The 56,265-nt window shown below is 69.5% G+C and carries 55 protein-coding genes (2 of these 55 running past the window's edge); 20 read left to right on the forward strand and 35 right to left on the reverse strand.

Going from position 1 to position 56,265, the window contains the following annotated elements; all coding sequences use genetic code 11:
* A protein-coding gene (locus tag ACH4TV_RS08145) for a DUF3817 domain-containing protein (protein WP_398395510.1) crosses the window boundary here: on the forward strand, window positions 1-101 show its 3' end. 241 nt of this gene lie to the left of the window's left edge; 101 of the gene's 342 nt are visible here — the last part of the coding sequence; the start codon falls outside the window, past its left edge; it ends in the stop codon at window positions 99-101.
* A gap of 45 nt (window positions 102-146) precedes the next feature.
* Here ACH4TV_RS08145 and ACH4TV_RS08150 read toward each other — a convergent pair whose 3' ends face one another.
* The gene (locus ACH4TV_RS08150) at window positions 147-656 is read right to left on the reverse strand and encodes a MarR family winged helix-turn-helix transcriptional regulator (protein ID WP_398395512.1); all 510 of its coding nucleotides are present in this window, start codon (window positions 654-656) and stop codon (window positions 147-149) included.
* Between the two features lie 290 nt (window positions 657-946).
* Between ACH4TV_RS08150 and ACH4TV_RS08155 the strand changes: the two genes are divergently transcribed.
* Window positions 947-1,957: a glycoside hydrolase family 6 protein gene (locus ACH4TV_RS08155; RefSeq protein WP_398395514.1), complete on the forward strand. Its 1,011-nt coding sequence runs from the start codon at window positions 947-949 to the stop codon at window positions 1,955-1,957.
* A 29-nt stretch (window positions 1,958-1,986) separates the two neighbouring features.
* Here ACH4TV_RS08155 and ACH4TV_RS08160 read toward each other — a convergent pair whose 3' ends face one another.
* The 4 genes from ACH4TV_RS08160 to ACH4TV_RS08175 form a co-directional block, all read right to left on the reverse strand.
* Window positions 1,987-3,942, reverse strand: a complete 1,956-nt coding sequence (locus ACH4TV_RS08160) for a galactose oxidase-like domain-containing protein (RefSeq protein ID WP_398395516.1) — start codon at window positions 3,940-3,942, stop codon at window positions 1,987-1,989.
* Window positions 3,943-3,945: 3 nt separating this feature from the next.
* Window positions 3,946-5,814, reverse strand: coding sequence for a glycosyltransferase family 2 protein (locus tag ACH4TV_RS08165; RefSeq protein ID WP_398395518.1), 1,869 nt, complete (start codon window positions 5,812-5,814; stop codon window positions 3,946-3,948).
* A 129-nt stretch (window positions 5,815-5,943) separates the two neighbouring features.
* On the reverse strand, window positions 5,944-6,237 hold the full coding sequence (locus ACH4TV_RS08170) for an MTH1187 family thiamine-binding protein (RefSeq protein ID WP_398395520.1): 294 nt from the start codon (window positions 6,235-6,237) through the stop codon (window positions 5,944-5,946).
* On the reverse strand, window positions 6,234-6,587 hold the full coding sequence (locus ACH4TV_RS08175) for a DUF3817 domain-containing protein (protein ID WP_398395522.1): 354 nt from the start codon (window positions 6,585-6,587) through the stop codon (window positions 6,234-6,236). The genes ACH4TV_RS08170 and ACH4TV_RS08175 overlap by 4 nt, the downstream gene beginning before the upstream one ends.
* 217 nt (window positions 6,588-6,804) lie before the next feature.
* On the opposite strand from ACH4TV_RS08175, the gene ACH4TV_RS08180 reads away from it, so the two are divergent.
* The 4 genes from ACH4TV_RS08180 to ACH4TV_RS08195 all read left to right on the forward strand — a co-directional run bounded on the left by ACH4TV_RS08180 (window position 6,805) and on the right by ACH4TV_RS08195 (window position 9,452).
* Entirely contained in the window at window positions 6,805-7,437 is a 633-nt protein-coding gene (locus tag ACH4TV_RS08180; RefSeq protein WP_398396537.1) for an AIM24 family protein, read from the forward strand.
* A 1-nt stretch (window position 7,438) separates the two neighbouring features.
* Complete coding sequence (locus tag ACH4TV_RS08185; RefSeq protein ID WP_398395524.1) at window positions 7,439-8,089, forward strand: AIM24 family protein; 651 nt, start codon at window positions 7,439-7,441, stop codon at window positions 8,087-8,089.
* Window positions 8,086-8,883, forward strand: a complete 798-nt coding sequence (locus tag ACH4TV_RS08190) for an AIM24 family protein (RefSeq protein ID WP_398395526.1) — start codon at window positions 8,086-8,088, stop codon at window positions 8,881-8,883. The genes ACH4TV_RS08185 and ACH4TV_RS08190 overlap by 4 nt, the downstream gene beginning before the upstream one ends.
* Before the next feature lie 92 nt (window positions 8,884-8,975).
* Entirely contained in the window at window positions 8,976-9,452 is a 477-nt protein-coding gene (locus ACH4TV_RS08195; RefSeq protein ID WP_398395528.1) for a MarR family winged helix-turn-helix transcriptional regulator, read from the forward strand.
* 24 nt (window positions 9,453-9,476) lie between these two features.
* Here the strand turns inward: ACH4TV_RS08195 and ACH4TV_RS08200 are convergent, their stop codons facing one another.
* Complete coding sequence (locus tag ACH4TV_RS08200) at window positions 9,477-10,973, reverse strand: sensor histidine kinase (RefSeq protein WP_398395529.1); 1,497 nt, start codon at window positions 10,971-10,973, stop codon at window positions 9,477-9,479.
* Window positions 10,970-11,638: a response regulator transcription factor gene (locus ACH4TV_RS08205; protein ID WP_398395531.1), complete on the reverse strand. Its 669-nt coding sequence runs from the start codon at window positions 11,636-11,638 to the stop codon at window positions 10,970-10,972. Before ACH4TV_RS08205 ends, ACH4TV_RS08200 begins: the two co-directional genes overlap by 4 nt.
* 135 nt (window positions 11,639-11,773) lie before the next feature.
* Between ACH4TV_RS08205 and ACH4TV_RS08210 the strand changes: the two genes are divergently transcribed.
* A complete protein-coding gene (locus ACH4TV_RS08210) occupies window positions 11,774-12,445 on the forward strand; it encodes a PepSY domain-containing protein (RefSeq protein ID WP_398395533.1) in 672 nt (223 codons plus the stop codon).
* Between the two features lie 177 nt (window positions 12,446-12,622).
* Here ACH4TV_RS08210 and meaB read toward each other — a convergent pair whose 3' ends face one another.
* Both meaB and ACH4TV_RS08220 read right to left on the reverse strand, forming a co-directional pair.
* Window positions 12,623-13,579: a methylmalonyl Co-A mutase-associated GTPase MeaB gene (meaB, locus tag ACH4TV_RS08215; RefSeq protein ID WP_398395535.1), complete on the reverse strand. Its 957-nt coding sequence runs from the start codon at window positions 13,577-13,579 to the stop codon at window positions 12,623-12,625.
* A 64-nt stretch (window positions 13,580-13,643) separates the two neighbouring features.
* Complete coding sequence (locus ACH4TV_RS08220) at window positions 13,644-14,846, reverse strand: acetyl-CoA C-acetyltransferase (RefSeq protein WP_398395537.1); 1,203 nt, start codon at window positions 14,844-14,846, stop codon at window positions 13,644-13,646.
* Window positions 14,847-14,994: 148 nt separating this feature from the next.
* Between ACH4TV_RS08220 and mce the strand changes: the two genes are divergently transcribed.
* From mce to ACH4TV_RS08255, 7 genes are all read left to right on the forward strand, one after another.
* Complete coding sequence (gene mce / locus ACH4TV_RS08225) at window positions 14,995-15,435, forward strand: methylmalonyl-CoA epimerase (protein WP_319211763.1); 441 nt, start codon at window positions 14,995-14,997, stop codon at window positions 15,433-15,435.
* A gap of 241 nt (window positions 15,436-15,676) precedes the next feature.
* On the forward strand, window positions 15,677-19,525 hold the full coding sequence (gene scy, locus ACH4TV_RS08230; RefSeq protein WP_398395539.1) for a polarized growth protein Scy: 3,849 nt from the start codon (window positions 15,677-15,679) through the stop codon (window positions 19,523-19,525).
* A 413-nt stretch (window positions 19,526-19,938) separates the two neighbouring features.
* Window positions 19,939-20,877, forward strand: coding sequence for a cellulose-binding protein (locus tag ACH4TV_RS08235; RefSeq protein ID WP_398395541.1), 939 nt, complete (start codon window positions 19,939-19,941; stop codon window positions 20,875-20,877).
* Window positions 20,878-21,147: 270 nt separating this feature from the next.
* A complete protein-coding gene (locus ACH4TV_RS08240) occupies window positions 21,148-22,122 on the forward strand; it encodes an ABC transporter ATP-binding protein (RefSeq protein WP_398395543.1) in 975 nt (324 codons plus the stop codon).
* Window positions 22,123-22,124: 2 nt separating this feature from the next.
* Window positions 22,125-22,895: an ABC transporter permease gene (locus tag ACH4TV_RS08245; protein ID WP_398395545.1), complete on the forward strand. Its 771-nt coding sequence runs from the start codon at window positions 22,125-22,127 to the stop codon at window positions 22,893-22,895.
* A gap of 151 nt (window positions 22,896-23,046) precedes the next feature.
* Window positions 23,047-24,252: an ABC transporter ATP-binding protein gene (locus tag ACH4TV_RS08250; protein ID WP_398395547.1), complete on the forward strand. Its 1,206-nt coding sequence runs from the start codon at window positions 23,047-23,049 to the stop codon at window positions 24,250-24,252.
* Window positions 24,249-25,079 carry an ABC transporter permease gene (locus ACH4TV_RS08255; RefSeq protein WP_398395549.1) on the forward strand — a complete coding sequence of 277 codons (831 nt, stop codon included), beginning with the start codon at window positions 24,249-24,251 and terminating at the stop codon, window positions 25,077-25,079. The genes ACH4TV_RS08250 and ACH4TV_RS08255 overlap by 4 nt, the downstream gene beginning before the upstream one ends.
* A gap of 62 nt (window positions 25,080-25,141) precedes the next feature.
* Here the strand turns inward: ACH4TV_RS08255 and ACH4TV_RS08260 are convergent, their stop codons facing one another.
* On the reverse strand, window positions 25,142-25,474 hold the full coding sequence (locus ACH4TV_RS08260; protein WP_398395551.1) for an ATP/GTP-binding protein: 333 nt from the start codon (window positions 25,472-25,474) through the stop codon (window positions 25,142-25,144).
* A 277-nt stretch (window positions 25,475-25,751) separates the two neighbouring features.
* Here ACH4TV_RS08260 and ACH4TV_RS08265 point away from each other — a divergent pair, with 277 nt between their 5' ends.
* Entirely contained in the window at window positions 25,752-26,780 is a 1,029-nt protein-coding gene (locus tag ACH4TV_RS08265; protein ID WP_398395553.1) for an LLM class flavin-dependent oxidoreductase, read from the forward strand.
* 121 nt (window positions 26,781-26,901) lie between these two features.
* Here ACH4TV_RS08265 and ACH4TV_RS08270 read toward each other — a convergent pair whose 3' ends face one another.
* Window positions 26,902-27,294, reverse strand: coding sequence for an SCO5389 family protein (locus tag ACH4TV_RS08270; RefSeq protein ID WP_398395555.1), 393 nt, complete (start codon window positions 27,292-27,294; stop codon window positions 26,902-26,904).
* A 298-nt stretch (window positions 27,295-27,592) separates the two neighbouring features.
* Here ACH4TV_RS08270 and nucS point away from each other — a divergent pair, with 298 nt between their 5' ends.
* A complete protein-coding gene (gene nucS / locus ACH4TV_RS08275) occupies window positions 27,593-28,264 on the forward strand; it encodes an endonuclease NucS (protein WP_398395557.1) in 672 nt (223 codons plus the stop codon).
* Window positions 28,265-28,348: 84 nt separating this feature from the next.
* Here the strand turns inward: nucS and ACH4TV_RS08280 are convergent, their stop codons facing one another.
* The 3 genes from ACH4TV_RS08280 to ACH4TV_RS08290 all read right to left on the reverse strand — a co-directional run bounded on the left by ACH4TV_RS08280 (window position 28,349) and on the right by ACH4TV_RS08290 (window position 32,604).
* Window positions 28,349-30,955 (reverse strand): ATP-binding protein, encoded by a 2,607-nt coding sequence (locus tag ACH4TV_RS08280; RefSeq protein ID WP_398396539.1) that lies wholly within the window; start codon window positions 30,953-30,955, stop codon window positions 28,349-28,351.
* Window positions 30,956-31,242: 287 nt separating this feature from the next.
* Window positions 31,243-31,566 (reverse strand): STAS domain-containing protein, encoded by a 324-nt coding sequence (locus ACH4TV_RS08285; protein WP_398395559.1) that lies wholly within the window; start codon window positions 31,564-31,566, stop codon window positions 31,243-31,245.
* A gap of 189 nt (window positions 31,567-31,755) precedes the next feature.
* Window positions 31,756-32,604: a 3-hydroxyacyl-CoA dehydrogenase family protein gene (locus ACH4TV_RS08290; RefSeq protein WP_398395561.1), complete on the reverse strand. Its 849-nt coding sequence runs from the start codon at window positions 32,602-32,604 to the stop codon at window positions 31,756-31,758.
* Window positions 32,605-32,816: 212 nt separating this feature from the next.
* On the opposite strand from ACH4TV_RS08290, the gene ACH4TV_RS08295 reads away from it, so the two are divergent.
* The gene (locus ACH4TV_RS08295) at window positions 32,817-33,404 is read left to right on the forward strand and encodes a cob(I)yrinic acid a,c-diamide adenosyltransferase (RefSeq protein WP_398395563.1); all 588 of its coding nucleotides are present in this window, start codon (window positions 32,817-32,819) and stop codon (window positions 33,402-33,404) included.
* A gap of 23 nt (window positions 33,405-33,427) precedes the next feature.
* Here ACH4TV_RS08295 and ACH4TV_RS08300 read toward each other — a convergent pair whose 3' ends face one another.
* Both ACH4TV_RS08300 and ACH4TV_RS08305 read right to left on the reverse strand, forming a co-directional pair.
* Complete coding sequence (locus tag ACH4TV_RS08300) at window positions 33,428-33,580, reverse strand: DUF5708 family protein (RefSeq protein WP_398395565.1); 153 nt, start codon at window positions 33,578-33,580, stop codon at window positions 33,428-33,430.
* 42 nt (window positions 33,581-33,622) lie between these two features.
* Window positions 33,623-34,216 carry a hypothetical protein gene (locus ACH4TV_RS08305; RefSeq protein ID WP_398395567.1) on the reverse strand — a complete coding sequence of 198 codons (594 nt, stop codon included), beginning with the start codon at window positions 34,214-34,216 and terminating at the stop codon, window positions 33,623-33,625.
* A gap of 152 nt (window positions 34,217-34,368) precedes the next feature.
* Here ACH4TV_RS08305 and ACH4TV_RS08310 point away from each other — a divergent pair, with 152 nt between their 5' ends.
* From ACH4TV_RS08310 to ACH4TV_RS08320, 3 genes are all read left to right on the forward strand, one after another.
* A complete protein-coding gene (locus ACH4TV_RS08310) occupies window positions 34,369-35,544 on the forward strand; it encodes a sensor histidine kinase (protein ID WP_398395569.1) in 1,176 nt (391 codons plus the stop codon).
* Window positions 35,541-36,218, forward strand: coding sequence for a response regulator (locus ACH4TV_RS08315; protein WP_398395571.1), 678 nt, complete (start codon window positions 35,541-35,543; stop codon window positions 36,216-36,218). The genes ACH4TV_RS08310 and ACH4TV_RS08315 overlap by 4 nt, the downstream gene beginning before the upstream one ends.
* A 126-nt stretch (window positions 36,219-36,344) precedes the next feature.
* On the forward strand, window positions 36,345-38,201 hold the full coding sequence (locus ACH4TV_RS08320) for a glycosyl hydrolase family 18 protein (protein WP_398395573.1): 1,857 nt from the start codon (window positions 36,345-36,347) through the stop codon (window positions 38,199-38,201).
* A gap of 3 nt (window positions 38,202-38,204) precedes the next feature.
* Here ACH4TV_RS08320 and ACH4TV_RS08325 read toward each other — a convergent pair whose 3' ends face one another.
* The 19 genes from ACH4TV_RS08325 to ACH4TV_RS08415 all read right to left on the reverse strand — a co-directional run.
* Window positions 38,205-38,651 carry a DUF2550 domain-containing protein gene (locus ACH4TV_RS08325; RefSeq protein ID WP_398395575.1) on the reverse strand — a complete coding sequence of 149 codons (447 nt, stop codon included), beginning with the start codon at window positions 38,649-38,651 and terminating at the stop codon, window positions 38,205-38,207.
* A 130-nt stretch (window positions 38,652-38,781) separates the two neighbouring features.
* Entirely contained in the window at window positions 38,782-39,156 is a 375-nt protein-coding gene (locus ACH4TV_RS08330) for a F0F1 ATP synthase subunit epsilon (protein ID WP_398395577.1), read from the reverse strand.
* A 129-nt stretch (window positions 39,157-39,285) separates the two neighbouring features.
* On the reverse strand, window positions 39,286-40,722 hold the full coding sequence (gene atpD / locus ACH4TV_RS08335) for a F0F1 ATP synthase subunit beta (RefSeq protein WP_398395579.1): 1,437 nt from the start codon (window positions 40,720-40,722) through the stop codon (window positions 39,286-39,288).
* Window positions 40,722-41,639 (reverse strand): F0F1 ATP synthase subunit gamma, encoded by a 918-nt coding sequence (locus tag ACH4TV_RS08340; RefSeq protein ID WP_398395581.1) that lies wholly within the window; start codon window positions 41,637-41,639, stop codon window positions 40,722-40,724. Before ACH4TV_RS08340 ends, atpD begins: the two co-directional genes overlap by 1 nt.
* A gap of 20 nt (window positions 41,640-41,659) precedes the next feature.
* Window positions 41,660-43,252: a F0F1 ATP synthase subunit alpha gene (atpA, locus tag ACH4TV_RS08345; RefSeq protein ID WP_398395583.1), complete on the reverse strand. Its 1,593-nt coding sequence runs from the start codon at window positions 43,250-43,252 to the stop codon at window positions 41,660-41,662.
* A gap of 159 nt (window positions 43,253-43,411) precedes the next feature.
* Window positions 43,412-44,227 carry a F0F1 ATP synthase subunit delta gene (locus ACH4TV_RS08350; protein WP_398396541.1) on the reverse strand — a complete coding sequence of 272 codons (816 nt, stop codon included), beginning with the start codon at window positions 44,225-44,227 and terminating at the stop codon, window positions 43,412-43,414.
* A 2-nt stretch (window positions 44,228-44,229) separates the two neighbouring features.
* Window positions 44,230-44,778 carry a F0F1 ATP synthase subunit B gene (locus ACH4TV_RS08355; protein ID WP_398395585.1) on the reverse strand — a complete coding sequence of 183 codons (549 nt, stop codon included), beginning with the start codon at window positions 44,776-44,778 and terminating at the stop codon, window positions 44,230-44,232.
* Window positions 44,779-44,823: 45 nt separating this feature from the next.
* On the reverse strand, window positions 44,824-45,054 hold the full coding sequence (atpE, locus tag ACH4TV_RS08360) for an ATP synthase F0 subunit C (protein WP_398395587.1): 231 nt from the start codon (window positions 45,052-45,054) through the stop codon (window positions 44,824-44,826).
* Window positions 45,055-45,129: 75 nt separating this feature from the next.
* Entirely contained in the window at window positions 45,130-45,900 is a 771-nt protein-coding gene (atpB, locus tag ACH4TV_RS08365; protein ID WP_398396543.1) for a F0F1 ATP synthase subunit A, read from the reverse strand.
* 273 nt (window positions 45,901-46,173) lie between these two features.
* Window positions 46,174-46,611 carry a hypothetical protein gene (locus ACH4TV_RS08370; RefSeq protein ID WP_398395589.1) on the reverse strand — a complete coding sequence of 146 codons (438 nt, stop codon included), beginning with the start codon at window positions 46,609-46,611 and terminating at the stop codon, window positions 46,174-46,176.
* A 297-nt stretch (window positions 46,612-46,908) separates the two neighbouring features.
* Complete coding sequence (locus tag ACH4TV_RS08375) at window positions 46,909-48,285, reverse strand: MraY family glycosyltransferase (protein WP_398395591.1); 1,377 nt, start codon at window positions 48,283-48,285, stop codon at window positions 46,909-46,911.
* A gap of 126 nt (window positions 48,286-48,411) precedes the next feature.
* Window positions 48,412-49,677, reverse strand: coding sequence for a serine hydroxymethyltransferase (gene glyA / locus ACH4TV_RS08380; protein WP_398395593.1), 1,266 nt, complete (start codon window positions 49,675-49,677; stop codon window positions 48,412-48,414).
* 74 nt (window positions 49,678-49,751) lie between these two features.
* Window positions 49,752-50,432, reverse strand: coding sequence for a protein-tyrosine-phosphatase (locus ACH4TV_RS08385; protein WP_398395594.1), 681 nt, complete (start codon window positions 50,430-50,432; stop codon window positions 49,752-49,754).
* Entirely contained in the window at window positions 50,429-51,076 is a 648-nt protein-coding gene (locus tag ACH4TV_RS08390; protein ID WP_398395596.1) for an L-threonylcarbamoyladenylate synthase, read from the reverse strand. Before ACH4TV_RS08390 ends, ACH4TV_RS08385 begins: the two co-directional genes overlap by 4 nt.
* A gap of 53 nt (window positions 51,077-51,129) precedes the next feature.
* Window positions 51,130-51,969: a peptide chain release factor N(5)-glutamine methyltransferase gene (prmC, locus tag ACH4TV_RS08395; protein ID WP_398396545.1), complete on the reverse strand. Its 840-nt coding sequence runs from the start codon at window positions 51,967-51,969 to the stop codon at window positions 51,130-51,132.
* A gap of 99 nt (window positions 51,970-52,068) precedes the next feature.
* Complete coding sequence (gene prfA, locus ACH4TV_RS08400) at window positions 52,069-53,145, reverse strand: peptide chain release factor 1 (RefSeq protein WP_398395598.1); 1,077 nt, start codon at window positions 53,143-53,145, stop codon at window positions 52,069-52,071.
* Window positions 53,146-53,248: 103 nt separating this feature from the next.
* A complete protein-coding gene (gene rpmE, locus ACH4TV_RS08405) occupies window positions 53,249-53,473 on the reverse strand; it encodes a 50S ribosomal protein L31 (RefSeq protein ID WP_006381676.1) in 225 nt (74 codons plus the stop codon).
* Between the two features lie 246 nt (window positions 53,474-53,719).
* Window positions 53,720-54,826, reverse strand: a complete 1,107-nt coding sequence (locus ACH4TV_RS08410) for an LCP family protein (RefSeq protein WP_398395600.1) — start codon at window positions 54,824-54,826, stop codon at window positions 53,720-53,722.
* A 209-nt stretch (window positions 54,827-55,035) separates the two neighbouring features.
* Window positions 55,036-56,265: the 3' portion of a trypsin-like serine protease gene (locus ACH4TV_RS08415; protein ID WP_398395602.1), read on the reverse strand. The gene runs 528 nt beyond the window's last position; the window shows 1,230 of its 1,758 coding nt (coding positions 529-1,758); its start codon lies off the right edge, out of view — the gene reads right to left on this strand; the stop codon is at window positions 55,036-55,038.

Consider the following 56,265-nt stretch of genomic DNA (forward strand, 5'->3'; position numbering starts at 1 on the left):
GCACCGTCCCGACCGCCGCGTTCTTCGTCGAGCGCAAGGTGACCCGCGAGGTGGAGCCCCTCATCGCGAAGAACGCCACCCCCAAGCCCGCCGCGGTCTGAGGTCGTAGTTGCGAGTGCAGCCCGACCGCCCCGGCGGACCGGCCCTCACTCCTCGTCGAAGTCACTCGCAGCCACCCGCAGCGGACGCAGCATCGCGAAGATCTCCGCGCACTCCTCCGCGTCGTACACGCCGAGGCCGAAGTCCATCGCCATCAGGTCGCGGGTCGCGGCGTCGACGACCTCGCGGCCTTTTTCGGTGATCGTGGCGAGGGTGCCGCGGCCGTCGTTCGGGTTGGGGCGTCGGGCGACCAGGCCCGACTTCACCAGGCGGTCCACGGTGTTCGTGACCGACGTCGGGTGAACCATGAGACGCTCGCCGATCTTGGACATCGGCAACTCGCCGGCCTTGGAGAAGGTGAGCAGCACCAGCGCCTCGTACCGCGCGAACGTCAGACCGTACGGCTTCACCACCGCGTCGACCTCCGCGAGCAGGATCTGCTGCGCGCGCATGATCGAGGTGATCGCGGCCATGGACGGGACGTTTCCCCAGCGCCGCGTCCACAGTTCGTCGGCGCGGGCGATGGGATCGAAGGGGAGACTGAGCGGCTTCGGCACGGCACCAGACCTTACCGGCCGGTCATATCGCGGTCAGCCCCGTCTCGCCCTTCGGTCCAGGTCGGTGGGCCTGCGGCCCTTCCTGCACCGTCCGCCCGCTTCCCCTGCACCTTCCTCGCACGTCTGCTCGTAGGCCTCCTCCCGCACCCTTCTCCCACGCCCTCTCCCGCGACCCGGGTTCCGGCCGCCGCCCCCGGTGTCGCGCCCGTGGCCGTACGTCCGCCTGTGCCACGATTGCTGACTGATCGTCACCGATCGCCACCGACCGTCACCTCGCCCCAGGGGGCAGCATGTCCCGGCTGATCCGTACCCTCGCGGTGTTCGCGACGCTCGGGCTCGCGGCGGGCTGCACGGCCGCGCCCGAAGTGGGCGAGGCGGCCGTCGTCCCCGGCGCCACCAAGAAGGCGTCCACCGCCGGTGCCCAGGCCTTCTGGGTCGACCCGGCGAGTCCGGCGGCCCGGCAGGTGCGGCTCTGGCAACGGGAGGGCCTCGACAAGGAGGCGCGACTGTTGCGCCGGATCGCCGACCAGCCCGCCGCGCTGTGGCCGGCCGGCGACGACCCGGAGCCTGCCATCAGGGCCGCCGTCGACGCCTCGGCACGCGAGGGGCGTACGGCCGTCTTCGTGGCGTACAACATTCCGCACCGCGACTGCGGCCAGCACTCCGCCGGCGGGGCGGCCGACGCCGGCGCCTACCGGGCCTGGATCGGGCGGTTCGCCCGGGCGCTCGGGGACAGCCGGGCGCTGGTCGTCCTCGAACCGGACGCGGTCGCGCACATCGTGGACGGCTGCACACCCGGCGAACACCACGCCGAGCGCGAGCAGTTGCTGGGCGACGCCATCGTGCGGCTCAAGCAGCAGCCCCGTACGAAGGTGTATCTGGACGCCGGCAATCCCGACTGGATCGAGGAGCCCCGCAAGCTCGTCGCGCCGTTGCGCCGCGCCGGGGTCGGACGGGCCGACGGTTTCGCGCTCAACGTCTCCAACTTCCAGACGGACGCGACCACGAGGACATACGGCGTCCGGCTCTCCCGCGCCCTCGACGGCAAGCACTTCGTCGTCGACACCAGCCGCAACGGGAACGGACCGCTGCGCGGCGACCGGAGCCAGGCCTGGTGCAACCCGCCGGGGCGCGCCCTGGGCACCCGCCCGACGACCCGTACCGGCGAACCCGCCCTCGACGCCTACCTGTGGATCAAGCGGCCCGGCGAGTCCGACGGTGAGTGCCGGGGCGGACCCGCGGCCGGGCGGTGGTGGCCGGAGTACGCACTCGGGCTGGCCCGCAACTCCCTTACGCAGTAAGCCCAATGGGCCTGATCAGCGCACCCTGATCACCGCACCTGGATCCACTTCGCCTCCGACGGCGTCCCCTTCGCGTCCGTCACGAACAGCATGTACCAGCCCGGCGGCACCAGCGTCCGGTCCTTCGGTACATCGACGGTCACCGAGGTCCGGTCCTTGCTGAGCGGGAGATCGATGGAGCGCTGTTCCACGTCCGTCGTGTGCGTGACCGCGCTGGGGCGCATCAGGCGCGCCTTCGTCACCCGCTCGGGGTGGGCGGTCGTGAACGTCGCGCGGCCGTGCTTGTCGACCTCCTGGGGGCCGTCCCCGAGTACGGGACGGTTCTTGCCGTTCTTGTGCAGCGCGGGCGGGGTGAAGATCTCCATGCGCTGCTCGAAGTGACCGAGCTTGGTGTTCTGCTGGTTGTCGTAGAGCGGGTCGGAGCCGAAGGTGGCGACCCGGCCGTCGGGCAGCAGCAGCGCCTCGGAGTGGTAGTTGCGGCCCACCTTCGGGGACGCCGCCTCCCGGAAGACGTTCGCCTTGGGGTCGTAGAACTGGGCCTTGAGGATGTTGCTGGCGCTGCGCCCCCGGTAGTCGGCGGCGCCGTTGGACGTGAACACCGTGTCGTCCGGCATGAGCACGCTGTTCAGGTAGCGGGTGCCCTGGGGGAGGTCGGGGCCGGCCTCGAAGACGGGGCTCTCCTTCTTCAGGTCGATCACCGCCGTACGCCTCGTCGACTTCTTCGACTCGCCGACGCCTCCGCCGCCCAGGATCATCACCTTCTGGTCCTGCGCGGGCGGCAGGAGAACGGAGGCGGACGTCTCGGTCTCGTCGGCGTCCGTCAGGCCCGGCACCTTCTCGAAGGTGTTCTTCTCCAGGTCCCACAGGCCCGGTTCGCGCCCCATGGTGGCGGGCCCGTAACCGGCGTTGGACGCCGGGTAGAACAGCTTGCCGCCCTTGGTGAGGAAAAGGGCGGGGTAGGTCGGGAAGTAGCGCTTGGGGCCCGGCGTCCACTTCTTGGTCTTGGGGTCGTAGATCTCGTTGTCGCCGGGGTCGATCGCCCCCACGTCGTCGAGCCCCGACACGGCGAGCACCCGTCCGTCGTCGAGGCCGACGAGGGTCGGGTACCAGCGCGCCTTGTCCATCGGGTCGACGGGGAGGTACTTCTCGGCCTTCGGATCGAACTCGTACGCCGCCCTGATCCCCTGGAAGTCCTGCTTGTCCATGGTGATCTTCTCGGACAGCCCGTACGCGTTGTCGGCGTCCTCGCCCTTCAGGCCGACGATCTCGTACTGCGCCTGCTTGGCGGTGATCGACACCGGCCCGGCCTCGGCCGCCTCGACGAACACCCGGGCCTCGCTCGCGACGACCTTCGTCACCCAGGGCTGCATGACCCCGGCCGCGTTGTACGTGATCTTCTGCGTGCGCTTGGCCTTGGGAACCGTGACGTCGAACCTGCTGACGTACTCGACCCCGGCGGGCGAGCGGAATCGGGTGCCCTTCTTCAGGACGATCGCCTTGTCGGGGCTCTCGTTCTTGACGCGCATACCGCCGCCGGCCCGTTCGACCTCGCCGTCGAGGAGTTCGTAGCGGGCGGTGCCGCCGGCCACCAGGAGCCGTCCGTCGGGGAGTTGGGCGTGTCCGGCGCAGAAGAAGTCGTCGGGGGTGGCGATCCTCTTGAAGGTGTTGGTACGCGGGTCCCAGAGGACCGTGTCGAACGCCCCCTTGTCGAACTTCTTCTGCTCGTTCCCCGAGCCCGCGACGATCAGCACCTTGCCGGTGCGGAGCAGGGCCGCGTGGATGGCGTTGGTGCGGAACTTCTCCGGGATGTCGATCGCACTCCAGGAGCCGTACCGCGCCTTGTACCCGGGCTGAGCGATCTTGTACTCGTAGTACCGGTCCCCCGCGAAGTCGAGCACGGCGGGGGCGTTGAGGCCGGCGAGCAGGGCGACGCCTCCGATGCCCAGGACGGTCTTCTTGGTCTTCGTCGACAGCTGATAGGCCATGGCCTAGTTGCCTCCTGTCGGGGTGCTGGAGACCGGGGAGACGGGCGAGACCGCGCTGGTGGCGATCACGGGTTCCACGACGTCCGGGATGCCCTCGGAAACGCACGCGGGCTCCCGGCGGGTCCGGCCGGCCCTGCGCCGCCTGCCCTCCGTACCCTCCCCGCGCTCCTTGTGCTCCGTACTCTCCTTGCTCTCCTTGCGTTCCTTGAACCGGGTGACGGTCCACACCCCGACCGGGGCCAGGGAGATCGCCATGGCCAGGACCGCCCAGGTGCGCATGGCCACGTGGGTGTGGCCGAGGTGGAAGGAGGCGACGAGTGAGGTCGCCAGGAGCGCGGCCCAGAAGAGGTGGACGCGGAAGGTGAGCAGCCGGTCGGGGCTGGCGTCCCCGCCCTTGGGGGTGACGACGAACCGGCTGGGGCGGCGGAGCAGTGCCGCGCCGAAGGACTTCAGGTAGATCGGCGCGGAGAGCGCCGACATCGCCATGCCGGCCAGTCCGCCGGACCCCGCGGGCTCGTGGGGCGAGACGTTGTGCCGCCGGTTCCACAGGTACAGCCCGATCTGGAGGGCGGCGGCGTCGCTGTAGAGCATCAGCCAGACGGAGGCGGCGACCTGGGTGCCGGAGGCCCCGAACCAGAGGAAGAGGAAGCAGCTCAGGATGCCGAGGAACCAGTTGACGGCGGTCATCGGGTAGTAGACGAGCATGAGGGTGTACGAGAAGAGCCGCCCCGGGGGCATGGTGAACGGCGCCTTCCAGTACTGCTTGAAGAGCGTCTCGTAGGTACCGCGCGACCAGCGCATCTGCTGGGTGAAGAAGTCGGTCCACGAGGCCGGCCCCTCACCGACGGCGAGCACGTCCGGCGTGTACACGGACCGCCAGTGGCGGTTGGTCCCGGGATTGCGGCGGCGGTGCAGTTCGAAGCCCGTGGCCATGTCCTCGGTGATGGAGTCGTACAGCCCGCCGATCTGTTTGACGGCGGCGATGCGTACGACGTTGTTGGTCCCGACGAACATGGGGGCGCGATAGCGGTTGCCGGCGCGCTGGATGAGCGCGTGGAAGAGGAACTGCTGGGACTCGGCGGCCTTGGTGACGGGGTGGGTGTAGTTGCCGTACACCTGCGGGCCGACGACGAAGGCGACGTCCGGGTCGCGGAAGAACCCCATCATCCGCTCCAGGAAGTTGGGGAGCGGGACGTGGTCGGTGTCGACGGAGGCGAAGAACTCGTACTCGTCGCCGTGCATGGCGATCCACGCGTTGTAGTTGCCGTGCTTGGTACGGGTCTTGTGGACGCCCTTGGCCCGGTTCCACTCGGGCACCCCGTGCCGGCTGAAGTGCCGTACGCCCAGCTCGGCGCAGAGCGCCTTGGCCTGCTCGTCGTCCCCTTCGTCGAGAAGCCAGACGTCCAGGGGGCCGGTGTGACGCAGGCGCGTCGCGCCTTCGAGGGTGGCCCGGACCATCGCGAGGGGTTCCTTGCCCGGGACGTACGTGGTGAGGAAGGCGACGCGGGTACCGGACTCCGCCGCGACGGGTACGGGGTCGCGGGCGACCATGGTGGCGTGGGCGATGGACGCCACGTTGACGACCATGAACAGCTCGATCAGCCCGATGGCTATGAGCATCGCGATGTCGAGACCGACCATCCACGTGTCACCGCCGTCGCGCTCCACCCAGTGGCTGGGCCAGATGAGGTAGACGAGGAGGGCGCCGGTGAGGAGTGGCGCGAGGGTCATGAGGAGGACGGCGCGTATTCGGCGCGGCTCGTTGGCGAGGAGCGAGGTGTACTGCACCTGGTACGGCGACCCGGCCGGCGCCTCGGTGAGCGGTCCGGCCAGTCGGCTGTGGGTGTCGTAGTCGTAGCCCTCCGGCCTCACAGCGACCTCCAGTGATCGAACGAGCCGATATCCCCACAGAAGTGGAGATATGGCGGCGTGTCGAACTGGACGCGTCCAGGCGGGTGGATCTGCGGAGCAGGTTGCCGGGTGAGGGTTACAGGGAGAGGGTCACGGGGAAAGGTGGCGCTCGACCGTCTCCACCTTGGAGATCAGACCGTCGGTGACACCAGGGCGAATGTCCGCCTTGAGGACCAGGGAGACGCGCGGGGCGCGCTCCTCCACGACGGCGACGGCACGTTTGACGACGTCCATGACCTCGTCCCACTCGCCCTCGATCGACGTGAACATCGCGTCGGTGCGGTTGGGCAGCCCGGATTCGCGTACGACACGCACGGCGTCGGCGACGTACTCGCCCACGTCCTCGCCGACGCCCAGGGGCGTCACGGAGAAGGCGACGATCATGCCTTGGACGCCTGTTCCTGGCGGGCCCGGAAGGCGATGGCCGCGTTGACGGCATCCTCGGCCTCGCGGCGCAGCTTGCGCTCGGCGAAGAAGCCGCCGGCCGGGAGGACGGAGAGGACGAAGTAGAGGGCCGCGGTCTTCAGGGACCACTTGGTGCGGTTCCAGGCGTCCGCCCAGAAGATCACGTACAGGACGAAGAGGATTCCGTGGACCATGCCCATGACGGGCACCGCGTTGAAGTCCGTGGTCCGCTTCAGCACCGAGCAGACCAGCAGGAGGAGGAAGGAGACGGCTTCGGGGGCCGAGACCAGGCGCAGGCGGCGGAGGGCGGAGGCGGTCTTGATGTCCACGGGTCACCTTCGGGGGTCGCTGAGCGGGTGGGGCGCTGTGTGAATGGACGCTTTGTGAATGGACGCACAAACGTTCGTCCATTGTGGCATTCGCGGCCCGGCGGCCGGGACGGGGGTGCCGACGCGGATTCACCCCCTAGGGGGAGGATCAGGGACGATCTCCACCCTCTGGATCTGTTGTCGAGGGCCTTCGGGGGGCTACCTTCGGCCCGTGGCGATGTTTCGACTTCAAGGCAGCAAGGTGCTCGCCGTCGACATGACCGGGGACGCCGTGAAGGCGAAAAACGGCTCGATGGTGGCGTACGACGGGCAGATGGACTTCAAGAAACTCAGCGGCGGCGGTGAGGGCATCCGAGGGATGGTCACCCGGCGGATCACCGGTGAGCAGATGACGCTGATGGAGGTGAAGGGGCACGGGACGTGCTGGTTCGCCGACCGCGCCTCCGAGATCAACCTCGTCGCCCTCCAGGGGGACAAGTTGTACGTCGAGTCGAGCAACCTGCTGGCGACCGACGCGGGCCTGCGCACGGGCACGTCGTTCACCGGGATGCGCGGCGCCTCGCAGGGCAACGGGCTGTTCACGACGACCGTCGAGGGGCATGGACAGGCGGCGATCATGTCGGACGGGCCGGCGGTGGTGCTGCGCGTGAGCCCGCAGTTCCCGCTGACCGTCGACCCGGGGGCGTACATCGCGCACCAGGGCAACGTCCGGCAGTCGTTCCAGTCCGGTGTGACGTTCCGCACGTTCATGGGCGAGGGCGGCGGCGAGGCCTTCCAGATCCGCTTCGAGGGCGACGGCCTGGTGTACGTCCAGCCCAGTGAGCGCAATTCGATCGCCGGGGATGTGTGACATGCCCTTCCGTGAGATCAACTCCAAGATGGTCGAGGCGACCGTCATGCCCGGCCAGCGCCTGTTCAGTCAGCGCGGGGCGATGCTCGCCTACAAGGGCGAGGTGTCCTTCACGCCCAACATGCAGGGCGGCCAGGGCGGGATCATGTCGATGATCGGCCGCCGGGTCGCCAATGAGGCCACCCCGCTGATGACCGTCGAGGGCAGCGGCACGGTCCTCTTCGGGCACGGCGGCCACCACATCCAGGTCATCAACCTCGCCGGGGACACCCTGTGCGTCGAGGCGGACCGCCTCCTCGCCTTCGACGGCACCCTCCAGCAGGGCACGATGTTCATGGGCTCGCAGGGTGGCGTCATGGGCATGGTCCGGGGGCAGGTGACCGGCCAGGGGCTGTTCACGACCACCCTCAAGGGGCACGGCGCGGTGGCCGTCATGGCCCACGGCGGGGTCATCGAAGTGCCGATCACCCCCCAGCGCCCGGTCCATGTCGACCCGCAGGCGTACGTCGCGCACCACGGCGACGTCCGCAACAAACTGTCGACCGCGCTGGGCTGGCGCGACATGGTGGGCCGGGGCTCGGGCGAGGCGTTCCAGCTGGAGCTCAGCGGCAACGGTGCGGTGTACGTCCAGGCGTCGGAGGAGAAGCTGTGACCACCTACCCGGGCGCCGGGCCCGTCGTCCACGACCCGATGACGCTGCCGTCCGACGACAACGTCAACAACTACACCTTCTGCGTGGAGCTCAAGGGGAGCCAGTGGTTCCTGCAGAAGGGGAAGATGATCGCCTACTACGGCACGATGGACTTCAACGGCATCGGGCACGGCCGTCTGGACCGTCTTGTCCGTACGTCCTTTCATTCGCCTCTGCACGCGAGCGACTGGGTCGTCGCCGAGGGGTCGGGCAAGATGCTCCTCGCCGACCGGGCCTTCGACGTGAACTCGTACGACCTGGAGAACGGCAACCTGACCATTCGCTCGGGCAACCTTCTCGCTTTTCAGCCAACTCTCGCGCTCAAGCAGTCGATCGTGCCGGGCTTCCTGACCCTCATCGGGACGGGCAAGTTCGTGGCCGCGTCGAACGGCCCGGTGGTGTTCATGGAACCCCCGATCCGGGTGGACCCGCAGGCTCTGGTCGGCTGGGCCGACTGCCCTTCCCCCTGCCACCACTACGACCATGCGTACATGACAGGCCTGATGGGCGGTCTACGTGCGATGACGGGCGTCGGCGGAGCATCCGGAGAGGAGCACCAGTTCGAGTTCGTCGGGGCGGGCACGGTACTGCTCCAGTCCACCGAGGTCCTCATGGCCGAGCAGGCCACGGGGACGGTTCCGCACGAGCCCGGAGTGCCGGGTGGTGGCGGCGCCCTCACAGGCCATCCACAGCAACCGGGCGCACCGCGCCTTCCCGGACAGCTGGGCGACCTCCAGCGTCGCTTCGGGCTGTGAGCGGTAGTCTGCGGAGTGTGACGTCGAACGTGTGCACGCTGTCACGCAACCCTCACTAGTTCGCCTTTCAACATTTTAGGTAGACTTCATTCATGGAGACTGAGACGGCCACACGCTGGCTGACCGAAGCGGAGCAGTGTGCCTGGCGCACCCACCTGGAGGTCAACAGGCTGTTGGCCTACCAGCTCGAAAGGGACCTCCAGCCTTTCGGCCTCACGATGAACGACTACGAGATTCTGGTGAACCTCTCCGAGTCGGAGGGCGTACGGATGCGGATGAGCGACCTCGCGTCCGCCACCCTCCAGTCCAAGAGCCGGCTCTCCCACCAGATCACCCGCATGGAGAACGCGGACCTGGTCCGCCGCGAGAACTGCGAGTCCGACCGGCGGGGCCTGTACGCGGTCCTCACCGAGCAGGGCATGGAGACGATGAACAAGGTCGCGCCCCACCATGTGGCGTCCGTGCGGCGGCACTTCATCGACCTGCTGTCCCCGGAGGCCCTGGCCGAGCTCGAAAAGTCGCTCCGGCCGATCTCGCAGCACCTGCGCGGGCAGCGGGGCCGACCGTAGCCGGGCCGTAGACCAGCGCGTCGATCAGGCAAGAGGCAGGCGGAGCTCGAACAGGGCTCCGCCTGTCGCCGTTTCCCGCACGGTCAGTGTGCCGCCGTGCCGTACGGCGACATCGCGGGCGATGGCCAGCCCGAGCCCCGCTCCCCCGTCGTCCCGGCTGCGCGCGTCGTCGAGCCGCACGAACCGCTCGAACACCCGCTCACGGTCCGCCTCCGGCACCCCGTCGCCGTCGTCGGCCACCTCCAGCACGGCCCACTGCCCGTCGCGGCGCACGCCCACCGTGACGGCCGAACGGGCGTGCCGCAGCCCGTTGTCGAGGAGATTGCCGAGCACCCGGGCCAACTGCCCCCGGGATCCCGTCACTTCGACGGCTGCCTCAGGTGTCTCGGCGCTCACGCCCGCCCCCGCCCGCTGGGCGGCCTGCTCCCGTGCCAGCGCGGCAAGGTCGCACCGCGCGTCCACGGGCCGCTCCCCCGCGTCCAGCCGGGCGAGCAGCAGCAGGTCGGCGGCGAGGTGCTGGAGCCGTACGGTGTCCTCGACCGCACCGTCGACATCGAGCAACTCCGGGTGTGCGGCGCCGACTTCGAGCTGGGTGCGCAGAGAGGCGATGGGGCTGCGCAGCTCGTGCGAGGCGTCGGCGACGAACCGGCGCTGCCGTTCCACGGAGGTCTCCAGGGCGGCCAGCGTCTCGTTGGTGGTCCGGGCGAGCCTGGCGACCTCGTCGTGCGTGTCCGGCACCGGGACGCGCCGGGTGAGGTCCTCGGAGGCGGTGATCGCGGCCATCTCGGCCCGGATGCCCTCGACCGGGCGCAGGGCCCGCCGGGTGACCAGCCAGGTGACGCCCGCGACGACGCCGAGCAGCAGCGGGAACCCGATCAGCATGACGGTCGTCGCGCTGCTCACGGCGCTCTGCTCGGCGTCCAGGGAGGCGCCCGCGTACACGGTCAGCTCGCCCCTGCCGGTGAGCTCCACCGGCAGCGCGGCGAAGCGGTAGTCGGCACTCTCGCCGTCGATCGTGGCGGACCCGTCCGTGAGAACGACGTCACCGTCACTGTCGTTCTCGACCGGCTCGGGAGAGGCGTCTTCGCCGTCGGCCTCGTCGTCGGGGTCCTCATCCGTGGAGCCGGAGGGGCCGGGTGAGCTGGCCGCGCCGGTAGAACCAGTACCGCCAGTGCCACCAGTACCGCCTGTGGCTGCCGTGGACGCCTGTGGCTTCACCTCGGTGGTGCCCGTGCCGCTGATGGCCTGGAGGTCCTCGGTGGCCGCGACCAGTGTGCCGCCGGCGTCGACGACCTGGACCGGATCGTCCTCGTCGTCCAGGAGTTGGGCGTAGGCCGTCCCGGAGGCGAGGTTGGCGGCCACGTTCCGTGCGGTGCGTTCCGCCTGGGTCCCCGCCTGGTCGATCAGGTTGGACCGCAGGGACAGCAGGACGGCGGCCCCGGCCGCGACGAGCGCCACGGCGACCACGAGGGTGGCCGCGAGCGTCGCCCGGGACCGGACCGAGCCGAACAGCCGCCTCATCTGCCGGCCTCCAGCCGGTAACCGGCGCCGCGGACCGTCTTGATGAGCTCGGCGCGCAGCTTGCGCCGCAGCGTGCTGACGTACACCTCGACGATGTTCGGGTCGCCGTCGTAGGCGAAGTCCCAGACGTGCTCCAGGATCTGCGCCTTCGACACGACCTCGCCGGCCCGCATCACGAACTGCTCCAGGACGGCGAACTCCTTTGTGGTCAGGGCGACTTCGTCCTCACCGAGGAAGACACGGCGGGCGGCGGTGTCCACCCTGAGGTCGCCGACCTCAAGGACCGGCGACGCGCCGGCACCCTGCCCGCGCCGCCGCAGCAGGGCCTTGATGCGGGCGACCAGGACGACGTACGAGAAGGGCTTGGTCAGATAGTCGTCGGCGCCGGTGTCCAGGCCCTCGGCCTCGTCGTACTCGCCGTCCTTGGCGGTGAGCATGAGGATCGGCACGTCGTGGCCGGCGGCGCGCAGGGCCGCGCAGACGCGGTAGCCGTTGAGGCCCGGCAGCATGATGTCCAGGATCACCAGGTCGTACGACCCCTCGGTGGCCCGGTGCAGCCCCTCGCGGCCGTCGTGGACGACGTCCACGGCATACCCCTCGGCCGTGAGGCCCTTGGCCAGGGACACGGCGAGGCGTTTCTCGTCTTCCACGATCAGCAAGCGCATGCGTACAGCCTCGCAAAGCGAACCTGAAGACGCCTTCAGGGGGCTTCAGGTCCGCTTCAGCCGGGTTCGGGCAGCGTAGGTCTCGTCGAAAGCGAGTGAATCGCTGTGAAACCGAGCGAAGAGGCAGGAACCCTCATGAAGCGGAACATCGTCATCGCCACCCTCACCGCCGCCGCACTGGCCGGCGGCACCGTCGCGGCCTTCGCTGCGGGCGACGACGAGAAGTCGGCGCAGCGTCAGGTGAACACCAGCACCGCGCAGTTGGCGTCCGACCGGGACGACGACGCCACGGACGACCGTGCGGACGACCGGAGCGACGACGCCGCCGAGGACCGTACGGCGGTCCGCAAGGGCGCTGTCACCGCCGCCGAGGCCATCGCGGCGGCGCTGAAGCACACGCCGGGCACCGCCGTCTCCGCCGGCCTGGACGACGACGGCGCCGACGCCGGCACCTGGGACGTGGAGGTCGTGAAGAGCGACGGCACGGAGTACGGCGTCAACGTCTCGCCGGACACCGGGAAGGTCCTCGGCGCCCACCGCGACACCGACGACGACAACGACGGCCGCGAGGACCTGGCCGCGCTGAAGGGCGCCAAGGTGGACGCCCGCGACGCCGCCCTCGCGGGCGCCGCGAAGGGCACGGTCACCGAGGTCGGTCTCGACGACGACAACGGCACCGCGGCCTGGAGCGTGGACACCGTGAAGGACCGTACGCACAGCGAGTGGAAGGTCGACCTCGGCACGGGCAAGGTCACCCAGGACAACGAAGGTGACGACGACGGTGCCGATGCCGGTGACGACGACTGACGGAGCCGTCACCTCGCCCTCCGTGTCGCGCGGCCTTCCCCCGAGCCGCGCCGGCATGGAGGGCGTCCTGCTGCGGGGCGAGCGGGAAATACCGGTCGTCACCGAGCAGTTCGAGGTCCCCTGGCAAACGGACCGAGACGGGTGGGCGGATGGGAAATTCACCCGCGTCATCGGCGCTCACCGCTCCGTCAGGCCCGCCACCAGCTCGTCCGCCGCTCGGTAGGGGTCCAGTTCGCCTGCCACGATCCGGTCCGCCAGGGCGCTCAGGCGCCGGTCGCCGTGGAGGTCACCGATGCGTTCGCGCAGCGTCGTGACGGCGATCGTCTCGACCTCGTGGGACGCGCGGGCCCGGCGGCGCTCGGCGAGTACGCCGCGCTCCTCCATCCACGCCCGGTGCTTCTCCAGGGCCTCGACCAGTTCGTCGATGCCCTCTTCCCGGGAGGCGACCGTCTTGACGATCGGGGGGCGCCAGTCGCCGGGGGCCCGGGACTCGCCCAGGCCCAGCATGTGGTTCAGCTCACGGGCCGTGGAGTCCGCGCCGTCCCGGTCGGCCTTGTTGACGACGTACACATCGCCGATCTCCAGGATGCCCGCCTTGGCCGCCTGGATGCCGTCGCCCATCCCGGGCGCGAGCAGCACCACGCTGGTGTCCGCCTGGGAGGCGATCTCCACCTCCGACTGGCCCACGCCCACCGTCTCGACCAGGATCACGTCGCAGCCCGCCGCGTCCAGCACACGGATCGCCTGCGGGGCCGCCCAGGCCAGTCCGCCGAGGTGGCCGCGGGTCGCCATCGAGCGGATGTACACGCCCGGGTCGGAGGCGTGGTCCGACATCCGCACCCGGTCGCCGAGCAGCGCGCCGCCGGAGAACGGCGACGACGGGTCGACGGCGAGTACCCCGACCCGCCTCCCCCGGCGCCGGTACGCCGTGACCAGCGCCGAGGTCGACGTCGACTTGCCCACGCCCGGTGATCCCGTCAGGCCGACCACGTACGCGTTGCCCGCCAGCGGGGCCAGCGCGGCCATGACCTCACGGAGTTGCCCGGACGCCCCCTCCACCAGGGAGATCAGCCTCGCCACGGCCCGCGGCCGGCCTTCCCGGGCCTGAGCGACCAGCGTGGGGACGTCCTGCATCACAACTCCGTTCCGATCTCAGCCGTACGGCCGGCCTCAGGACCGCTCACGCCATGGGTACCCGTTACGCCCTGGGTACCCGCACGATCAGCGCGTCACCCTGACCGCCACCGCCGCACAGGGCCGCCGCGCCCACACCGCCGCCGCGCCGCTGCAGTTCCAGGGCCAGGTGCAGGACGAGCCGTGCGCCGGACATCCCGATCGGGTGACCCAGGGCAATCGCACCGCCGTTGACGTTCACCCGATCCGTGGACACTCCGAGGTCCTTGATTGACTGGACGGCGACCGCCGCGAAGGCCTCGTTGATCTCGATCAGGTCAAGATCCTCGACGCCCAGGCCCTCCTTCTTGAGGGCGTGCAGGATGGCGTTGGAGGGCTGGGACTGGAGGGAGTTGTCCGGGCCCGCCACGTTGCCGTGGGCGCCGATCTCCGCGATCCACTCCAGGCCGAGTTCCTCCGCCTTCGCCTTGCTCATGACCACCACGGCCGCCGCGCCGTCGGAGATCTGCGACGACGTGCCCGCCGTGATCGTGCCGTCCTTCGTGAACGCCGGGCGCAGCTTGCCCAGGGACTCCGCCGTCGTCTCCGCCCGGATGCCCTCGTCCTGGCTGAAAACGATCGGGTCGCCCTTGCGCTGCGGGATCTCGACCGGCGTGATCTCCGCCTCGAACACACCGTTCTTCTGAGCGGCCGCAGCGCGCTGGTGGGAGAGGGCCCCGATCTCGTCCTGCTCGGGACGCAGCAGGCCCAGGCGGGTGTTGTGCTTCTCCGTCGACTCGCCCATGGCGATGTTCTCGAAGGCGTCGGTCAGACCGTCGTACGCCATCGCGTCGAGCATCTCGATCGCGCCGTACTTGAAGCCCTCACGGGACTTGGGGAGCAGGTGAGGGGCGTTCGTCATCGATTCCTGGCCACCGGCGACGATCACGTCGAACTCGCCGGCGCGGATCAGCTGGTCGGCCAGCGCGATCGCGTCCAGGCCCGACAGACACACCTTGTTGATGGTCAGCGCCGGGACGTTCATCGGGATGCCGGCCTTGACCGCCGCCTGGCGGGCCGGGATCTGGCCCGCGCCGGCCTGGAGGACCTGGCCCATGATCACGTACTGCACCTGGTCGCCACCGATACCCGCACGGTCGAGGGCGGCCTTGATCGCGAAGCCCCCGAGGTCGGCTCCGGAGAAGGTCTTCAGCGAGCCCAGCAACCGTCCCATGGGCGTGCGAGCGCCCGCGACGATCACCGAGGTACTGCTGTTCGTTCCTGACATGAGGTGCGATCCCCTTTCAGCTGGGGAGCTGAGGAGTGTGAACGAGGGTTTACTAGGAATGTACTGAGCGGTAGTCCCGCCGTCATCGGGCTGTCGGTGTGATCGCGCGCACGTTGCGTAACCACGCCCGGAGCGCTGCACTAACACCATGCTGACGCGAATCGACCACATCGGGATCGCCTGTTTCGACCTCGACACGACCGTCGAGTTCTACCGGGCCACGTACGGCTTCGAGGTGTTCCACTCCGAGGTCAACGAGGAGCAGGGCGTACGCGAGGCCATGTTGAAGATCAACAACACGGACGACGGCGGTGCCTCCTACCTGCAACTCCTGGAACCTACCCGCGAGGACTCCGCCGTGGGGAAGTGGCTGGCCAAGAACGGGGAGGGCGTGCACCACATCGCCTTCGGTACGGCGGATGTGGACGGTGACGCCGCGGACATCCGTGAGAAGGGCGTACGCGTTCTGTACGAGGAGCCACGGATCGGCTCCATGGGGTCGCGGATCACCTTCCTGCACCCGAAGGATTGCCACGGAGTACTGACAGAACTGGTCACTTCGGCGGCTGTTGAGTCACCTGAGCACTAACCCGCGTACATATGGGCCGGTAGGGTTGGGCACGGCCGCTGCCGTGTTGTCGGGGAGCGGTCCGGGTCCTGGTGTGTGGAGGTGAGGATCCGAGGGCCGGGGTTCAGGTTCGGGGAACGAGGGCGAGGGCGCGAGTCCCTGCCCCGCTGTTGATCTGACACCATTCCCCGGGGGCCCCGTCCGGCGGATGGATGTGGCTCGTTCGAGAAGGTTGCGACCAGGGGACGGATGGGACCGCGCAGTGCGGGGCTACGAACGCCAGGAGCGAGAGCCGGCGGCTGACGTCGACCACCTCTCTCGGTTCGAGGCCGAGATGGAGCGGCTGAAGACCGAGCGGGAAAAGGCGATTCAGCACGCCGAGGACCTCGGCTACCAGGTCGAGGTGCTGCGCGCCAAGCTTCACGAGGCGCGCCGCACTCTCATGTCCCGGCCCGCCTATGACGGCGGTGACATCGGCTATCAGGCCGAGCAGTTGCTGCGGAACGCACAGATCCAGGCGGACCAGCTCCGCCAGGACGCCGAGCGCGAGATGTCGCAGGCCCGCGCCCAGACGCAGCGCATCCTCCAGGAGCACGCCGAGCAGGCGGCCCGGTTGCAGGCCGAACTGCACCAGGAGGCGGTCACCCGTCGCCAGCAGCTCGATCAGGAGCTGGCCGAGCGACGCCAGACCGTCGAGTCGCACGTCAACGAGAACGTGGCGTGGGCCGAGCAGCTGCGGGCCCGCAGTGAGTCCCAGGCCCGGCGGCTCGTCGACGAGTCGCGGACCGAGGCCGACCAGGCGCTGGCCGCCGCGCGCGCCGAGGCCGAACGGGTCGCGAACGAGGCCAGGCAGCGGCTGCAGAGCGAGGGTGAGGCCGCCCGCGCGGAGGCCGACCAGTTGCTGCGCCGGGCCCGCGCCGAGGCCGAACGGCTCCTGAACAGCGCGACCTCCGAGGCCCGCGAGGCCGCCGACCACGCCGAGCAGCTGCGCAGCTCCACGGCGACCGAGTCGGACAGCGCCCGCCGCCAGGCCACCGAGATGAGCAGGACCGCCGAGCAGCGGATGTCCGAGGCGGAGTCCGCGCTGCGCGAGGCGCGGGCCGAGGCCGACAAGGTGCTCACCGAGGCCAAGGAGGCCGCCGCCAAGGCCCTCTCCAGCGCCGAGTCGGCGAACGAGCAGCGCACGCGTACGGCGAAGGAACAGGTCGCCCGGCTGGTCACCGAGGCCACCAAGGAGGCCGAGACCACCAAGGCGTCCGCCGAAGAGGTCGTCGCCGACGCCCAGGCCAAGGCCGACAAGATCGTCGCGGATGCCGAGGAGACCGCCCGCAGTCTCACCGCCGAGGAGACCGCCTCCCAGCTCGCCAAGGCGGCCCGCACCGCCGAGGACGTCCTCAACAAGGCGTCCGAGGAAGCGAAGTCGACCACCAAGGCGGCCACCGAGGAGGCCGAGCGCATCCGCGCCGAGGCCGAGTCCGAGGCGGACCGGCTGCGCGCCGAGGCGCACGACATCGCCGAGCAGCTCAAGGGCACGGCGAAAGACGACACCAAGGAGTACCGCGCCAAGACCGTCGAGCTTCAGGAAGAGGCCCGGCGGCTGCGCGGCGAGGCCGAGCAGCTGCGCGCCGAGGCGGTCGCCGAGGGCGAGCGCATCCGTGCCGAGGCGCGCCGCGAGGCCGTCCAGCAGATCGAGGAGGCGGCCAGGACCGCCGAGGAACTGCTCGCCAAGGCGAAGGCGGACGCGGACGAGACGCGCCAGACCGCCCAGACGGACAGCGAGAAGGTCCGTACGGAGGCCATCGAGCGCGCGACGACACTGCGCCGGCAGGCCGAGGAGACCCTGGAGCGCACCCGCAAGGAGGCCGAGCGGCACCGCGCGGAGGTCGTCGAGCAGTCCGAGGGCATCAAGGCGGAGGCCGAGCAGGCCTCGCGCGAGCTGCGCGAGGAGACCGAGCGGGCCATAGAGGCGCGCCGCGACGAGGCCACCGCCGAGCTGACCCGGCTGCACACGGAGGCCGAGGACCGCCTCGCCGCCGCCGAGCAGGCGCTCACCGACGCCCGCGCGGAGGCCGACCGGTTCCGCCGCGAGGCGTCCGAGGAGTCGGAGCGGCTGCGTGCCGAGGCCGCCGAGCGCATCCGGAGCATGCAGGCGCAGGCCGACGCGGAGATCCAGCGGCTGCGCGACGAGGCCGCGGCCGACGCGTCCGCGTCCCGGGCGGAGGGCGAGGCCATCGCCGTACGCCTGCGCTCCGAGGCCGCGGCCGAGGCCGAGCGGCTGAAGTCGGAGGCCCAGGACACCGCCGACCGGGTACGGGCGGAGGCGCAGGCCGCCGCCGAGCGGCTGGCGACGGAGGCGTCGGAGACGCTGGCCGCCGCCCAGGAGGAGGCCGCCCGGCGTCGCCGCGAGGCCGAGGAGACCCTCGGTTCCGCCCGCCAGGAGGCCGACCAGGAGCGCGAGCGGGCCCGCGAGCAGAGCGAGGAGCTGCTGGCGTCGGCGCGCAGGCGCGTGGACGACGCCCAGGCCGAGGCCGTACGGCTGGTCGAGGAGGCGGACCGGCGGGCCAACGAGATGGTGTCGGCCGCCGAGCAGCATGCCCAGCAGGTACGGGAGTCGGTGTCCGGGCTGCACGAGCAGGCCCAGGAGGAGATCCAGGGGCTGCGCTCCGCCGCCGAGCACGTCGCCGACCGGATGCGGCGCGAGGCGTCCGAGGAGTCGGACCGGGTCCGCGCCGATGCCTACTCCGAGCGGGAGCGGGCCTCGGAGGACGCGAGCCGGGTGCGCCGCGAGGCCTCGGAGGCGTCGGAGCACGCCAAGGCGCTCGCCGAGCGCACCGTGAGCGAGGCGATCGCCGAATCGGAGCGGCTGCGCCAGGACGCCGCCGCGCACGCCCAGCGGGTGCGTACCGAGGCGTCGGACACCATCGCGGGCGCCGAGCAGGACGCGTCACGCAGCCGTGCGGAGGCCCGCGAGGACGCGAACCGGATCCGTTCGGACGCGGCGACACAGGCCGACACGCTGATCACCGAGGTGACGGCGGAGGCGGAGCGGCTCACCGAGGAGACCAACGCCGAGGCGGAGCGCGTCCGGGCCGAGTCCGTGGCCAAGGCCGAGCAGCTGATCTCGGAGGCGACCGGGGAGGCGGAGCGGCTGCGTGCCGAGGCCGCCGAGACGGTCGGTTCCGCGCAGCAGCACGCGGAGCGGGTCCGTAACGAGTCGCAGCGGATCAGGACCGAGGCGGCGGCGGAGGCCGACCGGCTCATGTCGACCGCTCGCGACGAGGCCGACAGCACGCTGGACGAGGCCCGCAAGGAGGCCAACAAGCGGCGCTCCGAGGCGGCCGAGCAGGTCGACACGCTCATCACGGAGACGGCCGCCGAGGCCGACAAGCTCCTCTCGGAGTCGCAGCAGGCCGCGCAGAAGACGACCGCCGACGCCGAGGCGCAGGCCGACTCGATGGTGGGCGCCGCCCGCAGCGAGGCCGACCGGCTGGTGTCCCAGGCGACGGCCCGGGGCAACTCGGCGGTGGAGAAGGCCCGTACGGACGCGGACGAGCTGCTCATCGGCGCGCGCCGGGACGCCACCGCCATAAGGGAGCGGGCGGAGGAGCTGCGCGAGCGGATCACGGCTGAGATCGAAAGCCTGCACGAGCGGGCCCGCCGCGAGGCCTCGGAGACCATGAGGTCGACCGGTGACCGCTGCGACGCGCTGATCAAGGCCGCCGAGGAGCAGCTCGCCAAGGCGGAGGCGAAGGCGAAGGACCTGGTCTCGGAGGCCAACTCCGAGGCGGGCAAGGTCCGTATCGCCGCCGTCAAGAAGGCCGAGGGGCTCCTGAAGGAGGCCGAGCAGAAGAAGTCCTCTCTGATCAGGGAGGCCGAGGAACTGCGGGCCGAGGCGATCCGCGAGGCGAAGCTCACGGTCGAGGAGGGCAAGCGCGAACTCGACGTCCTCGTCCGGCGCCGCGAGGACATCCAGACCGAGATTTCCCGTGTCCAGGACGTGCTGGAGGCGTTGGAGTCTTTTGAGGCCCCGTCGGCGACCAAGGACGGCGGCGTCAAGGCGGGCGCTACCGCGGGCGCCACTCGTTCGGGTGGCAAACCGTCAGAGGGCTGACCCGTCGCTCGGATCAGGTCGCAGGGAAGTGACGGTGTCTCATAGCACCGGCGAGCGAGGTCTGGTGCGTGCAGCTGCAAGGCGGAGGAGGGCGTCGACGCGTGGGGGTCCCCCCGCGCGAGCGAAGCCGAGCGTGGGGGAGTCGGCAACCACGACAACGCGGCAGATGCGCGTGCCAGACCCCGCGTCTGCGGCATGATCCGAGCGACGGGTCCCTAGCCCGACGGGCGCGTTGCGTGCATTCTGTGGGGCTTTCTGGAGTCTTTGACCAATTCTTTGGCAAGCAGTCCGCCGGTTAGCCACTCAAAAGGGGTCTCATTCTCCATATCAATCGGGTGACTGCTCGATGACACGCCGCTTGGACCCCTAGGATTCCCCCTATCACCTCACCGGTCTCATTCGACAGGAACCCCATGAGCGACACTTCCCCCTACGGCTTCGAGCTTGTGCGGCGTGGGTACGACCGCGCTCAGGTGGACGAACGCATCTCGAAGCTCGTCTCCGACCGTGACAGCGCTCTGGCCCGCATCACCGCCCTGGAAAAGCGCATCGAGGAGCTTCACCTCGAAACGCAGAACGCCCAGGCCCAGGTCAGCGACGCAGAGCCGTCGTACGCCGGCCTCGGCGCGCGCGTCGAGAAGATCCTCCGTCTCGCCGAGGAGGAGGCGAAGGACCTGCGCGAGGAGGCCCGTCGCGCGGCCGAGCAGCACCGTGAGCTCGCCGAGTCGGCGGCCCAGCAGGTGCGCAACGACGCAGAATCGTTCGCTGCGGACCGCAAGTCCAAGGCGGAGGACGAGGGCGTCCGGATCGTCGAGAAGGCCAAGAGCGACGCCTCTCAGCTGCGCCAGGAGGCCACGAAGGACGCGCAGTCGAAGCGTGAGGAGGCGGACGCCCTCTTCGAGGAGACCCGCGCCAAGGCCGCCCAGGCCGCAGCCGACTTCGAGACGAACCTCGCCAAGCGCCGCGAGCAGTCGGAGCGCGACCTCGCGTCCCGTCAGGCCAAGGCCGAGAAGCGCCTCGCGGAGATCGAGCACCGCGCGGAGCAGCTCCGCCTGGAGGCCGAGAAGCTGCGCACGGACGCCGAGCGCCGCGCCCGCCAGACGGTCGAGACGGCTCAGCGCCAGTCCGAGGACATCGTGGCCGACGCGAACGCCAAGGCCGACCGGATCCGTTCGGAATCGGAGCGCGAGCTGGCGGCTCTCACCAACCGCCGCGACTCGATCAACGCCCAGCTGACGAACGTCCGCGAGATGCTCGCCACCCTGACGGGAGCCGCGGTCGCCGCCGCCGGCGCCCCGACCACGGACGACGAGCCGATCACCCGCGGCGTCCCGGCCCAGCAGTCCCGGTAAGTAGTCCGACGGGCGGGTTCCTGAGGCCCGTACCTCCTGTAACAGGGGGTACGGGCCTCAGCTTTTTGGCGGTCACTGGTAGGCAAGCGGCAAGGGCACGTACTCAGGGGCGCGGGGAACTGCGCGACAAGCCACGACGGGCGCAGCACCCGCCCCACAACGCGCACCCCCCAAACCCGAACCCGCGTTCACCAGAAGTTGCCGCACACTTGACCCCCCGCCCGGCAAAACCAACTGGCATCGGCCGAACGCCCCAACTAGCGTGGCCGCATGATTGAGCTGACGGAGCTGACCAAACGGTACGGCGAGAAAGTGGCGGTCAACCATCTGACCTTCACCGTCAGACCAGGCATCGTGACCGGCTTCCTCGGCCCCAACGGCGCCGGCAAGTCCACCACCATGCGGATGATGCTCGGGCTCGACCGCCCCACCGCCGGTGACGTCCGGATCGACGGTCTGCACTACGACCAGCTCAAGGACCCCTTCAAGTACATCGGCGCCCTGCTCGACGCCAAGGCCATGCACGGCGGGCGCACAGCCTTCAACCACCTTCTCTGTCTCGCCCAGAGCAACGGCATCCCCCGCACACGCGTGCACGAGGTGCTCGACACCGTCGGGCTCACACCGGTCGCCAAGAAGAAGGCGAAGGGGTTCTCGCTCGGCATGGGGCAGCGGCTCGGCATCGCGGGCGCGCTGCTCGGTGATCCCCGGATCCTGATGTTCGACGAGCCGGTCAACGGCCTCGACCCCGAGGGCATCCACTGGATCCGCAACCTGATGAAGTCGCTGGCCTCACAAGGACGTACGGTCTTCGTCTCCTCCCACCTCATGAGCGAGATGGCGCTGACCGCCGACCACCTTGTCGTCATCGGGCAGGGGCGGCTGCTCGCCGACACCTCCATGGCGGACTTCATCGACCAGAACTCGCGCTCGTACGTCCGTATCCGCTCCCCCCAGCGCGAACGGCTGCTCGACGTGCTGTACGCGGCCGGCATCACCGCCGTGCAGGCCGGCGAGGCGCTCGAAGTCGACGGCGGGAAGGCCGAACGGATCGGTGAGCTGGCCGCGCAGCACCAGATCGTGCTGCATGAGCTGAGCCCCCAGCAGGCCTCCCTGGAGGAGGCGTTCATGCAGCTGACCGCCGAGTCGGTCGAGTACCACGCGCACAGCGACACACCCTCCCCGGCCGGTCCCCCGGCCATCCCCGCGGCCGGGCCGTGGGGCGACGGCTGGAAGAAGGACTGAGCATGGCGGCCACCCAGGTCATCCGGTCCGAGTGGACCAAGATCCGGTCGGTGGCGTCCACGGTGTGGACGCTCGGCCTCGCTGCGGTCGTGACGATCGCGCTCGGCGCGCTGATCTCGCTGCTCCTCAAGAACCAGTGGAGCGAGCTGAGCGAGAACGACCGGCTCTCCTTCGACCCGACGTACACCAGTTTCGCGGGGATGAGCCTCGGGCAGCTCGCGATGATCGTGTTCGGGGTGCTCGTCGTGTCGAACGAGTACAGCACCGGCATGATCCGCACCTCGCTGGCCGCCGTACCGCAGCGCGGCATGTTCCTCGCGAGCAAGCTCGCGGTGGCGGCAGGGCTCGCCTTCGCGGTCGGGGTCGTCACCAGCTTCACCGCGTTCTTCCTCGGGCAGGCGATGCTCGGTGACCACTCGACGTCCATCGGCGATCCGGGCGTGCTGCGCGCGGTCATCGGCGGGGCGCTCTACATGACGCTCATCGCCCTGTTCTCCATGGGCGTGGCCGCGATGCTGCGCAGCCCGATGCTGTCGCTCGGCATCCTGATGCCGTTCTTCTTTCTCATCTCCAACATCCTCGGTGCCGTCTCGGCGACGAAGAAGATCGCCCGCTATCTCCCCGACCAGGCCGGCAGCAAGATCATGCAGGTGGTCACCCCGATCGACAACGACACCCCGTACGGCCCCTGGGGCGGGCTCGCGATCATGCTGGCGTGGGTCGTCGCGGCGCTGCTCGGTGGGTATGTGCTGCTCAAGAAGCGGGACGCGTGAGCGGGGCCGCATGAGCAGGACCCAGCCCAAGCGGTCATGGACCCGACATTTTTGCCTCTTCTTGAGGGGAACCGTCAGCTCCCGGATAAGCTCCTAACCCTTACGGGGGGCGTGTGCCCCGCTGTCCTGAAGATGTCGATGGGTGCGGAGCATGATCGAGGCAGTCGGCCTGACGAAGCGCTACGGCGACAAGACGGCCGTGTACAACCTTTCCTTCCAGGTGCGGCCGGGATCCGTCACCGGGTTCCTCGGCCCCAACGGCTCGGGCAAGTCGACGACGATGAGGATGATCCTCGGCCTGGACCAGCCCACCGCCGGGCAGGTGACCATCGGCGGCTTCCCGTACCGCAAGCTGGCCAACGCCCCCCGCCAGGTCGGTGCCCTGCTCGACGCCAAGGCCGTGCACGGCGGCCGGTCCGCCCGTAACCACCTGCTGTGCCTTGCCCAGCTGTCCGGCATCCCGGCGCGGCGCGTGGACGAGGTGCTGGGGGTCGTCGGGCTCCAGGACGTGGCCCGCAAGCGCTCCAAGGGGTTCTCGCTCGGCATGGGGCAGCGGCTCGGCATCGCCGCCGCGCTCCTCGGCGACCCTCAGGTGCTGCTCTTCGACGAGCCGGTCAACGGCCTCGACCCCGAGGGCATCCTCTGGGTGCGCAACCTGATGAAGGCGCTCGCCGCGGAGGGGCGGACCGTGTTCGTCTCCTCCCACCTGATGAGCGAGATGGCGCTGACGGCCGACCATCTCATCGTGATCGGGCGCGGACAGTTGCTCTCCGACATGAGCGTGCGGGACTTCATCTCCGCCAACTCGGCCGACTTCGCGCGCGTACGCACCCCTGAGACCGAACCGCAGCAGCGCGAGAAGCTGACGTCCGCGCTGACCGAGGCGGGCGGCCAGGTGCTGCCCGAGCAGGACGGCGCGCTGCGCGTCATGGGGCTGCCGCTGGCCCGGATCAGCGACCTCGCGCACTCTGCCGACGTACGTCTGTGGGAGCTGTCGCCGCACCAGGCCTCGCTGGAGGAGGCGTACATGCGGATGACGCAGGGCGCCGTCGACTACCGCTCGTCCGTCGACCAGCGGGCCGGGCTCCAGCAGCCGCTGCCGCCCGGCGCGCAGCCGCCGGTGCAGATGCCGGTGCCGGGACAGGGCCAGCCGGGCTGGTACGCCCCGCCGCCGCCCCAGCAGGGCGGTCCGCAGCCGTTCGCGGCGCCCGGACAGCCCGGACAGCTCCCGGGGCCGTACGGCGCCCCTGGCGTGCCCGGCGGCGAGCACGTGAACCCGTACTCGCAGCCGACAGCCCCCTCCGCTCCTTCCGCACCCGCCGCCGCCGACCTGACCAAGTCCGAGGACGCCCGATGAGTACGCCCCAGCAGTCCCCGACGCAGCAGCAGGCGCCCGGCGCTTCGTACGCCGGCTACACCTCGCCGATCCCGATCACGCGGACGCATCTCGGGCATGCCCTCGCCTCCGAGTGGACGAAGATCAAGTCGGTGCGCTCCACGGTGTGGACGCTCGGGGTCTTCCTGGTCCTCGTCATCGGCATCGGCCTGCTGGTCGCCACCCAGACGGCCGACGAGGACTTCGGCAACGTGCCGTACACCGTCCCGGCGTTCTTCGGGCTGGTCCTCGGGCAGATCTGCTTGATCACGCTGGGCGTGCTGGTCATCTCGTCGGAGTACGGCACGGGCATGATCCGTACGACGTTCACCGCCTCGCCGCAGCGCCACCGGGTGCTCGCCGCCAAGCTGATCATCTTCTTCGCGGTCGCGTTCGTGGTGTCCGCGTTCGCGATCGGTTTCGTCGGCCTGCTGACCGAGTCGATGAACACCGGCGGCGGGAACAAGGCCTGGGGCGGCACGGTCCTCATGGGCGCGCTCTACGTCTCGCTGCTCGGCGTGCTCGCCCTCGCGGTCGGCTCGATGCTGCGTCACTCGGCGGGCGCGATCACCGCGATGCTGGGGCTCGTCCTGGTACCGGCGATCCTGCCCGCGTTCCTGCTGCTGTCCGAGAGCATGCAGGCGATCGGCGAGAAGATGCTGGAGTACAACGCGCCCAACGCCCTCGCCAAGATCTTCGGGCTGGACAACGAGAACCCCGCCGGCGGCGCACAGCTCGGCCTGCTCGCCGGGGTGACCGCCGCGGCGATCGTCGGTGCCTTCGTGCTCCTGGACCGCCGGGACGTCTGAGTCACGATTCACCCGCACACGATTCACCCGCAGGCGTGAACTCCCTGACGTACTCGGGCCGTTCAGAACCTCGGTGAGTTACGGGACCGCTGCACCCTCGTGGTGCGGCGGTCCTTCGCGTTCCAGCACGCCTTGTGCCAGTGCCGGCGGTCGTCGACCCCCGCGTGCTCGGCCCACGCCACCACGTGCGGGACGCCGGACGGGATCAACTGGTCGCAGCCGGGGCAGCGGTACGTCTTGCCCTGGGCGCTGGCTCCCGCCACATGCCGGATGTTCCAGTTCTCGCCTCGCCAGGTCTCCGAGGACTGGAAGCCGCCGTAGCGGCCGGACTCGTCGTCGTCGGCGCTCCGGCCGGGCGAGCCAGGGCCTTGGGGGCGGTTGCGACGCGGGGACACAGGACACCTCACGGAGCGGTTCAGGGGGCACGAGTGGATCCAGCCTACGCGGCGCGATCCGGGGTAGAGGTATGTCACCACCCCCGCACACCTTCTCTCGAACCCCCTCTCGAATCCCCCGTCGGCTCACCATCGGTGCCCCGACCCCTCCCGGCCCGGCCGTCGATTCTGCAGACAATCCGCCAATCTCTCCGCCAGGCCGTGACTTCGGCACGTGTCGAGCGGTTATGCCGGGCGGGGGAGCTCCGTGTCGGGGCCTAGGAAGCAGGAAAGAGCGATGCACGTAGGAAGTTTTGTGCTGGCGGCCCAGTTCCCGGGCCAGGGCCAGGGGGAGGCACTGCACCGTGCGGTACGAACCGCCGAGGTCGCCGAGGAGGCGGGTCTCGACGCGGTCTGGCTGGCGGAGCACCACTTCGTGCCGTACGGCACCTGCCCGTCGGCGACAACACTGGCCGCTTTACTGCTGGGCCGCACCCGGCGCATCCGGGTCGGTACGGCGGTGAGCGTCATGCCCACCACCCACCCCGTGGCGCTCGGCGAACAGGCGGCGCTGCTGCATCTGACGTCCGGCGGGCGGTTCACGCTGGGCGTGGGGCGCGGCGGGCCGTGGGTCGACCTGGAGGTGTTCGGCACCGGGATCGAGGCGTACGAGAAGGCGTTCCCGGAATCACTCGATCTGCTGCTCCGCTGGCTGCGCGAACCGTCCGTGTCGGCCGACGGCGACCGGTTCAGGTTCCGCGAAGTACCCGTCGTACCCAGCCCGTCGGAGTCGCTGACGGAGGATCCGGGCCCCGAGGTCGTCGTCGCGTGCACCTCGCCGTCGAGTGTGCGGCTGGCCGCCGAGCGCGGGCTGCCGATGCTTCTCGGAATGCATGTCGGGGACGAGGAGAAGGCCGAGATGGTCGCCCTGTGGCGGCAGTGCGCTCGGGCGGCGGGCCGGCCCGCCGACGAGATCCGGGGCGCCGCCCATGTGTCGGCCGGCGTCTGCCAGATCGCGGACCGGCGCACGGACGCGGTCGAGATACTGGTGAAGTCGATGCCGGGCTGGCTGCGGCAGGGGCTGGAGGCGCATGTCACGGTGGACGGCCGGGAGCGTTCGATGCGGGACCCGGTGGCGTACACCGAACTCCTCTGCGGACTGCACCCGGTGGGCACCGCCAGGCTGTGCGCCGACCGGCTCGCGGCGACCTCCGAACGCACCGGCATCTCGCGCTTCGCCCTGCTCGTCGAGGGCTCCGGCGATCTGGCGGCCACAGAGGAGAACGTGCGGCGGCTGGGCACCGAGGTGCTCACCCAGCTCCGCTGAGTCGCTCGACGGCCCGTGCAGGCCGGACCTGTTGCCACAGGGAGCTTGCCGCCCCGTACAGAAACACCTCCCGCGTACGGAGCGGCAAGCCGGTACCCCCAGGCCCTGTCGGCCTGTCGCGTCAGCAGTCCCGGAATTCCGGAGACTGGTTCAGCAACTGGCTGCGCACCGAGGTGAAGCGGTTCAGCTTGACGTCGACAGAGGCGTCAAGCGGGAACACTGCCACCCGGTGGCAGTTCTGGAAGGCCAGCCGCACACCGAAGTGCCGCTGCAGCGCGCCGCGTATCGCGTCACTCGCGAGCGCACGCAGCAGTTGGCCACGTGCCTGCTCGTCCGGCGGCGGCGTCTGGTTGTCGGCGAAGTCTCCGCCGTCCACCTTCAGTTGTGCCACCAGGGAGCTGATCATCTCCCACGCGTAGGGCAGGGAGGTCCGGACGCAGTCGACGAATTCAGCTTCGTCGACGTCGCCTCGCTCGGCCTGTTCGAGTAGGGCCGGTGAGACGTCGAGCGACATGAGTTCTCCTCTCGCACCCCTGGGTCACAGGGGTTGCCGGACATGGAAAGGGAGTCCGCGACACCGAGCACGCTCCGTACATGCATCGCGACCTCCCGTTCACTACGGTAGGCAACGGACGGTGACCACACCAGGAGAATGCGAATACAGGACCGGTCAGAACCGTCCCTGTAGGCACACAATCAGCCAACAACGAACAGTTGCCACCGGCATGTTCCATCGGCCCGTCGAACGCCTGCATGCACTGTGGGGTGGGCGAATCGCGTGGACCACTGCCCGTCGAGTAGCGTTGCCGACCATGCGTCTCGTCATTGCGCGCTGTTCCGTGGACTACGCGGGCCGGCTCACCGCTCATCTCCCGTCGGCCCCCCGTCTCATCCTCGTGAAGGCGGACGGCAGCGTCTCGATCCACGCGGACGACCGCGCCTACAAGCCCCTCAACTGGATGTCGCCGCCCTGCACGTTGAAGGAGGGGTCCGGAGACGACGAGGGGATCTGGACCGTCATCAACAAGGCGGACGAGAAGCTCATCATCACGATGGAGGAAATCCTCCACGACTCCTCGCACGAACTCGGCGTGGATCCCGGCCTGATCAAGGACGGCGTGGAAGCACACCTCCAGGAGCTCCTCGCCGACCGCATCGAGACACTCGGCGACGGCTACACCCTCATCCGCCGCGAGTACATGACGGCCATCGGCCCGGTCGACATCCTGTGCCGGGACGCCGAGGGCGCGACGGTCGCGGTCGAGATCAAGCGGCGCGGTGAGATCGACGGTGTCGAGCAACTCACCCGCTACCTGGAGCTGTTGAACCGCGACCCGCACCTCGCACCGGTCCGCGGGGTCTTCGCCGCCCAGGAGATCAAGCCCCAGGCCCGCGTCCTCGCCACCGACCGGGGCATCGGCTGCGCGGTACTGGACTACAACGCGCTGCGCGGCATCGAGGACGACAAACTCCGGCTGTTCTGACACCCGTTCGCACACGTACGGCTGTACGACGAAGAGGGCCGGGTCCGTTGCCACGGACCCGGCCCTCTTGCTCTTGCCGTGCTGTCAGATCACCGACGGTGCGACGGTGTCGGCCGGGGCACTCGCCGGCTCGCTCGCGCTCTCGGACTGGGGCGGGCTGGGGGCCGGGCCGCTGGCCGAGGTCGTGGTCTCCGGGGTGGAGGGCTCCGGCGTTGTCGGGACGGGGGTCGTCGGGACCGGCGTCGTCGGGGCCGGGGTGGTCGGAACCGGCGTCGTCGGAACCGGCGTTGTCGGGGCCGGGGTCGTCGGATCGTCGGTGGGCTCGGTCGTCGTCGGATCGTCCGTCGGAGACGTCGTCGGATCGCCCCCACCGCTGCTCCCGCCCCCACCCGGCGTCTTCGTCCCCGTCGGGTCGTCCGAAGGCTCCCCGCTGCCCGTCGGGGGCGGCGTCGGGTCGTCCGACGTGCCCATGGTGCCGTCAGGCCCCGGGTCGGTCGGCCGACTGGTGGCCGAACCGGTGTCGCCGTTGCTGTCGCTGTCCCCGTCGTCGGCCGTGTCCGCGCCCAGGCTGTCGTCGTCGGTGCCCTGGCTGGCGGACGGATTGGGGCCGACCTGGTCGGACGGGGTGTCGTTGGGGTTCGAGGTCGCCCCCAGCGTCACCACCGTGCCGAGCACCGCCGCGAGCAGGGCGCCCGCGCCGGCCGCCACGAGGTTGCGCCGGGCACCGCCCACGAGCCGCTTGATCCCCGAGACCTTGTGCGCCCCGCCGCCGACGGACCGGGGCGTGATCACCGTCGGCCCGAAGTCGCCGTAGCCCGAACCCGTGCCGGAGCCGGAGCCGGCGCCCGATGTCTGGAGCGGCGGGTAGCCCACGCCCGCGCCCCCGAGGACGGCCGGAACGCCGCCGGGCGGCGACGCCGACTCCTCGTACCGCGCGTCCGGCACCTCCTCGCCCGCCGTGGAGCCCAGGCCGGGGGTGTCGCCGGCCCGGTCGGCGACCAGGGTGAGGGCGCGGCGGCCCGCGACGGTGCCGCGCTTGTCGGCGAGGGCGCCGCGCAGGCCGATGGCGGCCTCCAGCTCGGCACGAGCCCGGTCGAGCTGTTCGCCGCAGAGCGCGAGGATGCCCAACTCGTGGTGGAAGTAGGCCTGTTCCGCGACCTCTCCGGCGAGCCGGGCGGCCTCGGCGCCGGAGCGCAGGACGCGGTCCCAGGCGCTCCAGTCCAGGCCGGCCGCGAAGGCGGGCGCCGCCGTGCGGGCCAGCTGCACGGCCGTGTTCTCCTCGTCCTGGGCCGAAGGCGTGGTCACCGGGACCAGGACGACGAGGGCGGCGAGCAGGGCGTCGGCCTCCGCGCAGACCCGCTCGGGGGTCACGGACGGATGTCCGGCCCACCAGGCGTAGTGCTGGGCGGCGGTGAAGGCCCGGTCCGGTACGTCGTCGCCGTACCCGGCGGCCTCCAGCTGGGTCTGCACCCCCGCCGCGAGGCGGTAGTGGGAGCCGACCGGAGAGACCAGCGCACAGCCGAGCAACTCACCGAGAGCGGCGTCCGCGTGGGTGTCGCCGACCAGCGCGGGCAGATGGGCCTGGTGGGGCACCTCGCCGCCGAGCGCGACGGCGAAGCGCAGGGTGTCCCGCGCGGACTCGCTGAGCCGGGACGCGAGCAGCGGGGCGGGTGCGGCACCCTCGGCGAGCGAGGGCAGCGGTACGTCGTGTTCGTCGCCGGAGTCGAAGGGCGCGTCGACCGGGATGTCCTGGAAGACACCGAACTCGTCGAAGGCGTCGGCGCTGGTGCGCAGCCGGTCGCGCTGCCTGAGCAGGGCGCCGGCCTGGACGAACCGCAGGGGCAGGCCCTCGGACTCGAACCAGAGGTCGCCGGCCCAGTTGGCCTCCTCCTCGGTGAGGACGCGGCCGACGGCGCGCTCAAGGAGCTCCAGGCCGCCGGCCCGGTCGAGGCCGTCGAGGAACAGCTCCTCGATCATCGCGTCGTTGGACGGCGCGGGCACGTCGGGGGTGGCGCTGATCAGGAAGGCGCACTCGGGGGTCGCGTCGAGGAGTTCGTCGAGCGCTGCGCCGCCGAACTCCACGTCGTCGAGGACGACGACCGCGCCGGCCTCACGGACGAGGGCACGCAGTTCGTCCGGTTCCGGCCGGTACAGCGGCGCGCTGTAGACGGCGTAGAAGAGGTCGTGGAGGAGGTCGGTCTGGGTGCGGTGGAGGCCGGTGAGGCGGACCACGCCGTCCGGGGCGAGGTCCGCACAGTCCGCGGCGACGGCGTCGAGGAGCGTGGTGCGGCCGGAGCCGGCCGGGCCGGTGAGCCGTACGGAACGGCCGCGGGCGAGGAGCCGCACGAGCCGTTCGCGCTCGCCGTCGCGCTCCAGGAGCGGCAGCTCGGGCTGTGCGGGCCCGGGCGGTACGGGTGGTCTGGCCGCGCGGGTGATCTCGGCGCGCTCGGCCGCCGTGAGCTTGGCGGGCCGGCCGGGCCGTTCGCCGGGCGGGCAGATCTCTATCTCGCTGCCGTCGACCGGATTGACCGTGAGCAGGTAGTCGCCCGAGACGAGCTGCACCGTGCGGGCGAGCGCGGGTGTGTGCTGGCCGAAGTCGGATGTGAGGGCATCGCGAGGCGGGCGCTGACGCGGCGTGGTGCCGTCGGCGTCATGGCCGTACTCCTCGGAGCCCTGGTTGTTCGGGTCCATAAGGTTCAAGCCCCCCAAAAGCGTCGTGTGCGGATCGACAAGACCCAGACCCCTCCCGGCCTTGTTGCACACTGCGCTGTCGCTTCTGGTCCGGGCCCGCTCTTGGGATGTCAGGCAGCGGGCGACCGAACCCTAAACCTTCGCACAGTATCTACGACAGTCCGGGGTACCGCGCCGTCCGAGACGTCACAGTCTCGTGAGGATTGTGCACGACGCGCGTTCCGTCGCCGGACGCTCGGGTCTCCCCCGACCCGGGTGACACATCCGGACGACTCATGACACTCGGGTCACACCCGGGGCAGTGACTGCACCCCGATGCCGCCCTCGATCGCCAGGATCCGGTGCAGCTTGGTGGCCACCAGCAGGCGCTGCATCTGCGGCGGTACGTCGCGCAGCACCAGCCGCCGGCCGCACCGCCCGCATCGTCGGTGGGCTCCCATGATCACCCCGAGGCCGGTGGCGTCCCAGGAGTCCAGCTCCGACAGGTCCAGCACCAGATCGCCGACGCCTGTGTCGACGGCCGTGTGCAGGACCGTACGGGCGTCCGCCGCGCTGCGGACGTCGAGGCGGCCCCCGACGACCAGCTCGGCGTGGTCGCCCCTGATGTACATATGCGCTCCCCGTGAGTACGTGTCGTGCTCCGCGGTCGGTTGGTGGTACGAGCTGATGCAACGTCTGACTGCCTGAGGGGCGGTCAGGTTGCCGTCTGTGAGCGAACCGATACCGAATTCACCCCACAGGGTGATGCCTGAGGGGTTCGTGCGGTTTCCGTGCCTGTTGACTACGTCTGTTGCTACTGCTCAGTGCTTGTAGAAGCCCTGCCCGCTCTTGCGGCCGATGTCACCGGCGTCAACCATCCGGCGCATCAGCTCCGGAGGAGCGAACTTCTCGTCCTGGGACTCGGTGTAGATGTTGCTGGTCGCGTGCAGCAGGATGTCGACCCCGGTGAGGTCGGCGGTGGCCAGCGGGCCCATGGCGTGCCCGAAGCCGAGCTTGCAGGCGAGGTCGATGTCCTCGGCGGTGGCGACACCGGACTCGTACAGCTTGGCCGCCTCGACGACGAGCGCCGAGATCAGCCGGGTCGTCACGAACCCGGCGACGTCCCGGTTGACGACAATGCAGGTCTTGCCGACGGACTCGGCGAACTCCCGTGCGGTGGCGAGGGTTTCGTCGCTCGTCTTGTAGCCGCGGACGAGCTCGCAGAGCTGCATCATCGGCACCGGCGAGAAGAAGTGCACACCGACGACCCGGTCGGGCCGCTCGGTGGCCGCCGCGATCTTGGTGATCGGGATGGCGGAGGTGTTGGAGGCGAGCACGGCGTCCTGGCGCACGATCTTGTCGAGCGCGCGGAAGATCTCGTGCTTGACCTCCAACTTCTCGAAGACCGCCTCGACGACGATGTCCGCGTCGCCGACAGCGTCGAGATCGGTGGTCGTGGTGATGCGTCCGAGGGCGGCCTCGGCGTCGGCCGCGGCCAGCTTGCCCTTGCCCACGAACCTGTCGTACGAGGCCTTGATGCCGTCGGTGCCACGGGTGAGCGCTTCGTCGGTGACATCGCGCAGAACGACGTCCCAGCCCGCCTGGGCGGAGACCTGGGCAATGCCGGAACCCATCAGGCCGGCTCCGATGACGGCAAGCTTCCGTGCCACTGTGCGACTCCCCTGACGCGCTGTTTACCTATGCCTTGATAGGGGCCCCGACTAGGCCTCTTCGGCGGACCTTAGCGGTCGTGAGGGTGCTGTGTGACCGGTAAGTAACGCGCGTCACGTCTCATCTGGCGGACATCACACCGGGCTGGCTCATTACACCCCTCGTACGGCCTAGTTGAGCGGTTGTCCGAGGTCGTCACTACGCTGACCGCATGGTCAATCTGACGCGTATCTACACCAGGACCGGCGACCAGGGCACCACCGCCCTCGGTGACATGAGCAGGGTCGCCAAGACCGATCTGCGGATCTCGGCGTACGCCGACGCCAACGAGGCGAACGCCGCGATCGGGACCGCCGTCGCGCTGGGCGGGCTGGCGGAGGAGGTTGTGAAGGTCCTGACCCGGGTGCAGAACGACCTGTTCGACGTGGGCGCGGACCTGTCGACGCCGGTGGCCGAGAACCCGGAGTACCCGCCGCTGCGTGTCGAGCAGTACTACGTCGACAAGTTGGAGGCGGACTGCGACCGGTTCCTCGAAGACCTGGAGAAACTGCGCTCGTTCATCCTGCCCGGCGGCACCCCCGGCGCCGCCCTGCTGCACCAGGCGTGCACGGTCGTACGCCGGGCCGAGCGCTCCACGTGGGCGGCGCTGGAGGTGCACGGTGCCAAAGGAGAAAATGGCAGTATGAACCCGCTCACCGCGACCTACCTCAACCGCCTGTCGGACCTGCTCTTCATCCTTGCGCGCACCGCCAACAAGGAGGTCGGGGACGTCCTCTGGGTCCCCGGCGGGGAGCGCTGAGGACACCGGGCGGCCCCGACTCCCTACTCCTTGCCCGGCGATGCGCGTGCGGCCTGGAACAGGCCCGTCAGGAGCAGTGCTCCCCCGACGCACATCATGACGACGCCCACCTTCGTCAAGGTGACGAAGGGGAGCTCCACATCCCCGGCGAACAGCCACAGCGCCAGGCCGGTCACCAGGGGGGGCGGCGCCCTCCAGCAGGTTCTTCGTCGCCTGGCTCATCGGCGTGCGCTCTCCTTCTCGAAGGTGGGCCGGTCGGCGTTACCGGTCGCTCCGGGCCCGCCCGGGTCCTTCTTGGGCCAGATCGTGTACGTCAGTGCGATCAGCCCGTGGATGCCGGCGGCCCGCAGCGCCGCCCACTGGAAGGACCGCAACGACGACGTGTCCCCGTCGCCGACATACCAGACCGCCCCCTGAAGCAACGCCCAGGCGACCGCCGCCGCCAGGACCGTGCGCAGCCAGAGGCGGCCCTCGTGGCGGGCGCGGGCCATGCCGTAGCGCGGCGGCTTGGGCGGGGGCGGGGCCCCGCCCAGGCGGTGGGCGGCGTGGCCGTCGAGCCAGCGGATCGTGTAGTGGCCGTACGCCACCGTGAAACCGATGTAGAGCGCGGCCAGACCGTGCTCCCAGCCCGGCTCGGCGCCGTTCCTCAGGTCGATCGCCGTGACGACGAAGAGGACCAGTTCCAGCAGCGGCTCACACAGGAGCAGCACCACGCTGGTGCGGCGCCACTTCAGCAGGTAGCGGGCGGCCAGGCCGAGCGCCAGCAGCACCCAGAAGCCGACCTCGCAGGCGATGATCAGTGCGACGATCACGGTTCGCTCCTCTCGGTCACCCTTACAGGCTCCCGGTGGAATGCCCCGGATTCGTCGTCTGCGGTGAGGAAGTCGCGGTACATCGAAAGATGCAGTTGCGGACCCTTCCCGGGAATCAGGCGGACGGCGCGTGGGCCGTGTTGGATGGAGTCATGGCCCTGCGACCGCCCCGACCGCACCGCTACGACGTGCGCATCGCGCTCGCCGGACTGCTCGGCGGGCTGCTGTTCTGGGCCGTCGGTCTCGACACCCGGCCGGCCAGTGAGTCGATCGTGCTCTGGGAGGGGCGCTGGCCGGTCCTGCTGCCGCTCGCCGTGACCGCCGGCTGCGAGCTGCTGCGGAGGATCCGCCCGCGCACGGGCCTGCTGATCGGCGTTCCCGCGCTGATCCTGGACACCGTCACGCAGGGCAGCCTGGTCACCCTCGTGATGTTCACGGACCTCGTGTACGCGGCCGTGCTGTACGGCCCGCCCGCCACCGCCCGCCGCGTGCCCCGGATCACCGGACTGCTCTCGGTGGCCGCCGCGATCGTGCCCTTCGCCGTGTCGCGGGATCCGGAGGCGCTGCTCATCGGTGTGGTCATCGGCATCGTGGCGTTCACGCCCGCCGCCACCGGCCTGATCGTCCGCAACCACCGTGACGCCGCCGAGGCCGCCCGGCTGCGTGCCGAACAGACCGCACTGCTCGCCGAGTTGGACCGCACCCAGGCGGTGACCTCCGAACGGGCGCGAATGGCAAGGGAGTTGCACGACATGGTCGCCAACCACCTGTCCGCCATCGCGATCCACTCCACGGCCGCGCTCTCCCTCGACAACCCGGACACCTCGCGCCAGGCCCTCGGTGTCATCCGCGAGAACAGCGTGGCGGGACTCGCCGAGATGCGCCGCCTGATCGGCATCCTGCGCGACAGCGGCGGCGACCGGGAACCGGCGGCGGCCCCGACGCTGGACAGCCTCGACCACCTGGTCGACGGCGCCCGCACCAACGGCCTCGACGTCACCCTCGACACCGACCACGGCACCCTGCCGGCCCCGGTCGAGCTGGCCGCGTACCGCATCGTCCAGGAGTCCCTGACCAACGCCCTCAAGCACTCCTCCCCGGGCCGGGTCACGGTGGCGCTCGCCCACCGGGACGGTTCGCTGAGCGTCGCCGTGACCAGCCCGTACGTCGATCACGACAGCCCGCGCGCCCCCGGCTCGGGCGCCGGTCTGGTCGGGATGCGGGAGCGGGTCGCGCTGCTGGGCGGCAGCTTCGCCGCGGGACCGGACGGCGCCCGCTGGGCCGTACGCGCCACGCTGCCCCTCACCGAAGGAGAAGAAGACGTATGACGGAATTAGGACGGGTGAGCCGGGCGAGCCGGCCGATCCGGGTGCTCGTCGCCGAGGACCAGTCGTCCGTACGGGCGGGGCTGGTCCTCATTCTGGGCAGCGCGCCCGACATCGAGGTGGCCGGGGAGGCGGCGGACGGCGAGCAGGCCGTGGCGCTGGCCCGTGAACTGCGGCCGGATCTGGTGCTGATGGACATTCAGATGCCGCGCCTGGACGGGGTGTCGGCGACCCGGCAGGTGGTCGCGGAGGGCCTCGCCGATGTGCTCGTGCTGACCACCTTCGATCTCGACGAGTACGTCTTCGGGGCGCTGCGTGCGGGCGCCTGTGGCTTCCTCCTCAAGAACACGGAGGCGAGGGACCTCATCGAGGCCGTACGGACGGTGGCGCGCGGCGAGGGTCTGATCGCCCCGGCGGTCACCCGGCGCCTGATCGCGGAGTTCGCCGCCAGGCCCGTACGGGAGCCGAAGGCCGACCCGGCCGTCCTGGACACCCTCACCCGCCGGGAACGCGAGGTGCTGTCGTGCCTCGGCGAGGGGCTGTCCAACGCCGGCATCGCGACCCGTCTCGACATGGCGGAGGCGACGGTGAAGACGCACGTCAGCCGGTTGCTGGGCAAGCTGGAGCTGCGCAGCCGGGTTCAAGCAGCCGTGTTGGCACAGGAGTTGGGGATCTGAGGAAGTTGCCGCCGCACTGGTCCAGACCTATTGACCTGTGGTCCAGACCTTCCTATTCTCGCGGCACCGTGGGTGTGAAGGCTCAGTCACGCCCCCTCTCCCTCACAACCCCCAAGGAGGCGCTGCATGCGCTTCGGACACGGCTTCAGGAACAGTTTCGGACACAGCTTCAGACACAGAGCTGTGGCAGGCCTGACCACCCTGCTGCTTCCGCTGGCCGCGATGGTCGGCCTCGCCGGCCCGGCACAGGCGGCCGCTTCCGCCACCGCCACCTACGCCAAGACCCAGGACTGGGGCACCGGCTTCGAGGGCAAGTGGACGGTCGTCAACACCGGTACCACGTCGATCAGTTCATGGACGGTCGAGTGGGACTTCCCCGCCGGCACGTCCGTCACCTCGGCCTGGGACGCCGACGTCACCTCGTCCGGCACCCACTGGACCGCCAAGAACAAGTCCTGGAACGGCACCCTCGCCCCCGGCGCCTCAATCTCCTTCGGCTTCAACGGCGCCGGCACCGGCTCTCCCGCCAACTGCAAGCTCAACGGCGGCAGTTGTGACGGCGGCTCGGTGCCCGGCGACAACGCCCCCTCCGCGCCCGGTACTCCGACGGCATCGGAGGTCACCAACACCTCGGTGAAGCTCAGTTGGAGCGCGGCCACCGACGACAAGGGCATCAAGAACTACGACGTGCTGCGCGACGGCGCCAAGGTCGCGACGGTGACGGCGACCTCGTACACGAACACGGGTCTGACCGCCGGTACGGACTACTCGTACACCGTCCAGGCCCGGGACACCGCCGACCAGACCGGACCGGTGAGTGGCGCGGTCACCGTGCGCACCACCGGCGGCGCCACGAATCCGCCCACCGGGAACAAGGTGAAGCTCGGCTACTTCACCGAGTGGGGCGTCTACGGCCGCAACTACCACGTCAAGAACCTGGTCACCTCGGGCTCGGCGCCGAAGATCACCCACATCAACTACGCGTTCGGCAACGTCAAGAACGGCCAGTGCGTCGTCGACGACACCTACGCGGCCTACGACAAGGCGTACACCGCCGACCAGTCGGTGTCCGGCGCGGCCGACACCTGGGACCAGCCGCTGCGCGGCAACTTCAACCAGCTGCGGCAGCTCAAGGCCAAGTACCCGCACATCAAGGTGCTGTACTCCTTCGGCGGCTGGACCTACTCCGGCGGCTTCGCGCAGGCCGCCGCCAACCCGGCCGCCTTCGCCGCCTCCTGCAAGGCGGTCGTCGAGGACCCGCGCTGGGCGGATGTCTTCGACGGCATCGACATCGACTGGGAGTACCCGAACGCCTGCGGCCTGACCTGTGACACGTCGGGTCCCGCGGCCTTCAAGAACCTGATGTCGGCGCTGCGTTCGCAGTTCGGCGCGAACTACCTGGTCACCGCGGCCATCACCGCCGACGGCTCCTCCGGCGGCAAGATCGACGCGGCCGACTACGGCGGCGCCGCGGCCTACGCCGACTGGTACAACGTAATGACGTACGACTACTTCGGCGCCTTCGACGCGGACGGCCCGACCGCCCCGCACTCGCCGCTCACCTCGTACGCCGGCATCCCGGTCGCGGGCTTCAACTCCGCCGACGCCATCGCCAAGCTGAAGGCCAAGGGCGTCCCGGCGGCGAAGCTCCTGCTGGGCATCGGCTTCTACGGCCGCGGCTGGACCGGCGTCACCCAGTCCGCCCCCGGCGGCGCGGCGACCGGCGCGGCACCGGGCACATACGAGGCGGGCATCGAGGACTACAAGATCCTCAAGACATCCTGCCCGGCCACCGGCACCATCGCCGGCACGGCGTACGCGCGCTGCGGCACCAACTGGTGGTCGTACGACACTCCCGCGACGATCGCCGGCAAGATGACCTGGGCGAAGAACCAGTCCCTGGGCGGCGCGTTCTTCTGGGAGTTCAGCGGGGACACGAGCAACGGGGAGCTGGTGAGCGCGATCAACGGCGGGCTGAACTAGCCCTCAAGCAACATTGACGCGCTGACCTGGCGGGGCTGCTTCCAGCCACGCGAGAAATCCGGTCAGCGCGTCGTCGCTCATCGCCAGCTCCAGCCTGATCCCCCGGTGGAGACAGGCCAGCACGACCGCGTCCGAGAGCAGGGCCAGTTCCTCCTCGCCGTCGGGGGCGCGGCGGCCTGCCACCTCGATCGCCGAGCGTTCCAGGACGCGGCGCGGACGGGGGGAGTACGAGAAGACGCGGTACCACTCGATGCGGTCGCCGTTGTAGCGGGCGACACCGTAGCCCCAGCCCTTGCCGCTGGGGTCGGGTTTCTCCGGTACGTCCCAGCGCAGGCTGCAGTCGAACGTACCGCCGGAGCGTTGGATGAGCCGGCGGCGCAGCCCGAAGACGAACAGGCCCAGCACCACGAACGCCACTACCAAGCCGCACACAGTCAGAGCGAGGATCATCGACACCGACCTCCTCGTCTCCTAGGTAACGGAAAAGAAAAAACATCCGGATTTGCCTCAGCCGCGGCTGGGACCGGCGCTAACCGGTCCCAGCCGCGGCTGAGGCAAAGCATCACATGGTGCGCTGGGGTCAGCGCGCCGCCACGGCCCGCAGTCGGACGTCGGCGCGCCGCTCGGCGGACTCGTCGCCCTCCGCCTTCGCGCGCTCGAGCTCGCGCTCCACGCGCTGGACGTCGATCTCGTCCGCCAGCTCGGCGATCTCCGCCAGCAGTGACAGCTTGTTGTCGGCGAACGAGATGAATCCGCCGTGCGCCGCGGCGACGACCGTTCCACCATCACTCGTACGGATGGTCACCGGGCCCGACTCCAGCACACCGAGCAGCGGCTGGTGACCGGGCATGACGCCGATGTCGCCGGACGTGGTACGCGCGACCACCAGGGTGGCCTCGCCGGACCAGACCTTACGGTCGGCAGCGACCAGCTCGACGTGCAGCTCAGCAGCCACGGTTGGCTCCTCGGGTCACCACCCGGCTGTTGTACCGGGTGTTGGGATCAATTCTAGTGGTAGTGCGGAGAGGGGCAGGACGCACCCCGCGAAGGGTGCCCCCCTGCCCCTCTCCCAAGAGCGCGGGGGTCAGGAGACGCCCAGCTCCTTCGCGTTCTTCTTCAGGTCCTCAATGCCACCGCAGAGGAAGAACGCCTGCTCCGGGAAGTGGTCGTAGTCGCCGTCGATGATCGCGTTGAACGCGGTGATCGACTCGTCCAGCGGTACGTCCGACCCGTCGACGCCGGTGAACTGCTTGGCGACGTGGGTGTTCTGGGACAGGAAGCGCTCCACGCGACGGGCACGGTGGACGACGAGCTTGTCCTCCTCGCCGAGCTCGTCGATACCGAGGATCGCGATGATGTCCTGAAGGTCCTTGTACTTCTGGAGGACCGTCTTGACGCGCATCGCGGTGTTGTAGTGCTCCGCCGCGATGTAGCGCGGGTCGAGGATGCGGGACGTGGAGTCCAGCGGGTCCACGGCCGGGTAGATGCCCTTCTCGGAGATCGGACGGGAGAGAACCGTCGTCGCGTCGAGGTGGGCGAACGTGGTGGCCGGGGCCGGGTCGGTCAGGTCGTCCGCGGGGACGTAGATCGCCTGCATCGAGGTGATCGAGTGACCACGGGTCGAGGTGATGCGCTCCTGGAGGAGACCCATCTCGTCGGCCAGGTTCGGCTGGTAACCCACCGCGGAGGGCATACGGCCGAGCAGGGTCGAGACCTCTGAACCGGCCTGCGTGAAGCGGAAGATGTTGTCGATGAAGAACAGCACGTCCTGCTTCTGCACATCGCGGAAGTACTCCGCCATGGTCAGACCCGCCAGGGCCACGCGCAGACGGGTGCCCGGGGGCTCGTCCATCTGGCCGAAGACCAGCGCGGTCTTGTCGATGACGCCCGACTCGGACATCTCCTCGATGAGGTCGTTGCCCTCACGGGTGCGCTCGCCGACACCGGCGAACACGGAGACACCGTCGTGGTTGTTGGCGACGCGGTAGATCATCTCCTGGATGAGCACCGTCTTGCCGACACCGGCACCGCCGAACAGGCCGATCTTTCCACCCTTGACGTACGGGGTGAGAAGGTCGATGACCTTGACGCCGGTCTCGAACATCTCGGTCTTCGACTCGAGCTCGTCGAAGCGCGGGGCCTTGCGGTGGATGGACCAACGCTCACCCGAGTACTGCTCCTCGGAGTTCAGTACCTCACCGAGGGTGTTGAACACCTTGCCCTTGGTGAAGTCACCGACCGGGACGGTGATGCCCGTACCCGTGTTGGTGACCGCGGCCTGGCGGACCAGACCGTCGGTGGGCTGCATCGAGATCGTGCGGACCAGGCCGTCACCCAGGTGCTGGGCGACCTCCAGGGTCAGCGTCTTCTTCGCGCCGTCGAGGGCCGGGTCGGCCACCTCGACGTGAAGGGCGTTGTAGATCTCCGGCATGGCGTCGACGGGGAATTCCACGTCGACGACCGGGCCGATTACCCGGGCGACGCGGCCCGTGGCAACGGCCGTCTCAACTGTCGTCGTCATTACCTGTCACTCCCCGCGGTCGCGTCGGCCAGGGCTGCGGTGCCACCGACGATCTCGCTGATTTCCTGGGTGATTTCGGCCTGTCGGGCCGCGTTGGCAAGTCGGGAGAGCGTCGTGATGAGGTCTCCCGCGTTGTCGGTGGCCGACTTCATCGCGCGGCGCGTGGCGGCATGCTTGGAAGCAGCCGACTGGAGCATCGCGTTGTAGATACGGCTCTCGACGTACCGCGGCAGCAGGGCGTCGAGGACGTCCTCCGCCGACGGCTCGAAGTCGTACAGCGGAAGGATCTCGCCCTTGCCGGTCGTCTCTGCCGCGACGTCGTCGAGGCGGAGTGGCAACAGACGGCTGTCGACCGCGTTCTGCGTCATCATCGAGACGTACTCGGTGTAGACGATGTGGAGTTCGTCCACGCCGCCGTCCGCCGTCTCCTTCTCGATGGCCTCGATGAGCGGACCCGCGACCTTCTTCGCGTCCGCGTACGACGGCTGGTCGGTGAAGCCCGACCACGACTCCACGACCTTGCGCTCGCGGAAGTTGTAGTGGGCCAGACCACGGCGGCCGACGATGTACGTGTCGACCTCCTTGCCCTCCGCCTCAAGGCGCGCCGTCAGCTTCTCGGCGGCCTTGATCGCGTTGGAGTTGAAGGCGCCGGCCAGACCGCGGTCGCTCGTGAGGAGCAGGACCGCGGAACGGGTCGGCGCCTCGGCCTCGGTGGTCAGCGGGTGCTTGGTGTTAGAGCCGGTGCCGACCGCCGTGACCGCGCGGGTGAGCTCGGTCGCGTACGGCGCGGAGGCCGCCACCTTGCGCTGCGCCTTGACGACACGCGAGGCGGCGATCATCTCCATCGCCTTGGTGATCTTCTTGGTCGCGGTGACGGACTTGATGCGACGCTTGTAGACCCGGAGCTGGGCTCCCATGAGTCAGGTCCCTTCCGTCGTCACTTGCCGGCGGCGGCAGGGGCGTCTTCGCCGAGAAGCTTGCCGTCCGAGGTCTCGAACTGCTTCTTGAACTCCACGACGGCGTCGCCGATGGCGGTGATGGTGTCGTCCGACATCTTCGCGCCCTCCTTGATGGAGGTCATGAGGCCCTGCTCCTTGCGGTGCAGGTACTCCAGGAGCTCCTTCTCGAAGCGGCGGATGTCGCCCACCGGCACCTCGTCCATACGGCCGGTGGTGCCGGTCCAGATGGAGACGACCTGGTCCTCGGTGGCCATCGGCTCGTACTGAGCCTGCTTGAGCAGCTCGACCAGTCGCTGACCTCGCTCCAGCTGCGACTTCGACGCGGCGTCCAGGTCGGAACCGAAGGCGGCGAACGCCTCCAGCTCACGGTACTGGGCGAGGTCGAGGCGCAGTCGGCCGGACACCTGGCGCATGGCCTTGTGCTGCGCGGAACCGCCGACTCGGGAGACGGAGATACCGACGTTCAGCGCGGGGCGCTGACCGGCGTTGAACAGGTCCGACTCCAGGAAGCACTGGCCGTCGGTGATGGAGATGACGTTGGTCGGGATGAACGCCGAGACGTCGTTGGCCTTCGTCTCGACGATCGGCAGACCGGTCATCGAGCCCGCGCCCAGCTCGTCGGAGAGCTTCGCGCAGCGCTCCAGCAGGCGGGAGTGGAGGTAGAAGACGTCACCCGGGTAGGCCTCACGGCCCGGCGGGCGGCGCAGCAGCAGCGACACGGCGCGGTAGGCGTCGGCCTGCTTCGAGAGGTCGTCGAAGATGATGAGGACGTGCTTGCCCTCGTACATCCACTGCTGACCGATGGCCGAACCGGTGTACGGCGCCAGGTACTTGAAGCCGGCCGGGTCGGACGCCGGGGCGGCGACGATGGTCGTGTACTCCAGCGCGCCGGCCTCTTCGAGGGCGCCACGCACGGAGGCGATGGTCGAGCCCTTCTGACCGATGGCGACGTAGACGCAGCGGACCTGCTTCTTCGGGTCGCCCGAACGCCAGTTGTCACGCTGGTTGATGATCGTGTCGACGGCCAGAGCGGTCTTGCCCGTCTGACGGTCGCCGATGACCAGCTGACGCTGGCCACGGCCGATCGGGGTCATCGCGTCGACGGCCTTGTAGCCCGTCTCCATCGGCTCGTGCACCGACTTTCGCGCCATGACGCCCGGAGCCTGCAGCTCAAGGGCGCGACGACCGCTGGTCTCGATCTCGCCGAGGCCGTCGATCGGGTTGCCGAGCGGGTCGACGACGCGACCGAGGTAGCCCTCGCCGACCGCCACCGACAGGACCTCGCCGGTACGGGTGACCGGCTGGCCCTCCTCGATACCGCTGAACTCGCCGAGGATGACGGTTCCGATCTCGCGCTCTTCGAGGTTGAGCGCGAGTCCGAGGGTGCCGTCCTCGAACTTCAGCAGTTCGTTGGCCATGGCCGAGGGCAGGCCCTCGACCTTCGCGATGCCGTCGCCGGCAAGGGTGACCGTACCGACCTCCTCGCGCGAGGCCGCGTCCGGCTTGTACGACTGGACGAAGTTCTCCAGCGCATCCCGGATCTCCTCCGGCCGGATCGTGAGCTCCGCCATCTGGGTTCCCTGCTCTCCTTGTTGGGCCCGAAGTTTCACTTGGGGGGATGGGGACTCCCCCCAAAAAGAGGTGAATCCTCTGCACGGCCCAACCAGGGCCGTAAGAAATTACGTACTACGAATATTGAGTTGCTGCGTACTGCGTGGCTGCCGGGCGGGCTAGCCCGCCATGCGGCGGCCGGCGTCGTCGATCCGGTCCGCGATGCTGCCGTTGATGACCTCGTCGCCGACCAGCACCCGGATCCCGCCGAGGACCTCGGGTTCCACGTCGAGGTTGAGGTGCATCTGGCGGCCGTAGAGCTTCGCGAGGGCGGCGCCGAGGCGCTGCTTCTGCGGGTCGCTCAGCGGAACCGCCGAGGTGACGACGGCGACCATGCGGTCCCGGCGTTCGGCGGCGAGCTTGGACAGGGACTCGAGTCCCGCTTCCAGGCTACGTCCCCGCGGCGCGGTCACAAGGCGCGTCACCAGACGCTCGGTGGTGGCCTCGGCCCTGCCCCCGAGCAGGCTGCGGAGCAGCTCGCTCTTGGCGGCGGTGGTCGCGGCACGGTCGGTCAGCGCGGCGCGCAGCTCGGTGTTCGAGGTGACGATCCGGCCGAACCGGAACAGCTCGTCCTCGACGTTGTCGAGCTTGCCCGTCTGCTGGGCGGCGGTGAGGTCGGCGAGGTCCGCCAGCTCCTCCAGCGTGTCCACGAGGTCGCGCGAGCGCGACCAGCGGGAACGCACCATGCCGGCCACCAGGTCGGTGGTGGGCCCGCCGACCTGGCTGCCGAAGAGGCGCTGGGCCAGCTCGGCCTTGGACTCTCCGGACTGCGCCGGGTCGGTGAGGACCCGACGCAGTGACACCTCGCGGTGCAGCAGCGCGGTGACCGCGGCCAGCTCCGCGGCCAGCAGCTTCGCGTCGGCGGACGTCGAGTCCGTCAGCGCGTCGAGACGCTCACGTGCGGCGGCGGCAGCCTCGCGACTGGCTCCGTGCACAGTCATCGAGTCGCCTCGGCCTTCTCCTCAAGGTCGTCGAGGAAACGGTCGATCACGCGGCTCTGCCGAGCGTGGTCCTCCAGGGACTCACCGACGAGCTTGCCGGCCAGGTCGGTGGCGAGCTTGCCGACGTCCTGGCGGAGCGCGGACGACGCGGCCTTACGGTCGGCGTCGAGCTGCGAGTGACCGGCGGCGACGATCTCCTCGCGCTGCCGCTGGCCTTCCGCACGCATCTCGGCGATGAGCACAGCACCCTGCTCCTGCGCCTCCTGGCGCAGCCGCGCGGCTTCGTGCCGGGCCTCGGCGAGCTGAGCCTTGTACTGCTCGAGCACGCTCTGGGCCTCGACCTTCATGGCGTCGGCCTCTTCGATACCGCCTTCGATCGCCGTGCGACGCTCCTCCAGAACCTTGTTGATGTTCGGAAGCAGCTTCTTCCAGAAGAAGAAGAACACAATGGCGAAGGCGATGGCGCCGACAAGCAGCTCGGGACCGGGCGGGATGAGCGGGTTCTGCTCCTCCTCGGCCGCCAGCTGTACCAGGTTGGCGATCACATCAGTGCCTTTCCTTGAAAGGTTTCGATCGTCGGGTTCGTCGGTCTAGTAGACGAACGGCATGACGATGCCGATGAGGGCGAGCGCCTCACAGAACGCGAAACCGAGGATCTGGTTGGCACGGATCAGACCGGCCGCTTCGGGCTGGCGGGCCAGCGCCTGGGTGCCGTTACCGAAGATGATGCCGACGCCGACGCCGGGGCCGATGGCCGCAAGGCCGTAGCCGACGGCGCCGATGTTGCCTTCAAGGGCGGCGAGGGTCTCAAGGGCAGCCATGCTGTTCTTCCTTCTCTTTCAGGACCGGTGGGGGTTGGCCACCGGACGTTCTCAGGGGTTAGGAGGAGTTGTGGCTCAGTGGTGCTCGGCGAGAGCGCCCTGAATGTAGGAGCTGGCCAGCAGCACGAACACGTACGCCTGGACGGCCTGGACGAAAAGCTCGAAGCCGATCATGACCACGGCCATCACGAAGGACACACCGGCGGCCGGGACCATCCAGCTGTTCAGCAGGTACCAGGATGCGACGGTGAACATGACCAGCATCAGGTGGCCGGCGAACATGTTCGCGAAGAGTCGCACCGCGTGTGTGAACGGTCGCACGAGTGTGTTCGAGAAGAACTCGATGACCATGACGAGCGGCAGCACCGGGCCGAGCGACTTGTCGTAGCCGGTGAGGTTCTTGAAGCCGCCGACGAAGCCGTGCCGCTTGAAGGTCACCGACATCCACACCACGTAGACGATGCCTGAGAGCACCATCGGATAGGCGATGACCGACGAGACCGGGAACTGGGCCAGCGGGATCACGGACCAGATGTTCATGATCCAGATGAAGAAGAACAGCGAGACCATCAGAGGGACGTACTTCTCGCCCTCCTTCTTGCCGATGGTCTCGTAAACGATGCCGCGGCGTACGAAGTCGTAGCCGGCCTCGCCGATCATCTGGAGCTTGCCCGGCACCACCTTCGCCTTGCCGAAGGCAAGGGTGAAGAAGGTGACGACCAGGAGCGTGGTGATGAGCGCGAGCATCATCACCTTGTTGAACTCGAACCCGCCGACCGTGGCGATCGGCTTGAAGAGGAACGAGTGCAGGCCCGGAGCCGGGAAGCCACAGCCGTTGTCGGACATGATCCGACAGCTCCAGTCAAAGGCGAGCTGGGTCTGGTCAGCACTCACCACGGGCTCCTTCGGCGTGACGCATGGGTACGGCAACCTCGTTGTGTCGGCGCGGCGCGCAGCCGCGGTTCGGCACTGGACTGGTCTTACGGATGTGGGGGCGGCGGTGGGGCATCAAGCCTCGCGATTGAGCAGGCGTCAGCTCAGATGCCCGCGCCCGCGATGCCGCAGTTGGCACCGGACGATAGCAGGATCTCTCACACGCGCTTATCCCGGCCCTACCTCTCACGACGAGTGCCCCGTCTTTTCGGGCCTGTCCCCCATCGTGGAGTCGGGTTCAACGTAGAGGATCTTCGACTTCATGTGGGCACGCGCCTGCGCCGCGATCCAGGCGAGCGTGCCTGCGAGCAGCGTGAGCGCGAAGGCCCGGGGGTTGAACAGCGTCGTGTTCTTGAACGCCGCGACAAAGATGAACAGCAGAAGAATTTGCGCCGCATACAGCATCAGGCCCATGGCCTGGAACAGATGCGGAAGCGTTTTGGCAGTGCGCTGCAGAACGTAAAGCCCGACCCCCATGAAGAGAATCGCCACCAGCGTCGCGACAACCGCCCCGATCGCTCCGTCAGCACCCGCGACCACCGCGCTGACGACGGCGGCAAGCGCACCGACGGCAGCTGTGGGCACAGCGGACTGAAGCAGGATCCGGGCGTCATTGGACGGCATGGCGGCAACTCCGCTTTCACAGGGGGGCAGGTGTCGTCATGGACGAGCGTAGTCCCCGGTTCGAGCAGAGAAACTCGCGCCAACGGACCGTCGCACTGCGGTCCTTCGGCTCCGTCCGGGGTTCTCGTGAACCGTATCACAAACTATTTGATGAGGTCTTTACCTGGATGGTGTGCTCGGTGTCACACATGAGAGTGAACCTGCGCGTCTGTGCAGAATCGGCGCCGACTTGTCTGGTATTGGAGCACTTTGCTCTCGCGGGCTCAGGCAAAGTGTTAGTCAGATTCTTACCTTGCCTCAGCGCGACGACCCGGCCTTGCGCCGGTCCACCAGTCGCGCACGGGCGCCGATCGCCGTCGCCCCGTTGACTCCGGAGACCCCGGCACGCACCGGCGCCCGGTGTTCCGGGGCGGCCGGCTCGGCAGCTCCCTCGACGGCCCCCTCGGCGGCCATGGCCGGCACCGAGGCAGCGGGCGCGGTCGCCCCGGCCGCGGCCTCCGACGCCCGGCTCCGCCGGTACCGCGGCGGCACGAACCGCTCGGCCCAACGCGGGGTGCGCGGCGTGAAGCGCGGCAGCAGCAGGAGTACGAGCCCGATCGCGCTCAGCGCCACCACACTGAGGACGATCCACATGGACGCGTTGTTGACCGAGTAGGACAGGGCGCCGAAGGCGATGAGCGCCGACCAGAAGTACATGATCAGGACGGCCCTGCTGTGCGAGTGCCCGACCTCCAGGAGCCGGTGGTGCAGATGCCCCCGGTCCGCGGCGAACGGCGACTGTCCGCGCCAGGTGCGCCGCACGATGGCCAGCACCAGGTCGGCCGCCGGGATCGCGATGATGGTGAGCGGCATCAGCAGCGGGATGTAGACCGGCACCATCTGGTGCACGGTGTTGCGCTCGGACCCGGAGAACAGGTTCATCGCGTCGGGGTCGATCTGCCCGGTGATGGAGATCGCGCCGGCGGCCAGCACCAGCCCGATGAGCATCGACCCGGAGTCGCCCATGAAGATCCGCGCGGGGTGCATGTTGTGCGGCAGGAAGCCGACGCACATGCCCATCAGGATCACCGAGAACAGCGTCGCCGGGGCGGCGGCCTCGATGCCGTACGAGACCCAGACGCGGTAGGCGTACAGGAAGAACGCGGCCGACGCGATGCACACCATGCCGGCCGCGAGACCGTCGAGGCCGTCGACGAAGTTCACCGCGTTGATGGTGATGACGACGAGCGCGACCGTCAGCAGGGTGCCCTGCCACTGGGTCAGCGCCACGTTGCCGACGCTCGGGATCGGCAGCCACAAGATCGTCAGACCCTGCATGACCATCACGCCCGCGGCGATCATCTGCCCGCCGAGCTTGATCAGGGCGTCGATCTCGAACTTGTCGTCGAGCACACCGATCAGCCAGATGAGCGCGGCGCCGGAGAGCAGCGCCCTCGGCTCGTTCGAGTTCTCGAAGACCTCGTTGAGGTTGGTCAGGTGGTCGGCGACCAGCAGGCCGGCGCACAGCCCGAAGAACATCGCGATCCCGCCGAGCCGCGGAGTGGGTTCCCGGTGCACGTCACGGGCCCTGATCTCCGGCACCGCTCCGGCCACGATCGCGAACTTCCGCACCGGCCCTGTCAGCAGATACGTCACCGCGGCCGTGATGCAGAGCGTCAGCAGGTATTCACGCACAGGCTTCCCCACAGGTCTCGCTGGCCATCCAGGCCCCACACCCTAGCGAGGCACGCATAAGGTTGGGGACTTCCGGGTAGCGACGATGGTTGCACGCGGGCCTGTGCACGGGATGACGATTACCCTTCACCGCCCGGGATAAGGCGGAAATCTACCGGCCAGCTCCCGCACTTCTTCACGCGCCCCACCGCTCTCGACAGCCCCACGCAGCACGGCCGCACACAGCACCGCGATCCGCGCCATCTCGGCCTCGCCCATCCCCTGCGTGGTCAGCGCCGCCGTCCCCAGCCGCAGCCCCCGCGCGTCTGCGTGCGGCAACGCACAGCAGTCCAGAACCACTCCCGCGGCTGAGAGCAGCCCCCGTGCGCTGCGCCCGTCCACCCCCAGCGGCGCCGGATCGACGGTGATCAGATGCGTGTCCGTGCCCCCCGTGGTGACGACGAACCCCTCGGCGGCCAGCTCCGCCGCCAGCACCCGTGCGTTGGCGACCACCTGATGGGCGTACGCCGTGAAGGCCGGCGTCGCGGCCTCGCCGAAGGCGACGGCCTTGGCGGCGATCGTGTGCATCTGCGCGCCCCCCTGCGTGAACGGGAAAACCGCCCGGTCGACCCGTTCTGCCAGCTCGGCGCCGCACAGCAGCATCCCGCCGCGCGGCCCGCGCAGCACCTTGTGGGTGGTCGCGCAGACGACGTCGGCGTACGGCACGGGGCTGGGCGCCGCTCCCCCGGCGACGAGCCCGATGGGGTGGGCGGCGTCGGCGATGAGATAGGCGCCTACCTCATCGGCGATCTCACGGAAGACTGCGTAGTCGATGTGCCGGGGGTAGGCGATGGACCCGCAGACGATCGCTTTGGGGCGGTGGGTGCGGGCCAGGGCGCGCACCTGCTCGTAGTCGATGAGCCCGCTCTCCGCGTCCACGCCGTAGGGCACGAAGTCGAACCAGCGCCCGGAGAAGTTGGCGGGCGACCCGTGCGTGAGATGTCCGCCGTACGGCAGCCCGAGGGCGAGGACGGTGTCACCGGGGCGCAGGAGGGCCGCGTAGGCGGCCAGGACGGCCGAAGACCCGGAGTGGGACTGGACGTTGGCGTGTTCGGCGCCGAACAGCGCCCTGGCCCGTTCCACGGCGATGCGCTCGGCGACGTCGACGATCTCGCAGCCGCCGTGGTGCCGGGCGCCGGGATACCCCTCGGCGTACTTGTTGGCGAGCGGCGAGCCGAGCGCGGCCAGCACGGCGGGCGAGGTGAAGTTCTCGGCGGCGATCAGCTGGAGGGTCGTCGACTGGCGTTCGACCTCCCCGAGCAGCACCTCGGCAAGCTCGGGATCCTGCCGGCGCAGACCATCAACACCGGCACTGGCAGCTGCATCGGCCTCAGGGGCACGCGTGACCGACATGGTGGACTCCGGGCGTCGACGGTGACGTACGTCCAATGTAGGCCTGGGAGAGCAGGTACGCCCGGTACATGCGCCTACGTACGCGCGGCAACGCCCGTCAGAGCCGTGACCACCGGATCCAGGGCCTGCTGTATCTCGTCCCCGATGGACCGGAAGAACGTGAGGGGCGCCCCGTAGGGGTCGAACACCTCGTCCGCCTCCGCCGTGGGCGCGAGAAGCCACCCGCGTAGAGCCGCCGCGGCGCGGACCAGGGCCCGCGCCCGTTCGATCATCCCGTCGTCCAGGGGAGGCAGGGTCGCCGGGTCGATCGCCTTCACCAGGCGCGTGAACTCCTTCAGCGTGAACGTGCGCAGCCCCGCCGAGTGCCCCATCGAGATGACCTGCGCGCGGTGGTCCCGCGTCGCCGTCAGCACCAGGTCGGCGCGGATCACGTGCTCGTCGAGCAGTTCACGCCCGGTGAAGCCGGAGGCGTCCGCGCCGAAGTCCGCGAGGACCGCCTCCGCGTTGGCCTCCATGGGTGCGCCCTCGTGGCCCCACGTACCGGCGCTCTCCACGATCAGGCCGCCCCACAGGGGGTCGCCGAGCCGGTCCGCCAGGGCATGGCGGGTCAGCCGCTCGGTGATCGGCGAGCGGCACACGTTGCCGGTGCTGACATGGAGGATGCGGAAGGCGTCCCGCGAGGCCCCGTTCCAGTGCTGAGCCCCCGTGACCCCCGTGCGCATGCCTATGCCACGCCCCGCGTCAGGGGCTGTCAATTCGCCACCTCGAGGTCGGGGACCACCTTGCGCAGCTCCTCGGCCGACAGCGCGCCCGCGCGCAGCAGGACCGGCACCTTGCCCGTGACGTCGACGATCGACGACGGGACGATTCCGGGCGTGGGGCCGCCGTCCAGGTAGACGGAGACGGAGTCGCCGAGCATCTCCTGGGCGGCGTCACAGTCCTCGGGCGCGGGGTGGCCGGTCAGGTTGGCGGAGGAGACCGCCATGGGGCCGACCTCGGTCAGCAGCTCGATGGCGACCGGGTGCAGGGGCATCCGGACGGCGACCGTGCCGCGGGTGTCCCCCAGGTCCCACTGCAGGGACGGCTGGTGCTTGGCGACGAGTGTGAGGGCGCCCGGCCAGAAGGCGTCGACGAGTTCCCAGGCCATCTCGGAGAAGTCCGTGACCAGGCCGTGCAGGGTGTTCGGGGAGCCGATGAGAACGGGCGTGGGCATGCCACGGCCGCGTCCCTTGGCCTCCAGGAGGTCGTTGACGGCCTCGGAGGAGAACGCGTCGGCGCCGATGCCGTACACCGTGTCGGTCGGGAGGACCACCAGTTCGCCCCGGCGGACGGCGGACGCGGCCTCGCGCAGACCGGTCACGCGGTCGGTCGCGTCGTTGGTGTCGTATCGCCGAGCCATTTAACGGGCCTCCTCGTACACGTACTGCCGGCTTGAAGTCGTGGTGTGCGCGCTCACGGCATCGCCCTGCGGGCCGTCGCGAAGCGCGGGCGGTTGTTGAGGTCCGGGTGGTCGGCCGCGTCGGCCCAGCCCCGTTCCTCGGTGAAGATCCACGGCACCTGGCCGCCCTGGGTGTCCGCGTGCTCGACGACGACGACGCCGCCGGGCCGCAGCAGCCGGTGCGCGGTGCGCTCCAGACCCCGGATGAGGTCGAGGCCGTCCTCGCCCGAGAACAAGGCGAGTTCGGGGTCGTGGTCCCGGGCCTCGGGAGCGACGTACTCCCACTCCGTGAGCGGGATGTACGGCGGGTTGGCGATGACCAGGTCGACCTGGCCGTCGAGGTCCGGGAAGGCGTCCAGGGCGTCGCCCTGGCGCAGGTCGACCCTGGACCCCTCGACGTTCTTGCGGGTCCACGCCAGGGCGTCCTCGGACAGCTCCACGGCGTGCACCCGGGAACGCGGGACCTCCTGGGCGAGGGCCAGCGCGATGGCGCCGGAACCGGTGCACAGGTCGACGATCAGCGGCTCGACCACGTCCATCGCACGGACCGCGTCTATCGCCCAGCCGACGACCGACTCGGTCTCGGGACGCGGTACGAACACCCCTGGCCCGACCTGGAGTTCCAGGTACCGGAAGAAGGCACGCCCGGTGATGTGCTGGAGCGGCTCGCGGGCCTCACGGCGGGCGATGACCTCCCAGTAGCGGGCGTCGAAGTCGGTGTCCTTGACGGTGTGCAGCGTGCCCCGCTTCACGCCGTGCACGAACGCGGCAAGCTCCTCCGCGTCGTTGCGCGGCGAGGGCACGCCCGCGTCGGCCAGCCGCTGGGTGGCCTGCGCCACCTCCGCGAGCAGCAAGCTGCGGGGGCTCGGGGGCCGTCCCCCAATGTTCTGCTGCACGCTGGATCCTCCGGGTACTCGTGACTCGTACGGGGCCCGTACGAGCTCGTACGGGGCTTACGCTGCCGCGAGCTTCGCGGCGGAGTCCGCGTCGACACAGGCCTGGATGACGGCGTCGAGGTCGCCGTCCAGCACCTGGTCGAGGTTGTAGGCCTTGAAGCCGACGCGGTGGTCCGAGAGGCGATTCTCCGGGAAGTTGTACGTACGGATCTTCTCGGAGCGGTCGACCGTGCGGACCTGGCTGCGGCGGGCGTCGGCGGCCTCCTTCTCCGCTTCCTCCACGGCTGCCGCGAGGAGCCTGGAGCGCAGGATACGCATCGCCTGCTCCTTGTTCTGCAGCTGGCTCTTCTCGTTCTGGCAGGAGGCGACGACTCCGGTGGGAACGTGCGTGATGCGCACCGCCGAGTCGGTCGTGTTGACGGACTGACCGCCGGGACCGGAGGAGCGGTACACGTCGATGCGGAGGTCGTTCGGGTTGATCTCGACGTCGACCTCCTCCGCCTCGGGGGTCACGAGCACACCGGCCGCGGAGGTGTGGATACGGCCCTGGGACTCGGTCGCCGGCACACGCTGTACGCGGTGCACCCCGCCCTCGTACTTCAGCCGCGCCCAGACGCCCTGGCCGGGCTCGGTGGCACCGTTGCCGCCCTTGGTCTTCACGGCGACCTGGACGTCCTTGTAGCCGCCCAGCTCGGACTCGGTGGCGTCGATGATCTCGGTCTTCCAGCCGACGCGCTCCGCGTACCGCAGGTACATGCGCAGCAGGTCACCGGCGAACAGGGCGGACTCGTCGCCGCCGGCGCCCGCCTTGACCTCCAGGATGACGTCCTTGTCGTCGTTGGGGTCACGCGGAACGAGCAGCAGGCGCAGCCTCTCGGTGAGGTCCTCGCGCTGCTTCTCCAGTTCCTTGACCTCGGCGACGAAGTCGGGGTCGTCGAGGGCGAACTCCTTCGCCGTGACGATGTCGTCCCCGGTCTGCTTCCAGGAGCGGTAGGTCGTGACGATCGGGGTCAGCTCGGCGTAGCGCTTGTTGAGCTTGCGCGCGTTGGCCTGGTCGGAGTGGACCGACGGGTCGGCGAGCTTCTTCTCCAGGTCGGCGTGCTCGGTGAGCAGATCCTCGACGGCCTCGAACATGGTGGCTCCTGAAAACGTGTGGTGCGTGGGGGAAGGCGGGCGACCAAAAACGCCGGTCCAGGTACGCCCCGGAGGGCGACCGTGGACCGGCGCTGGTGCCTCGCTACTTCTTGGAGCCGGCAGCGGCCTTGCCGAAGCGGGCCTCGAAGCGGGCCACGCGGCCACCGGTGTCGAGGATCTTCTGCTTGCCCGTGTAGAACGGGTGGCACTCGGAGCAGACCTCGGCGCGGATGTTGCCGCTCGTGATCGTGCTGCGGGTGGTGAACGACGCGCCGCAGGTGCAGCTGACCTGGGTCTCGACGTACTCGGGGTGGACTTCGCGCTTCAAGGGGTTCTCCTAGTTTCGGGAGGGCGCCGGGTCGCTGCCGCGGGGTGCGGTGGCGTGAACCGGGGCCGACGTACCAGTCTGCCAGGACTGGGCGCATCCCCCAAAACGGGGGGTGGGGGTTGGATATTCCCGGAGGGCGCGGGAGGGGGTGGTGGGGTGGCGTTCGCGGGCGGGTGCGGGTGCGTGGGGGCTTGTCGCGCAGTTCCCCGCGCCCCTGAAAAAGCAGGGGGCTTCGCCCCTGCTTTTTCAGCTCACCACGCCTGCCGCGTCTCCTGTTGCCGTGCCCTTTGTTGCGCTTGCCGGGATGGGCTGGTCGGCCTTCAGGGCCTTCCAGACCAGCTGGGCCTTGTCCTTGTCCACTATGACCCTGTTGCGATTGGCCGGGTCGTACTCGACCGGCATGGTGATCATGGTCATGTTGGCGGAGCTGATGCTCTTCAGGCCCGTTGCGAAGGAGGTCAAAGAACCGACGGAGCCGAGGTCGGAGTCGGTGGTGACGGCCTTGGTGGCGGTGTCGGCCAGGTCGAAGAGCTTCTTGGGGTTCGTCAGGACGCCCACGTCCTTGATCTGGTCGACCAGGGCCTTGATGAACGCCTGCTGGAGCTGGATGCGGCCGAGGTCGGAGCCGTCGCCGACGCCGTGGCGGGTGCGGACGAGGCCGAGTGCCTGTGCGCCGTTCAGCTTGTGGGTGCCGGCCTTCAGGTTCAGGTGGCTGTCCGAGTCCTTGATGTCCTTCGTCGTGGTGATCTCCACGCCGCCCAGCTCGTCGACGAGCTTCTGGAAGCCGGTGAAGTCGACCTCGATGTAGTGGTCCATGCGGATGCCGGTGAGCGACTCGACGGTCTTCACGGCACAGGCGGCGCCCCCCGTGGAGTACGCGGAGTTGAACATCACGCCGGAGGCCGCGTCGTGCGTGCCGCCCTTGGTGTCGGTGCACCGGGGGCGGTCGACGAGGGTGTCCCGGGGAATGGAGACCACACTGGCCTTCTTGTGGCCCTCGTACACGTGGACGATCATCGCGGTGTCCGAGCGGGCGCTGCCGTCGTCCGTGCCGCCGCCGAGCTTCTTGTTGGCGCCGGAGCGGGTGTCGGAGCCCAGGACCAGGATGTCCTCCGAGCCGTTGTCGACGTTGGTGGGCCGGTCCGTGCCGAGGACCTGGTTGATGTCGACGCTCTTGATGTTGCCGTTGAGCTTGAAGTACACGTACCCGAGGCCGGTGCCGCCGAGCACGAGGATGGCCGCGGCGGTCCAGGCCGTGATGAGCAGTGCCCTGGAGTGCTTGCCGCGAGGCTTGCGGCGGCTGGGCCGCGTCGCGGGATCAACGGGATCAAGCGGATTGCTCTCGGCGGACATGTGCTTCCCTCGGTCTCGTCCCGGTCGGTTACCCCCTGCTTTCAGGGCCAGTCCTGGTTCCGTCGTCACCTGGTCAGTCAGACGGTCATTACGGAAAAAGGGTTGCACAACGCACTGTGCCCTTCGCGTGATGCGAAGGGCACAGTGCGTGACCGGACGTACGGGATGTTCCTCGCGGACTGCTCAGAACGCCCCGTTCACCTGCTGGTTCAGCCGATGATGTCCCACTGCTTGTAGTCGGTGCCGACGACCTTCGGTGCGCCGAAGATCTCGCTCGTGCCCTTGCCGGTGCCCGGGTAGAGGTACATCTTCCCGACGGGCGTACGGGCCAGGAAGTCGGCCTTTCCGTCGCCGGTCACGTCGCCCGGGGTGACCAGGGTGTTGAAGGCGCTCCAGGTACGCACCTTGACCCGGGCCGCGAAGGCCTGGGCGCCGGCCTTGCCGTTGCCCTTGAGCAGGTAGCCGACCGAGCCCGTCTTGGTGCGGGCGAGCAGGTCGGCCTTGCCGTCACCGTTGAAGTCGCCGTGGCCGACGACCGAGCTGTACTGGTTCCAGCCGGTGGAGGCCTTGGACGGCGCCGAGAAGGTGCCGTTGCCGTTGCCCGGGTAGATCCACAGGGCGCCCGCGGAGTCGACCGAGAGAACGTCGGGCTTGTAGTCGCCGGTGACGTCGCCGGGGGTGATGATCCGGGTGCGGGTCTTCCAGTTGGCGAAGATCTTCGTCGTGGCCCAGGCCTCGGTGTCGGGCACGTAGTGCATCCAGTACACGGCGCCGGAGGCACTCTCACGGACGATCAGGTCCTGGTAGTCGTCCCGGTTCAGGTCGGTCTGCAGGACGACGTTGACGCCGTCCCAGTTGCCCCACGGCTGGCTCGCACCGAAGCCGGTGCCCGTGGAGTACTTGGCGTAGCCGACCTTGGTGGAGGCGCGGCGCAGCCACAGGTCTGCCCTGTGGTCGTCGTTGAGGTTCGCGTCCTCGACCCGCGGGTACACGGCACCGACGTACGACGTGACCTTCGAGAAGACGCTGTAGGCGCCCTTCGCGACGCAGTTCGTCACACCCCAGGAGACAACGCCCACGATCTTGCCGCCGACCACGAGCGGGCCGCCGGAGTCGCCGTTGCAGGCGCTGGTGGTACCGGCGTCGCTGCCCGTTGCGGGCTTGCCCGCGCAGACCATGTGGCCCTTGACGAAGTCACTTCCGAACGCGCCCGTGCAGGTGGCGTCGGACTGGACCGGCAGCGTGGCCGTCTTCAGCGTCTGGGAGATGTCCTGGGTGGTGGACGTGGTGCGTCCCCAGCCGTAGACCTTGGCGTTGGTGAGCGCCTTGTAGGAGGCGGTGTCACCCGCCGTCGTCATCCGGATCGGCGCTGCCTTGACGGGGTACGCGAGCGTCAGGACGGCGATGTCGTTGTCGATCGTCGTCGAGTTGTACGTCGG

The sequence above is a fragment of the Streptomyces sp. NPDC020898 genome (assembly GCF_044333925.1).
Classification (GTDB): Bacteria; Actinomycetota; Actinomycetes; order Streptomycetales; family Streptomycetaceae; genus Streptomyces.

Coding starts and splice junctions, on each gene's coding strand:
- ACH4TV_RS08155 (WP_398395514.1), top strand. CDS start 947: ATGTCCCGGCTGATCCGTACCCTCGCGGTGTTCGCGACGCTCGGGCTC.
- ACH4TV_RS08160 (WP_398395516.1), bottom strand. CDS start 3,942: ATGGCCTATCAGCTGTCGACGAAGACCAAGAAGACCGTCCTGGGCATC.
- ACH4TV_RS08170 (WP_398395520.1), bottom strand. CDS start 6,237: ATGATCGTCGCCTTCTCCGTGACGCCCCTGGGCGTCGGCGAGGACGTG.
- ACH4TV_RS08180 (WP_398396537.1), top strand. CDS start 6,805: ATGTTTCGACTTCAAGGCAGCAAGGTGCTCGCCGTCGACATGACCGGG.
- ACH4TV_RS08185 (WP_398395524.1), top strand. CDS start 7,439: ATGCCCTTCCGTGAGATCAACTCCAAGATGGTCGAGGCGACCGTCATG.
- ACH4TV_RS08195 (WP_398395528.1), top strand. CDS start 8,976: ATGGAGACTGAGACGGCCACACGCTGGCTGACCGAAGCGGAGCAGTGT.
- ACH4TV_RS08200 (WP_398395529.1), bottom strand. CDS start 10,973: ATGAGGCGGCTGTTCGGCTCGGTCCGGTCCCGGGCGACGCTCGCGGCC.
- ACH4TV_RS08205 (WP_398395531.1), bottom strand. CDS start 11,638: ATGCGCTTGCTGATCGTGGAAGACGAGAAACGCCTCGCCGTGTCCCTG.
- ACH4TV_RS08210 (WP_398395533.1), top strand. CDS start 11,774: ATGAAGCGGAACATCGTCATCGCCACCCTCACCGCCGCCGCACTGGCC.
- meaB (WP_398395535.1), bottom strand. CDS start 13,579: ATGCAGGACGTCCCCACGCTGGTCGCTCAGGCCCGGGAAGGCCGGCCG.
- ACH4TV_RS08220 (WP_398395537.1), bottom strand. CDS start 14,846: ATGTCAGGAACGAACAGCAGTACCTCGGTGATCGTCGCGGGCGCTCGC.
- mce (WP_319211763.1), top strand. CDS start 14,995: ATGCTGACGCGAATCGACCACATCGGGATCGCCTGTTTCGACCTCGAC.
- ACH4TV_RS08235 (WP_398395541.1), top strand. CDS start 19,939: ATGAGCGACACTTCCCCCTACGGCTTCGAGCTTGTGCGGCGTGGGTAC.
- ACH4TV_RS08240 (WP_398395543.1), top strand. CDS start 21,148: ATGATTGAGCTGACGGAGCTGACCAAACGGTACGGCGAGAAAGTGGCG.
- ACH4TV_RS08245 (WP_398395545.1), top strand. CDS start 22,125: ATGGCGGCCACCCAGGTCATCCGGTCCGAGTGGACCAAGATCCGGTCG.
- ACH4TV_RS08250 (WP_398395547.1), top strand. CDS start 23,047: ATGATCGAGGCAGTCGGCCTGACGAAGCGCTACGGCGACAAGACGGCC.
- ACH4TV_RS08255 (WP_398395549.1), top strand. CDS start 24,249: ATGAGTACGCCCCAGCAGTCCCCGACGCAGCAGCAGGCGCCCGGCGCT.
- ACH4TV_RS08265 (WP_398395553.1), top strand. CDS start 25,752: ATGCACGTAGGAAGTTTTGTGCTGGCGGCCCAGTTCCCGGGCCAGGGC.
- ACH4TV_RS08270 (WP_398395555.1), bottom strand. CDS start 27,294: ATGTCGCTCGACGTCTCACCGGCCCTACTCGAACAGGCCGAGCGAGGC.
- nucS (WP_398395557.1), top strand. CDS start 27,593: ATGCGTCTCGTCATTGCGCGCTGTTCCGTGGACTACGCGGGCCGGCTC.
- ACH4TV_RS08280 (WP_398396539.1), bottom strand. CDS start 30,955: ATGGACCCGAACAACCAGGGCTCCGAGGAGTACGGCCATGACGCCGAC.
- ACH4TV_RS08285 (WP_398395559.1), bottom strand. CDS start 31,566: ATGTACATCAGGGGCGACCACGCCGAGCTGGTCGTCGGGGGCCGCCTC.
- ACH4TV_RS08295 (WP_398395563.1), top strand. CDS start 32,817: ATGGTCAATCTGACGCGTATCTACACCAGGACCGGCGACCAGGGCACC.
- ACH4TV_RS08310 (WP_398395569.1), top strand. CDS start 34,369: ATGGCCCTGCGACCGCCCCGACCGCACCGCTACGACGTGCGCATCGCG.
- ACH4TV_RS08315 (WP_398395571.1), top strand. CDS start 35,541: ATGACGGAATTAGGACGGGTGAGCCGGGCGAGCCGGCCGATCCGGGTG.
- ACH4TV_RS08320 (WP_398395573.1), top strand. CDS start 36,345: ATGCGCTTCGGACACGGCTTCAGGAACAGTTTCGGACACAGCTTCAGA.
- ACH4TV_RS08325 (WP_398395575.1), bottom strand. CDS start 38,651: ATGATCCTCGCTCTGACTGTGTGCGGCTTGGTAGTGGCGTTCGTGGTG.
- atpD (WP_398395579.1), bottom strand. CDS start 40,722: ATGACGACGACAGTTGAGACGGCCGTTGCCACGGGCCGCGTCGCCCGG.
- ACH4TV_RS08340 (WP_398395581.1), bottom strand. CDS start 41,639: ATGGGAGCCCAGCTCCGGGTCTACAAGCGTCGCATCAAGTCCGTCACC.
- atpA (WP_398395583.1), bottom strand. CDS start 43,252: ATGGCGGAGCTCACGATCCGGCCGGAGGAGATCCGGGATGCGCTGGAG.
- atpE (WP_398395587.1), bottom strand. CDS start 45,054: ATGGCTGCCCTTGAGACCCTCGCCGCCCTTGAAGGCAACATCGGCGCC.
- atpB (WP_398396543.1), bottom strand. CDS start 45,900: ATGTCCGACAACGGCTGTGGCTTCCCGGCTCCGGGCCTGCACTCGTTC.
- ACH4TV_RS08370 (WP_398395589.1), bottom strand. CDS start 46,611: ATGCCGTCCAATGACGCCCGGATCCTGCTTCAGTCCGCTGTGCCCACA.
- glyA (WP_398395593.1), bottom strand. CDS start 49,677: ATGTCGGTCACGCGTGCCCCTGAGGCCGATGCAGCTGCCAGTGCCGGT.
- ACH4TV_RS08390 (WP_398395596.1), bottom strand. CDS start 51,076: ATGGCTCGGCGATACGACACCAACGACGCGACCGACCGCGTGACCGGT.
- prfA (WP_398395598.1), bottom strand. CDS start 53,145: ATGTTCGAGGCCGTCGAGGATCTGCTCACCGAGCACGCCGACCTGGAG.
- ACH4TV_RS08410 (WP_398395600.1), bottom strand. CDS start 54,826: ATGTCCGCCGAGAGCAATCCGCTTGATCCCGTTGATCCCGCGACGCGG.